Origin of the sequence: Tenacibaculum sp. TC6 (assembly GCF_050606265.1) — a bacterium.
In the GTDB taxonomy this organism is placed as follows: Bacteria; Bacteroidota; Bacteroidia; order Flavobacteriales; family Flavobacteriaceae; genus Polaribacter.
Genome location: NZ_JBOCUK010000028.1, coordinates 1 through 47,154, shown reverse-complemented (window position 1 = coordinate 47,154; position 47,154 = coordinate 1). Strand labels below are relative to the sequence as shown.

Annotated in this window: 38 protein-coding genes, 2 tRNA genes and 2 pseudogenes; 24 read left to right on the top strand and 18 right to left on the bottom strand. The window is 30.3% G+C overall.

The window, feature by feature from the left end:
- The 8 genes from ACQY1Q_RS13625 to ACQY1Q_RS13590 form a co-directional block, all read right to left on the bottom strand.
- The coding region (locus tag ACQY1Q_RS13625) for a type IV secretory system conjugative DNA transfer family protein (protein ID WP_431005873.1) at window positions 1–845 on the bottom strand (845 nt) is incomplete at its 3' end.
- Window positions 846–863: 18 nt separating this feature from the next.
- Entirely contained in the window at window positions 864–1,694 is an 831-nt protein-coding gene (locus ACQY1Q_RS13620; protein WP_431005872.1) for a relaxase/mobilization nuclease domain-containing protein, read from the bottom strand.
- On the bottom strand, window positions 1,684–2,238 hold the full coding sequence (locus ACQY1Q_RS13615) for a hypothetical protein (RefSeq protein WP_431005871.1): 555 nt from the start codon (window positions 2,236–2,238) through the stop codon (window positions 1,684–1,686). The genes ACQY1Q_RS13620 and ACQY1Q_RS13615 overlap by 11 nt, the downstream gene beginning before the upstream one ends.
- A 164-nt stretch (window positions 2,239–2,402) precedes the next feature.
- Window positions 2,403–2,726 carry a hypothetical protein gene (locus ACQY1Q_RS13610; protein WP_431005870.1) on the bottom strand — a complete coding sequence of 108 codons (324 nt, stop codon included), beginning with the start codon at window positions 2,724–2,726 and terminating at the stop codon, window positions 2,403–2,405.
- 2 nt (window positions 2,727–2,728) lie between these two features.
- Entirely contained in the window at window positions 2,729–3,013 is a 285-nt protein-coding gene (locus ACQY1Q_RS13605; protein WP_431005869.1) for a hypothetical protein, read from the bottom strand.
- A gap of 2 nt (window positions 3,014–3,015) precedes the next feature.
- Window positions 3,016–3,750, bottom strand: a complete 735-nt coding sequence (locus ACQY1Q_RS13600; protein WP_431005868.1) for a hypothetical protein — start codon at window positions 3,748–3,750, stop codon at window positions 3,016–3,018.
- A 12-nt stretch (window positions 3,751–3,762) separates the two neighbouring features.
- Window positions 3,763–5,091, bottom strand: a complete 1,329-nt coding sequence (locus tag ACQY1Q_RS13595; protein WP_431005867.1) for a hypothetical protein — start codon at window positions 5,089–5,091, stop codon at window positions 3,763–3,765.
- Window positions 5,092–5,496: 405 nt separating this feature from the next.
- Window positions 5,497–5,982 carry a hypothetical protein gene (locus tag ACQY1Q_RS13590; protein ID WP_431005866.1) on the bottom strand — a complete coding sequence of 162 codons (486 nt, stop codon included), beginning with the start codon at window positions 5,980–5,982 and terminating at the stop codon, window positions 5,497–5,499.
- 19 nt (window positions 5,983–6,001) lie between these two features.
- Here ACQY1Q_RS13590 and ACQY1Q_RS13585 point away from each other — a divergent pair, with 19 nt between their 5' ends.
- Both ACQY1Q_RS13585 and ACQY1Q_RS13580 read left to right on the top strand, forming a co-directional pair.
- Complete coding sequence (locus tag ACQY1Q_RS13585) at window positions 6,002–6,127, top strand: hypothetical protein (RefSeq protein WP_431005865.1); 126 nt, start codon at window positions 6,002–6,004, stop codon at window positions 6,125–6,127.
- A 122-nt stretch (window positions 6,128–6,249) separates the two neighbouring features.
- Window positions 6,250–7,863 carry a formylglycine-generating enzyme family protein gene (locus ACQY1Q_RS13580; protein ID WP_431005864.1) on the top strand — a complete coding sequence of 538 codons (1,614 nt, stop codon included), beginning with the start codon at window positions 6,250–6,252 and terminating at the stop codon, window positions 7,861–7,863.
- A gap of 84 nt (window positions 7,864–7,947) precedes the next feature.
- On the opposite strand, the gene ACQY1Q_RS13575 is transcribed toward ACQY1Q_RS13580, so the two are convergent.
- Window positions 7,948–8,020 (bottom strand) — tRNA-Met (locus ACQY1Q_RS13575).
- Window positions 8,021–8,388: 368 nt separating this feature from the next.
- On the opposite strand from ACQY1Q_RS13575, the gene ACQY1Q_RS13570 reads away from it, so the two are divergent.
- The 10 genes from ACQY1Q_RS13570 to ACQY1Q_RS13525 are packed head-to-tail and all read left to right on the top strand — an operon-like array spanning window position 8,389 to window position 17,967.
- A complete protein-coding gene (locus ACQY1Q_RS13570) occupies window positions 8,389–9,447 on the top strand; it encodes a hypothetical protein (protein ID WP_431005863.1) in 1,059 nt (352 codons plus the stop codon).
- A 1-nt stretch (window position 9,448) separates the two neighbouring features.
- Entirely contained in the window at window positions 9,449–9,991 is a 543-nt protein-coding gene (locus ACQY1Q_RS13565) for a hypothetical protein (protein WP_431005862.1), read from the top strand.
- A 19-nt stretch (window positions 9,992–10,010) separates the two neighbouring features.
- Complete coding sequence (locus ACQY1Q_RS13560) at window positions 10,011–11,840, top strand: hypothetical protein (RefSeq protein WP_431005861.1); 1,830 nt, start codon at window positions 10,011–10,013, stop codon at window positions 11,838–11,840.
- 7 nt (window positions 11,841–11,847) lie between these two features.
- Window positions 11,848–12,351 (top strand): hypothetical protein, encoded by a 504-nt coding sequence (locus ACQY1Q_RS13555; RefSeq protein WP_431005860.1) that lies wholly within the window; start codon window positions 11,848–11,850, stop codon window positions 12,349–12,351.
- Window positions 12,352–12,363: 12 nt separating this feature from the next.
- Window positions 12,364–13,278, top strand: coding sequence for a hypothetical protein (locus ACQY1Q_RS13550; protein ID WP_431005859.1), 915 nt, complete (start codon window positions 12,364–12,366; stop codon window positions 13,276–13,278).
- A gap of 5 nt (window positions 13,279–13,283) precedes the next feature.
- A complete protein-coding gene (locus ACQY1Q_RS13545) occupies window positions 13,284–13,787 on the top strand; it encodes a hypothetical protein (protein WP_431005858.1) in 504 nt (167 codons plus the stop codon).
- A gap of 3 nt (window positions 13,788–13,790) precedes the next feature.
- Window positions 13,791–15,074, top strand: a complete 1,284-nt coding sequence (locus ACQY1Q_RS13540) for a hypothetical protein (protein WP_431005857.1) — start codon at window positions 13,791–13,793, stop codon at window positions 15,072–15,074.
- Between the two features lie 12 nt (window positions 15,075–15,086).
- The gene (locus ACQY1Q_RS13535) at window positions 15,087–15,797 is read left to right on the top strand and encodes a hypothetical protein (RefSeq protein ID WP_431005856.1); all 711 of its coding nucleotides are present in this window, start codon (window positions 15,087–15,089) and stop codon (window positions 15,795–15,797) included.
- A 3-nt stretch (window positions 15,798–15,800) separates the two neighbouring features.
- Window positions 15,801–17,300, top strand: coding sequence for a PASTA domain-containing protein (locus tag ACQY1Q_RS13530; protein WP_431005855.1), 1,500 nt, complete (start codon window positions 15,801–15,803; stop codon window positions 17,298–17,300).
- Window positions 17,301–17,307: 7 nt separating this feature from the next.
- On the top strand, window positions 17,308–17,967 hold the full coding sequence (locus ACQY1Q_RS13525) for a hypothetical protein (RefSeq protein ID WP_431005854.1): 660 nt from the start codon (window positions 17,308–17,310) through the stop codon (window positions 17,965–17,967).
- Window positions 17,968–18,576: 609 nt separating this feature from the next.
- Here ACQY1Q_RS13525 and ACQY1Q_RS13520 read toward each other — a convergent pair.
- The 5 genes from ACQY1Q_RS13520 to ACQY1Q_RS13500 all read right to left on the bottom strand — a co-directional run bounded on the left by ACQY1Q_RS13520 (window position 18,577) and on the right by ACQY1Q_RS13500 (window position 25,850).
- Complete coding sequence (locus ACQY1Q_RS13520) at window positions 18,577–20,751, bottom strand: prolyl oligopeptidase family serine peptidase (protein ID WP_431005853.1); 2,175 nt, start codon at window positions 20,749–20,751, stop codon at window positions 18,577–18,579.
- 63 nt (window positions 20,752–20,814) lie between these two features.
- Complete coding sequence (locus ACQY1Q_RS13515) at window positions 20,815–20,979, bottom strand: hypothetical protein (RefSeq protein WP_431005852.1); 165 nt, start codon at window positions 20,977–20,979, stop codon at window positions 20,815–20,817.
- 106 nt (window positions 20,980–21,085) lie between these two features.
- The gene (locus ACQY1Q_RS13510; protein ID WP_431005851.1) at window positions 21,086–22,786 is read right to left on the bottom strand and encodes a helix-turn-helix domain-containing protein; all 1,701 of its coding nucleotides are present in this window, start codon (window positions 22,784–22,786) and stop codon (window positions 21,086–21,088) included.
- Between the two features lie 7 nt (window positions 22,787–22,793).
- Window positions 22,794–23,621 carry a thiopeptide-type bacteriocin biosynthesis protein gene (locus ACQY1Q_RS13505; protein WP_431005850.1) on the bottom strand — a complete coding sequence of 276 codons (828 nt, stop codon included), beginning with the start codon at window positions 23,619–23,621 and terminating at the stop codon, window positions 22,794–22,796.
- A gap of 6 nt (window positions 23,622–23,627) precedes the next feature.
- A complete protein-coding gene (locus ACQY1Q_RS13500; RefSeq protein ID WP_431005849.1) occupies window positions 23,628–25,850 on the bottom strand; it encodes a lantibiotic dehydratase family protein in 2,223 nt (740 codons plus the stop codon).
- Window positions 25,851–26,055: 205 nt separating this feature from the next.
- Here ACQY1Q_RS13500 and ACQY1Q_RS13495 point away from each other — a divergent pair, with 205 nt between their 5' ends.
- The 7 genes from ACQY1Q_RS13495 to ACQY1Q_RS13465 all read left to right on the top strand — a co-directional run bounded on the left by ACQY1Q_RS13495 (window position 26,056) and on the right by ACQY1Q_RS13465 (window position 34,635).
- Window positions 26,056–28,446: a TonB-dependent receptor domain-containing protein gene (locus tag ACQY1Q_RS13495; protein WP_431005848.1), complete on the top strand. Its 2,391-nt coding sequence runs from the start codon at window positions 26,056–26,058 to the stop codon at window positions 28,444–28,446.
- Window positions 28,447–28,551: 105 nt separating this feature from the next.
- The gene (locus ACQY1Q_RS13490; protein ID WP_431005847.1) at window positions 28,552–28,716 is read left to right on the top strand and encodes a bacteriocin; all 165 of its coding nucleotides are present in this window, start codon (window positions 28,552–28,554) and stop codon (window positions 28,714–28,716) included.
- A gap of 107 nt (window positions 28,717–28,823) precedes the next feature.
- Complete coding sequence (gwsG, locus tag ACQY1Q_RS13485) at window positions 28,824–29,840, top strand: grasp-with-spasm system ATP-grasp peptide maturase (protein ID WP_431005846.1); 1,017 nt, start codon at window positions 28,824–28,826, stop codon at window positions 29,838–29,840.
- Window positions 29,818–30,036 carry a hypothetical protein gene (locus ACQY1Q_RS13480; protein WP_431005845.1) on the top strand — a complete coding sequence of 73 codons (219 nt, stop codon included), beginning with the start codon at window positions 29,818–29,820 and terminating at the stop codon, window positions 30,034–30,036. Before gwsG ends, ACQY1Q_RS13480 begins: the two co-directional genes overlap by 23 nt.
- Window positions 30,026–31,129, top strand: coding sequence for a grasp-with-spasm system SPASM domain peptide maturase (gene gwsS / locus ACQY1Q_RS13475; protein ID WP_431005844.1), 1,104 nt, complete (start codon window positions 30,026–30,028; stop codon window positions 31,127–31,129). The genes ACQY1Q_RS13480 and gwsS overlap by 11 nt, the downstream gene beginning before the upstream one ends.
- Before the next feature lie 13 nt (window positions 31,130–31,142).
- Complete coding sequence (locus ACQY1Q_RS13470; RefSeq protein ID WP_431005843.1) at window positions 31,143–33,329, top strand: peptidase domain-containing ABC transporter; 2,187 nt, start codon at window positions 31,143–31,145, stop codon at window positions 33,327–33,329.
- Window position 33,330: 1 nt separating this feature from the next.
- Entirely contained in the window at window positions 33,331–34,635 is a 1,305-nt protein-coding gene (locus ACQY1Q_RS13465; protein WP_431005842.1) for an HlyD family secretion protein, read from the top strand.
- 50 nt (window positions 34,636–34,685) lie between these two features.
- Here the strand turns inward: ACQY1Q_RS13465 and ACQY1Q_RS13460 are convergent.
- The 3 genes and pseudogenes from ACQY1Q_RS13460 to ACQY1Q_RS13450 form a co-directional block, all read right to left on the bottom strand.
- Window positions 34,686–35,324: pseudogene (locus ACQY1Q_RS13460) on the bottom strand (IS3 family transposase); the annotation flags it as partial.
- A gap of 139 nt (window positions 35,325–35,463) precedes the next feature.
- Complete coding sequence (locus tag ACQY1Q_RS13455; protein ID WP_431005841.1) at window positions 35,464–36,813, bottom strand: tyrosine-type recombinase/integrase; 1,350 nt, start codon at window positions 36,811–36,813, stop codon at window positions 35,464–35,466.
- A 53-nt stretch (window positions 36,814–36,866) separates the two neighbouring features.
- Window positions 36,867–36,939: transfer RNA gene (locus tag ACQY1Q_RS13450), tRNA-Met, on the bottom strand.
- Between the two features lie 132 nt (window positions 36,940–37,071).
- Between ACQY1Q_RS13450 and era the strand changes: the two are divergent.
- Window positions 37,072–37,962 (top strand): annotated as a pseudogene (gene era / locus ACQY1Q_RS13445) (GTPase Era); the annotation flags it as partial.
- On the opposite strand, the gene ACQY1Q_RS13440 reads toward era, so the two are convergent.
- Complete coding sequence (locus ACQY1Q_RS13440; RefSeq protein ID WP_431005840.1) at window positions 37,959–38,471, bottom strand: GTP-binding protein; 513 nt, start codon at window positions 38,469–38,471, stop codon at window positions 37,959–37,961. The pseudogene era and the gene ACQY1Q_RS13440 sit on opposite strands and share 4 nt — an antisense overlap.
- 128 nt (window positions 38,472–38,599) lie before the next feature.
- Here ACQY1Q_RS13440 and ACQY1Q_RS13435 point away from each other — a divergent pair, with 128 nt between their 5' ends.
- The 4 genes from ACQY1Q_RS13435 to ACQY1Q_RS13420 all read left to right on the top strand — a co-directional run bounded on the left by ACQY1Q_RS13435 (window position 38,600) and on the right by ACQY1Q_RS13420 (window position 47,033).
- Entirely contained in the window at window positions 38,600–40,117 is a 1,518-nt protein-coding gene (locus ACQY1Q_RS13435) for a choice-of-anchor I family protein (RefSeq protein ID WP_431005839.1), read from the top strand.
- An 82-nt stretch (window positions 40,118–40,199) separates the two neighbouring features.
- Entirely contained in the window at window positions 40,200–41,510 is a 1,311-nt protein-coding gene (gene der, locus ACQY1Q_RS13430; RefSeq protein ID WP_431005838.1) for a ribosome biogenesis GTPase Der, read from the top strand.
- 199 nt (window positions 41,511–41,709) lie between these two features.
- Window positions 41,710–44,487, top strand: a complete 2,778-nt coding sequence (locus ACQY1Q_RS13425; RefSeq protein WP_431005837.1) for an outer membrane beta-barrel protein — start codon at window positions 41,710–41,712, stop codon at window positions 44,485–44,487.
- 155 nt (window positions 44,488–44,642) lie between these two features.
- Window positions 44,643–47,033 carry a GAF domain-containing protein gene (locus ACQY1Q_RS13420; protein WP_431005836.1) on the top strand — a complete coding sequence of 797 codons (2,391 nt, stop codon included), beginning with the start codon at window positions 44,643–44,645 and terminating at the stop codon, window positions 47,031–47,033.
- The last annotated feature ends 121 nt before the right edge of the window (window positions 47,034–47,154 follow it).

Below are 47,154 nucleotides of genomic sequence, written 5' to 3'. Positions count from 1 at the left end.
GCTCCTTTATTGATTCTTTCCAAGATGTTTTTCTGATCGTTTACTTCTCTTTCATGAGAATAAAATTCATCTTTTAACGCTTTCTCAGCATTATAATTTTTACGAGCTTGAGATTGATACGGTTTAAGTACCTCTTGTATTTTAGCATCGATTTCATTCGTACTATTCTTCACCAAAGCTTTATATTCTTCTTTCGCTCTTTCATCATTTTTAAGATGAGTAACAATAAATCGGTCTAATTTCCCTTCTTCTGTACCAAACCAATTTAACAGCGTATATACCATCTGCAGAGTTCTTGGTAGTTCTTGCTGACTTGAAGCAGTAACACAACGCATCAATAATACCAATATATTCTCAGCCGAATCTCGCCAATAAGGATCGCCCCCTGTAGCTTTCTCGTACTGAACCTGTATCAGTAAGCTCACTAAATCTTCAATTCCATTGGGTGTTTTTGAAGCTATTTCTAAAATATTGATTTTCTCTGACCTAGAAGCATCGTCTAGGTTGATAACAACAGATTTCATGAATTGACTTTCTATCCATTTATGGGTATCTCGGTAGATATCTGATGCCGGATCAACAACCCAAAAGCTGTGGGGATATTTAGCTGTTTTTTGAAGAATGGTATTTTTTATCAATGTTGATTTACCGCCTCCGGTAGGACAAATAACTAAGGTATTAAGTTTGGTATAATCGGGTTTAAGGTGCTTTATTCCATCTAAAGAAATACCTTCGGCTTTTCGATGAAATAATTTACGTAGGTCTTTGTAATTCATATACGAGACACTTCCGTAGAGTTTTTCTGTACTGGGTTTTTTATCAAAAAATAAATTATATAGTGACATCAATTTGAATGTTAAAAGTTAATACTCACGAGTTTGTCCTCGTTCTTGTTGTTTTTGTTTTCGCAAGTTTTTAAGCTGTTCTAATTCTTGTAAAACTTCATAACGTTCTACTCCTAAAAAGGTTTTAAAACGGTACTTTTTTCCTTGATACCAGCTACCGTTTACCACCCCACTTCTAGTTGTATATAAACTCAGTTCTGCATGGTTTTCTATACGTTTACAGAAGTCTGAAAAACTAGAAGCCTCTTCAGCGATTTGGCTATAAACTTGCGTGATAAACGCCTTATTTTCTTCTTTAGGCGTTCGTTGTGGCTTGGATTCTTTACTTCGTTCCGGTGCTGTATAAACAAGAGATTCTAAGTACGCATATTTCTCATACTGGTATTCTTCTAAAGCCACTTGTTGAGCTTCATATTCTTTTTTGGAGTTTCGGGTGCTTTTATTACTACGATATTGATTTACACTTACCATAAAATGCCAATGGTAGTGCTGTATTGTGTCTTTTTTCTTTTTGCTCTTGTCAGGGCGATGCAACACAGCGTATACCATTGCATTATTATATCCTCTTAGGCTTAGATACTTTCCTGCTAAATCATATAAAATCCCTGTATTTGCTTCTAAACTTTCACTGTCTTCAGGAGCAAAACTCATAATACAATGCCTGAGATTCTTACTTCTGCTATGTTTGAACTTTGAGTTCTCTACAAAAACTTTCGTGAGTTCCTTTGGCTTGGTAGCAAACCCTGTATTACGAAACAATTGGGGATCGCCCTTTTGGTACGATTCCAAAAAATAATTGATAAGCCTCGAAAACTTCTGATTCGACGTTTTTAATTCTTTAATAAACATCCTTTAACTCGGTTTTAATAGCTTTTAAAATTCGATCGGCATACTCCACAAAGTGTTTGTTTTTACGCTGTTCTTCACGAAAAAAGTATTCGAGCGATCTGGGCGTACAAAAACTCAAATAGGTATTCTCCAGTTTATAGAACTGATCTTGCAGGGCTTGTATATCTTCCTGATATACCTGATTAGTTTGTCGGCTGTCTATATGAAAGCGTATTTGATTGATTCCCGTTGCAATCTCTGTCAATCGGGTGCGTATGGTTTCTAACAATTCATGTGAAATTATTAAATAGACCTGCTTGTTATATCCTTTGGTAATAACTTCTTGTAAAACCGCCGTTACACTGGTGTTTAGTTTTTCTGCATCCTGTTTAAACCGAGCAAAATCTTCAATTGAAAATTTAAGTTCTACTCTTTTCTGGTGCTTTCGTCTTTGTAACTGATTGTTACGTAGTTGGACTTTTCGCCAACTATTATAAAGAGTAGTACGTTCTTCGGGGGTACAACTGCTTTTGCCAATTTGTAATAAATATTCATCAAAATTCATCTGTTTTGTATCAAGTGGTTTTTCTTATACCATGTACTTTCAATTTCCTTAAAATTGAAATAAGCGATACCATATCTACTGGCAATATCTGCCTAGATAGTGGGTATGGTTCTGTGAATTTTTTTTGAAAAAAGAGAGCGAGATTTCGCTCCCTTTCCTGTTTGCTAACGGCTTTTAGATTGGTCTTTTCCTTTGGAATGTTCGGCGCGAATTTTACGAAGTTCTGTGACTTCTGCATCGATACGCTGTTCTTCATCCTTTTGAAGTGCCTCTTGTTTTTTCAGATTCTGCTCCAAAAACTTCCGATCCTGATTACCATGGTATTCTCCCGTACGAAAAGCACTGAGAATTTCAGGAGTTGAGCCGTATTCTAAAATGTCCTCAATCAAATTTCCTAAAACAGCTTTTTGTGAATGAGTTACAAACGAATATCTGTACCCAAGGGTAAAAGCCTTTATGGTCGAGGTTTTTTCTCTCCACTTTTTCATCTTTAAAACGTTTTATAACTATTATCTTCTATGTATCTCAGGATAGATTCTCTCTTATACAAAATAACCTTACGAGAGGGTTGTGAGTATTCTATTTTACCTTCTGAACGTAGCTTAAAAAGCGTTGTATCGGATTTAATGGATAATAGCTTCTTTGCTGTTTCCGTATCTACCCAAATCTCTTCTTTTTCTTTTCCCGATTGGGCTTCAAAACGGGAGATAAAAAACTCTAAAAACTGTAGAAGGTTATCTTCCGAAATCATAAAAAGCTTATTTTCTCCTTCCATAATCACAAGGTTTCAAAAAATACATTCTCAAAACCAAAACCTCGGTAGACTTCCTTCCAATACACTTCTAAAAATTGCAACACATCACTATTTGCCTGCATATCTAAGGGAATCACAAATCGTATTTGCTGAATTCCGGACAACGTTTTTGGTAATTGAAATTTCTTACGAAGCTTTACTACGTCCGCTTTCGCTGACATTACAGCTTCTTGCTCACTTTTAAAACTGCCTTTGGTCATATCTCGATATTTCGATGATTCTATCCCATCTGTAAAGAAATAAACACGTGCTTCTTTCTTGTTTAATCGGGCAATACCAACAATTCCAGAAAGCAATTCCGTCCACTGTGCCGTAGCATCATACGAATTTATAAAGGTTACTATTTTTTTAGTAAAATCCTTTTTTTCTCTCTTGATTTTACTCTCAAATAACTGTCGTTGTAACTCAACTTCGTCCTTTGGGTACAATTCTGCATTAAACTCAGGTACTGTGTACACAAATACTTTTTTGTTCATCACACTATTGGTTGTTTCATTAACAAATCGGACCTCTACCGATGCTGTTTTTGTAGCACAAGCACTCTTTATTATCTGATAAATATATTTATCTTGTCGAGGGTTTTTAACCTTCATAGAACCGCTTTTATCTACTAATAAAAGAGTATAGTTCCCTTCTTGAGCTACCACTAAAAGTGGTAACACAAGAAATAAAATCTTTAGCATTATTGTATTTTTCATATCGCTTGTTTTTTAAAAATTAGTATTCATTGTTTGGTGATGTGTCGTCAGTCCATTCTCTTGGGACTTATTGTCAGAAAAAGGCGCTTCTTCCTTTGTTCTATAAGCTTTTAAGTACGCTTGCTTATCTAAAGAATTACTTTGAGTCAATAACTTTTCTATGAAGTATTTACGAGCCAGATGGTATCTGAACAGTTGTCGTTCTATACCAGCTTTTAATAAGTTTTCTACTTCCTTATCATAACTCTCCTTTAAGTCTAAAATACGTTTTCGATTTTTATCTAAGGTTTTTTTGAGTTTTATAACATACTTCGCTTGTTCTCCTATACCTTTTAAGATACATGAGGCAAATAAGGTCAGTACACTAAAAAAACTTACCAGGATATAACTCCCCCATATTACCCATAAAGGTTCTTCTTTATACTTGACGAAACGCCTATCAATATCTGATTGTAATTTGGTAATCTGCCCTTGTAATTCTGCATTAACCTCATACGAATCTTCTAAAATAGACTCCATACGTCCCAAACGTAGCTTGTCTGATTGGAGTTCTTTTTTTTCATGACCCAAGCGAATATTATAATTGGTCAATAATCCGGAACCTAAGACCTGCATAAAAAAGCCCACAGAAAATAACGTAATAAGTATTGGATATCCCTTGGTTCTTTCTAATAAGTGTTGTGAGGCTCCGAACAAAACTCGGCTTATAATATAAGTTACCCCTACAATCATAGTAGCACAAAGCCAGCTTTTAGGCTCGGAAAACCCTAAGTTTGTATGAAACACATTCTGAACAATAACTCCTTCAGCTATATAAATAAGCAGTAATGAAAGCATGGTAAAAGGAAGAGTCCACACACTCATATATGCCTTCATGTTCTCATATAAAGATACCTTGGGTTCTTCTCGAATTACTTTAGGAAGTGGCTTAATGCTTCTTCCTCTTCTAAATTGGCTTTCATTAACGCTCATAATTTGACATGCTCCCTCATGGATACTCTCATCTAAGTATCTAATCAATTCTATATCCTCCGGAGTATTTACCTTTGGTACATAACTGGCATACTTAAAATCATTCACATCCTTATCTAATGCATACGGAGATTGCTGAGTATCTTCTTCAAAGCGAATCGGTGGTATGATATCTGATTCTTTTTGCGGTTTACACTCTCCGAAAGCTATCTGATTGTAATAGCGATGTTCTATCTCATGTGTATTGACACATAAATCTTGATACTCTGCTCGCATTTTTACAATCTCCAACTCCTTATGATGATAAGCAATATTAAGTTCAGATATCGTTTCTTCTATTTTAACCCTCTTTGCCTTTATCGGTGGCAATCCTAAATTTTTCCTGAAACTATTAGCGTATTCAAAGGATTCTCCTGCCGAAATACTTAAAAAGGTACTCAGTAAAGTCTCTAAAGGATTCTTCATTCCTTTAGCTTTTTGTATAATATTTATCAAAAATTCTTTCATTTTACCTTTGTTCTTTAAATCCCTCAAGAGTTTTTATTCTTAAGGGATTTGATTAAACATTTTGATTTTTTGTTTCAATCGCGACTTGAAACGACCTAGAATTCTATATCAACTTTTTCAAAAACTAACTTCTAGAACGAGAGTTTTTATCTAAAGCGACACTCCAAAAGTACTAGTGATTTTTTCTCTTTTTGTTGTTCTTGTTGTGAGTTAAAAGGGTTTTATGTTGTCTATATTGTTGTGCCTAACAGAGTACTCAACCATTGACTATAATCGATACTTATTCCTGTAATACCCTATTAAATCTGAGGTTTCTATTCTTGGAATATGTTGCTCGTAAATCTCTATGAGATAATGATTTTCTGAAATTAATTTTTCGTAATTATTTTTTTTATAAACATCAGAAACAACTAGTTTAGGGTAATAATTCAAGGCTCTTTTATCCCCTAACTCATCATTTAATTGAGTAATTTGATTACCAATTGTAGTACCTACAGCCAAAACAATATTACTTCTAACGTCTGCAAAAAGTTCCATAGCACAAAAACCATAATCAGATATTCGTTTTTCTCCAAACATTTTTTTACGCCATTCACGCATCTCTTGCATTTGATTGTGAATATCTTGAACACCTTTATCTCCAACCAGATTATGAACTTCTTTTGTTGGACAAGGAATTCCATCAAATTCATATTCATCAATTTTAGCGTTAGGAATAAAGATTAAATTATTATTTTCGATAGAGTTTTTCATAAAACCATATAACCACATAATGAACAATTTGTCAAAAGAAGAAATAGCATATTTAGAATTACTAAAGAATCTTTTTATTGAAAAAAGAAAGACAAATATCAGTGATGATAATATTATACGTTATGTAGCTTATCTATACGATTAAAAGAGCATCTCCATCAAAACTTAAATAAAATAGGTAAGGCTGAACATTATAAAAAAAGTATTCGAATTTATTTTGATGAGAGCTATGAAAGATATTTCATAAATAAAACTCAGGCGTATGAAATGTTACCCAACAGAAGTGTATTAACAAACTTCGTCAAACCTAACACAGATTCTGATTACAAGGACCTGATAGCTATTTGTTTAGGATATGCTGGATTTAAAGGCTTTATTAATAATATAAGTATTGCTGACGCTTTTCATATAAATATTGAAAAAAAAGATGTACATCTTTGTAAACCTACGGATTATGATTATCAAACTCCAAAAGGAAAAACAAAAACAGTAACTTTCGAAAATATTGATATAACCCCAAATAAAGAAACCTTTATTACACTGCAAACATTAAAGCAAGCAAGAAATAACACTTCTTCTTACAACAAAAAGACTAGAGATAAGTCACAAGAAAAAATAATAAACAACAAAAATAACAACCCTCATGATAACCGTAAAACACAAGATACTGACACTTTTGAAATAGCACCAAAACAGACCACGATTTTACAAGAATCACTGACCAAAATAGAAGAGTTGAGCAAAGAAAAAAGTGTTGCTCACAACAAAAATATAGATACTCATCTTTATGAAATAAAGAGTTTAATTACCAATACTAAGGAGAAAGAAATCATTAAAAACTCAAACGATAACTCTGATACTAATAAAGGTAAAAAGAAAAAACAAAAATTTTATATCTTAATTTTATTAGTAGCTTTATCTTCTTGCCTTATATACTTGAAATATGACACTAACAAGCATAACCAAACTGAAGTAAAAAAGCCTCTTAACCATCAAAAGACTCAAAATTCTAATATTTCAAATCCTGAAAAAGAGATTACAGATTACACCAAAAAAGATAGTATCAGCTGGGCTAAAGCTAAAAAAGAATACAGTATTAACAGCTTTCAAACCTACCTTTCTAATTTCCCAGAAGGAATCTTTGCTAAATCTGCCACTAAAGAAATAGAGTTGATTAAATCCTTTGGTATTGAAATGGTCTATGTAAATCCTGGCTCTTTTGTCATGGGATGTAATAAAAACCAAAGTGGGTATTGTGATGAGAATGAAACACCTTCTCATAAAGTGACTCTTACCCAAGGGGATTACATTGCAAAATATGAAGTAACTCAAAAACTCTGGAAAATAGTAATGGGTAACAATCCAAGTGGTATTAAAGGTGATTCTTTACCTGTAAATAATTTTTACGCAGATCAAGATACACCAACTTTTATTAAAAAATTAAATAAACTTACAGGAAAAGACTATCGTCTCCCAACAGAAGCTGAATGGGAATTTGCTTCAAGAGGAGGAAACCATACAAAAGGATATTTATATTCTGGAAGTAATAACCTCGATAGTGTTGGGTGGTATTTAAATAACGCCCAAAAAACACTACATCCGGTTGGGCAAAAGAAACCTAATGAATTAGGTATATATGATATGAGTGGGAATGTTTGGGAATTTGTTAGTGATGATTGTGATATTACATCAGGGTATTTAGGCAGTAAAGAGCATGAAATTAACCCTCATGAAAAAGTATCTAACAGATATTATCTAGTATTCAAAGGCGGAAGTTTTCAAAATAGCTCAAAATATTGTAGAGTAAGTGTTCGTAATAATGGTTACGGTAATAGTGCTAACTCATACGGACTAAGATTAGCTATGGACTTAAACCTTTAAAAAAAAAAATTTATTTGTTGTACCTATGTTGTACCTGTAAAATAAAAAAAGCTTCCAATTTCTTGAAAGCCTTGTGTTTACTAGTAGCGGGAACAGGACTCGAACCTGTGACCTTCGGGTTATGAGCCCGACGAGCTGCCTACTGCTCTATCCCGCGATTTTCGGTTGCAAATATACAAGGTTTTTATGAATTACACCTATTAAAAATAACTTTTTATTCTATTTCATCTTTTTTATTATAAATGACACCTTACTTCAAGCTTTTTTAAAAACTAAGAAAATTAGTTAAATGTATTAATAAGAGTAATCAATATTGATTACTCTTATTAATAGTTGAAACAAACCTCAAACCTATAACTTTCATCAAGATTATAAGAGTATTTATACTTATTGTAATTTATAGCAAAGGGCATTTAGTCCTTAGAAATAGGGTGAAAAGCCCAACCAAAAAGAGCTATTTCACACTCATAATTATAAAACAATCAAGCTAGTTTTGTTTCCACTAATTACAATTAATACTCTTTTATGAATCATTCTATTATAATTAATTCTATTGGAACAGCCACACCGGGGGCTTCAAAAATTTTATCAGACGCTTTAAAAGTACCACAAGATTACATCTTAAAATTGTTGTACAATGCTCCGTCTATTTTATTTCAAAAAGTAGATAAAAATACCGCATTAAAAGCAGAAGACACTTTAACTAAATTAGGTTTAGACATATCTGTTTATAAAGAAGATGACAAATTTGATTTAACTACTGAACTTGTAGATATCAGTGTGAGTTTTGAGAATGTTTTACAGCTTCCAAAAGTAACGGAACAATTAGCTACCTTTTTAGGTTGTAAACAATCAGAAGCACTGAACTTATTATTAAATGACCCAAGTATAATTCTTGGCAATGTGTCTGTTGCTACAGCAAAAGCATTACAGAAAAGAATAGATGCAAACGTGCATTACTCAAACCCCAAAAAAGATACCTATACTATTTTAATTAACAACGAAATTGGAAGTTCGGAGTTAAAAAACATTGAAAATCAACTAAAAAAAACTATCAAAAAAGAAGAAGATATTTATGTGATTGAAGATGTGTCGTATAATAATTCTCAATTGTTATGGAGAAAATACCAATCTAAAAAAACGGTAAAACTATTAAATCAAAGCCATCAATTAGTTCATATTGTGATGAATGATTTTGATTTAGATAACCAAGAGCACGTTTCTTTTTTAGTTAATAAAGTAGGCATGCCAGAAGTAATTTTAGAAGATCTTCAAAATGCATTACCTATAACCTTATTTGAAAACATCAATAGAAAAAATGCTGAAGAAATTATGGGGTCATGCTTAGAAATGGGAATGACTGTTGATTTAAAAAGAGAGGTCAATTTCAAGAAAAGAATTCAAATAGAAGCTATCGAAGACTTTGAGAAAGTTACCAAAGTACTAAGTCAGTTTATTGCTAAAGAAGACTTACCTATAGAAGGAGCTAAAAATTGGGAAAGCAAAGAAGCCATTCCTTCAATAATTGCAAGATATCTACTAGCCCAATTAGAACAATTAATGTGTAACCCAGAAATTATATAAGATGGAACCAAACATGTTACACTACAGAATTGCAGAAAGAGGCAAAATGCATGCGTTAGATAAAAACTACACAGAAGCATTACGACATTATAAAGAGGCTTTAAAACTAACACAAAAACAACAAGATAGTGAATTGTTTTTTCAACACTACAGCCAGTGCGTTATGGAGTCTTTAGAATTATCAGGAGCGCATGATCAGGTTATTTCGTTTTGTGAAAATTACAGATCTTTTTTAGAAGAAAAACAACAAGACGTTTTGGTGCGAAAACATAAAGCCTTTGTGAGTGAACGTCAAGCAATTCAACATATACTTAAAGGAGAACAAGAAGAAGCTAAAACACTGTTACTCGAAGTTCAAAAAGATTTAGGTAAAGGAAAACAACCTATTACAGATGAATTGTTGAATTGGTTACTTAGAGGCTATCAAGTTAATGCAAATCAATTAAAAAGATTACAGCAGAAACATAATTATTTCATTGTGAGAAAAGAATCGGTTAATCCAAAAATTGCCATGGATTTACCCGAAGGCGTTTCTCCATTTTAAACTACTAAATAAGTAAAATATGGCAGACATTAAAACTTTTGACCAAGGGGCAAAAATACTACAAAACGTAGACGTAAGTAGTATGGTTACAGCATTAGCCCTAGGTATTGCTAGTGCTCAAGAGCGACTAGACAACAATTCGGTATCTCAACTTATCCGACTTTCAGAAACCAAAATAGCCGGAAAATCCTTATTGGAATTTGGATTTCAACCTGCGTTTTATGCTTTTGATTATGCAGATATTTCTGCATCAATTAGCCTAAAAATGGCAGTTAAAGAAGAAGTAGAGGTAGATTTTAGCTTAGCTGTGGATTATAAAAATAATACCACATTTGATAAAGATTTCTTTGATCAACTAAAAGAAAGCAGAAGTAAATCGTTAAGTAAAAATTCTAAAACTCAGAAAGAAGTTGCATTAAAAGCAAGTACATCTGAAGAAATTAGTATTAACGAAAAATCATTTGAAATTCACAAAGAAGAGGGCTCATATTCTAAAGTTGAAAAAACTAAAGAAGAAATGAGAGATCAAGCTAGTGATTTACGAGTAGACTCAGTAATTGAAGATGAAAAAATTTTAGAAGAAAATACTTCTAATAATTTATTAATTATCAAAGAAGATGGGTTTATAGTTGTAGCAGAACCTTATGTGCATACGTCTACAGAAGGGTTATTAAAAATGTCTTCAATCTATTTACCATTAAATGCCCTCGGTGCCCCAAGTATTAATTTAAAAGACATAAATACTCCTATAATATTCAAAAAAGAAGAAGATTTTGCGCATACCTTATCAAGTGCCAGAACTAGTAATGGAGTAAATGGAACTGTTGTAGGAATAAATTCTGAAGGAATTCATCGATCCGGAGGTAAAAAAGTATTGGAATTCTTTTTTGGTTGGGATAAATATGATATCAATTATGGATATTCTACCGGAGTTAAATCTGATTCGGTAAATAAAGATGATGTTACACTTTTAGCTTTATTGTTAGAAAGAGATCCTTCATTACATATTACTATTACCGGATATACTGATGGAAGCGGTAATGCAACTAAGGAAAATGCAGATTATAACAAAGCCTTGGGTACAAAAAGAGCTAAAGCCTTTAAAGCTGAGCTAGAAAAAAGAGGAACTTTTACTTTGGCTGAAAGCAGGGTTACTATAGTAACTGAAGGAGAAAGCTTAGCCAACGGTAGTTCTGCTAAAGACCCTAATATCAGAAAGATTAAAGTAGAGCTTCCTTCAGATTATGATTATATCCATTTTAATGGAGGAGAAATCACAATAGATGCTAGTATTAGCAGTTATCCTTCTGACTCTTTTGTTTATCTGGAAAGTGACAACTCAACAGGAAATACAGGGTTACCGATTACTTTTAAATATAACGGAAAAACCTATACGTTTACTGCTACAGATATGAGTAATGCTCTAAAATCGGCAAATAATTTTAAGAGTAAACTACAAGAGTTGTATGCTGAAAAATATAATGATTACTACTATTTCTTACATGAAGAAACCAAGGTAAATTACTTTATTCATTCAGAACAAAATAAAGAAGTAGATGTAAAAATAAATAAGCAAGCCTCAGCAGATATTAATAAAGATACTACCAAGGTATTTGTAAGTGATACAAAAAATGATTTTTCTAAGTTAAAAGAATCTTCTAAAGACTTTAAAGGAGACAGATCTTTAGCTATTAGCGGGTCATTAGACGTACGTTATGCACGTCAGTTTAACATGTCTGTAGAAGGAAATGCCTCTATTGCTGCACGTATGATTTCAGTACCGCCTCCTTCAGGTTTAGAAAACTATATCCAATCGTTAACAGGAGGAAGTAATACATCTTCAAACTAATTGAACGATGGAAACACCTAAAGTAATACAACAAATTGCCAATGCTCCATTACCAATGATGTTGGAAAAGCTAGGAATGTCTATTGCCAATGCGCAATCTGCACTCGATGCTAATTCAATTCGATTGGCCAATGAAATGGCATCAATAAAAGTTAACGTAGGTGATGATGAGTATAATTTATTAAGCCTTGGATTTACACCTACATTTTATGCTTTTACAGAAGCATCGCTAGAAATGAAAATGGAATTTTCCATGGCAGAATCAGAAAATTACGGAGGTGCCGTTGCATTTAATTACGGAAAAAGTAAAAATGATAATTCTGGAGGAGAGGAACAAAGCGGAAACACCTCAACACAAATGTTTGGTGTTTCAGTATCGGCACACTATTCAAGAAAATTCTCTGCTTCTGCCGAAGGATCGTCATCTATAGCTGCCAAAATTGTATCGCTACCTCCACCTGATATATACTTAGAAATATTAAAGTCAACATTAAATAAAAAAGAAGAATAAAAAGAACTTATTATGAATATGTTTAGAGATACGCCCAGAATAGGGCAACAATTATTAGATGTTCCAATGGGACAGATGATAGAGCAAATGGCAATGTCTATTGCCAAATCACAAATGGCATTAGATGCAAACTCCATTGAAGTAGCTGAAATGATGGGAGGATTAAGTCCTGTCAAATACGAAAAAGATGGTAAAGAATTTATCAATTTTAAGGATAGTCGTGTTTTCTTTGGTAAAGAAAAGGTGTCACTTGCAGGTGCTGTAGAATTGTATAATGCAAATACAGACCAAGCATATAGAGCTTCTATAGAAGATAAGATTAAAAATGATACTGAAGCAGCTTATGATAGACCTGTAGTAGATGTAAGTGATGCTGTGCCATCTAATAGCTTAGCTAAATTTACTCCTGATGATCAGAAGAATCCAGAAGTATATTACAGAAAGGGAAGTGATTGGTTTGAATATGATTCAGATTCCTCGTCATATAAAGCACTTGCAAACCCACCAACAGCTTCTACAACAAGACTTATGGTAAAACCTGGTACTACAGAAAAAACATTGTTTTTACCACAACGTTTATCTATGCTTGAATTAGGTTTTTCACCTACATTCTATCAATTTGTAGATACTATGATTCAAGTACGAATTGCTATTAAGTTTTCAAGAGAAGGTTCATCTTCATTTTCATATAACAGAAAAACAGAAAGTACCGACCGAAGTGCAAGTTTTAGTTGGAGAAGCGGTTTAAAAACTAATAAAACAGTAACCACCACCCAAGTTAACGCAGAATACTCACAGAAGTACAGCTATTCTGCTGAAGGATCAAGTTTACTACAAACAAAATTAGTACCTATTCCACCTCCGGCAATTTTAGAAGAGCGCATTCAACAGCAAATGGAAATAGCAAGAGAGGAAGCTGAAAACTAGTATAAATGGGTAGAATAACCAGAGAAATACAAAATGCACCCTTACCAGAAATGGTTAAAAGTTTGGGTATTGGTATTGCACAGGCTCAACGTGCCTTAGACAGAGTTTCTATGGATTTAGCGAAGGAGCTTGTTAATACCAAAATAGAAATGGGAGGAGAAGAGTATAGCCTACTAGCGTTAGGCTTTACTCCTACTTTCTACCAGTATGTAGATACTTTTTTTGAATGCAAAATGTCAGTATCTATGGTGGAGTCTAGAGAATTTGGTGCCTCAGTATCGGTTAGTGCCGGATTTAGCGTAGGTTTTGCTGCTGTTAGCGCTACAGTATCTGCAAGCTACTCTCAAAAATATCAATATTCTGCTGAAGCAAGCTCACTTATTAGAACCAAATTGGTTACAGTGCCTAACCCGCCGGTGTTTGAGCAACGCTTACAAAGTATGATTGAAGCAGAACTAGAAAGTAAAAGAAATCCGAATACCACAACACCTACTAATACCAATTCATAAACCATGGCTAAGCATTGGAAAAGTTTTGTTAAGAAAGAAAAAACTCCAGAACAAAAAGAAGAGTTAGATTTTAAAACTCTTCTTTCTTCCGGGGAACAAACAAGCAAGTCTTTAGAAGAGGTAGCAGACTTTAATGCTAATCTAAAATCATTATTAGATGAGCAAAAGCAGCTTGAAGACAAAATGGCTGAGCTTACTGGTAAGAAAGAAGCATCGAATACTAACAAAAAGTATGAGCATGAAATAAGATCAATTGATCAGAAAAAGAAAGAAGAAAGAACAGAAGAAAAGAAAAGACAAAAAAATAATAAAAAACAAGAGGATAGATGGAAGGTTGACATACCTGTTCAAAAAAAAACAAAAGAATCTTCCATTTCTATTCCCTCAAAAATCTTAACTAAAAAGAAAAAAGAAAATGGTTTTATTCAAGCTAAAAAAACAATTGCTGCTTCTATAACAACTATTCAGCAGAGTAAGAAAAAAGCAGAAAAATCAGGAATAAAAATTACTAAACAAAATAAAACCAACCTAACTAACACAATTGGTAAAGTTAAAAAAGGAAAAGAACAAGTAGAAATAGTAAAAAAACAACTAGACAAATTGCTATTTAGTGTTGATCAAAAAACAAAACAAAAAACTAAGTCTGCATCAACACTTATTAAAAAGGCAAAAAAAGTACAGAATTTAGTTAATGAGGTGCAGAAAGGGAATAAAAAAACAAACAGTTTAATAGCACCCTCTATTCAAAAGAAAGAAAAAAACACTAACGAATCATTTCCTGAATTAAAGAAAAATAAGCCCCTGAAAACTACAATAACAACTGTTCAAAAAGCGGTGAATACTTACCAAAATATCAAGCAAGTAAGTATCAATGTAAATTCAGGCTTACAACAACTCTCTACAAACGCAAAGGCTATAGGCTTGCAGGGTGTTGACAATAATATTTCCAAAGGTGTAACGCTTGTAAACAAGGTAGATAATAGTATTAACAAAGTAGATAAGCTTTTTAATACTGCTAACAAATATCTAAACAAAACTACCAAAGCAGTTGGGTTGATAGATAAGAAAGTGGAAATATTTAATACAATTTATAATAAAGAAAAGAAAACAGATAATGCCTTTGATTTAGGCTTTATTCAAAATAAAAAATCAAAAAAAGAAGAAAATCAAAACTTTAATGTGAGTAATAAAAAACTTTCAGTAGATATAAATACGATAAAAAAAGTAAAAGAAGGAATAGACACATTAAAGAGTTCAAAAAATAAAAAAGATAGTTTTTCATTTTAAAAACACAATACAATGAGCTCAGTTAATAACGCATTAACCTTAAAACAAATACTATTAGGGATTTCCGATAGCTTAAACGAAGCCCAAAATCATCTCAGAAATGTAAAACCTTACGATGAGTTTGGAAGACCTAATACATTATATACCTTACCATACTTGGATTTTAATCTTCAAGTAGAAGCAGAATTTGAAAAAGAAACGACTAGTGAACCTCAAAAAAGCAATATGCTTGCTGACAGTCAATCGCTTCCTTATCAATCTTACAAAAAAGGATATGAAAAAACAATCGCATTTAAACCTGTTACCAACAGTACAACTAACACTAAAGAAACTAATAAGATAACCAGTACTATTTCCGGTAGATTTGTAGCTATTGTGCCTAACGAAGGGCTACCACAACTTATTATAAATGCAGTACCTAAAAAAACAGCCACGATCCATATATATGATATAGATGTGGAAGTGATTAACGCTGCAGGAGAAAAAATTTCAGATGCCTTGGTAGAGTTTAACTACAATCAAGAAAAAACAGAAAAATTAAACCCAAATACTACACTAAATCATGGTACTTCATTTTTAAATGTAAGTGAAATTAGAACGGATGCAAACGGAAAAGCTTCTGCTCAAGTTAAAGTTGATGCAGTAGATATTGCCAACGGACACATTTTAATTTTAGATGTAAACATAGGAAATGTATTAACTAAAATTTCAATACAACAATAAGTTATGACAACGGATATAGAATTTTTACAGTTTAGAGGTCAATTGTTTGATGCCGCAAACCAATCCATAACAGGTATTGAAGTGGTTGTTCAGTTCTACAACATAAATTTGAATTCTTGGGTTTCTTTAACAGAGGCTTTAATGATAAAAGCATCAAAATTTTCACATACAATTGAAATTCCGGATAGAATATCAACAACTAATCAAACAATTCGAATTGTTAGAGAAATTATTAAATCAGGAGGAGTACCTACATTCAGAATTATAAAATTTACAGCAGAAAAAGAGCTTCCAAAAGTTATTGCTTCAGACTTTACTGTAAGTATATATAAAGAAAAATTACTATTAGATATTAACTTTGGTACAAATTGGCTCCTAAAAAAGGAAGCCGTTATTAATGCAAAAACACACGCTATTATAGCTTCTTCACTACGTGTTTTTGAGTTTGATAATGCAATGTTAACTGTAGAAAAAGAAAAAGAAGAATTGTTGAAAGAAAAAACTACAGTAGAAGGACAACTGGTGAGTTTAAACACTACTATAAGTAGTTTAAGCCAAGAAAAAGAAATATTAACTTCAGAATTTAACTTAGTAAGAACTCAGGCGGAAGATAAAGAAGAGTTATTAGGAGAGTTAAATACAAGCCTTACATTATTAAACACACAGTTAGAAGAAGAAATTCAAGAAAAAAAAGAGCTACAACAATATACAACTACTTTAAAAAATCAGATTTCAGTATTAGAAAATACGATTGTAGAACTCGAAGCTAAAGATGCTGAAAACTTTGAAGCAAAATTTTTAGATCTGCAAAAAAAAGTAATAGATTTAGAAAGAACACAAGAAAATTCACTACAAGAAAAAGAAGCTTTTTTATCAAGCATTGATAAGCTTCAGAATGATATAAAAGTAAGTCAAGAAGTTATCATTACAAAAGATATGGAGTTAGCAGCTTCACAAACACTAATAGATTCTTTAGTGCGAAAAAACGCAAAAATAACTAACGAATTGGAAGAAATTAAAGAGTTTAATGCGATTGAACACCCTAACAAATTATCTGCTAGTAAAGTATATGGTAGTATCGTAAAAGATGTAATTAAGGCAGATGAAGAACTATTGAATTCAAAATATAAACTTGCTAATATTTCATTAAACTTAAAAACTACTGTAGAAAAAGGCCCAGAAGGTACTCTGCTAGGTCTAATTGATTTCGAGAGTGCCAAAGGAATCAACGGAGCTGCGGTTAGCGATATTAGTATTGATATTGTACCCAACCCAACAGCTATTGAAACTATAGGAAGAAAAATGCCAAGTCTTTTGGGATTAACTGAAACTGCTGTTCGAAAAATACTATTAGACCATGAGCTAAAACTAGATGCTGTTTACCATCCTACTAACGATCCTAATTTAATAGCAGGACAATCCTTTAAACAATCTCCGGCACCAGGAGCTAATATAGAAGAAGGACAAGAAGTTATTGTCATATTCGCAAAACCATTAAACTAAAAAAATTATGTCAAGCAATTCATACGATTATGTAAAAGATGCTTTTGCAGCACCCTTGGGAGACTTTATAGCTTCTATTGGAGAAGGAGTTGGAGAAGCGCAAGCTGCCTTAGATGAAGGTTCATTACGTCAAACCTTAGAAATCTATAACAGTGATCCTGATAAATCTCCTGAAATTTTAAAAATGTTACGAGATGTTGGGTATCAGCCTACTTTTTATACGATACCTAAAACTACGGCCAAAGCAAAAATATCACTATCCATATCACAACAAAACACAAATGGACCTGTACAAAACTCCAGAGCATTTAAACCTAAAATGTATGCCACACCGGTAAACGCCTCTAATGCAAACAAATATAACTTAGGATTAAATGCAACTGCAGAAATTCAGTTTGACATTGTACCTGTACCACCTTCTGACACACAAATCATTCGACTTTTACCAAACGTAATTGAAAAGAAAGTTTTAAATGATGACGGTATAGAAATTACAAAAAAAAGAACCTTTAAGGAAATTAGAACATTGCTAACCGAATATGGTTTAGAATATAGTTTTGGTGAAACAATAGATACAGAAAAAGTTACTGACGAGTCTACATTTTCAAAACAAACTCCAAGCCCGGGTTCAATGGTTCGAAATGGTAATTCTATATTATTGGAGTAGAATATGCTCAAGCTTTATTATTCAGAGAAAGTTTAATAAGAAGCTATTTCTATTTTTTAGAATACCTGTAAAATCAAAAGAAAAATCTATGAAAAGAAAATCTCTCAACAAACTGTAATGTTTTTTTAGGGTGGCACAACGTTATTCTTCTCTTAAGAAAAATCAAGCATTACAAGTAGGATTAGCTTTTACTTTTGATCTTATACTCATTAGAGCTATCATCGAAAAAACTATCTTTTTACTGTAGCAATTCTATTGTCTGCTGTAATTACCAACTTAAAAAGAAAGAAGGAACATATATCCCTATTGAAATTACAGATGTTGGGGTTTCTATAAATAACGAACTCACTAATTTTAATGCAATCATTACATTTTGGATTGATAAGCAAGATTTAGAAACTTCGCTATTACTTCTCCAAATTAAAAATACTTCACCGAGTGTAAAGGTACTTGTTATTAAACCCGAAATATCTCTAAATGATATAAGAGATTGTTTAGTTCGACGTATCAAAGAAGAAAAGATTAAATTATTTTCTACTCAAGAGTTGATAAATTCGTTGTAAAAAAATATTCAGTTTATTCAATTCGTCTTCTAAAAACATCCCAAAATTATTTTTTTAATTGATAATCTGGATGACCTGACTGCCATAAAGCAAAAGATAGAATATCTGCTAATTCATTATTTTTTTTATCTTTATCTGCATCAAATCCATGTCCTCCCTCAAAATCTACATTAAATAAAACTTTATTTTTTGATTTACTACTAAGTAGTTTAGCCGCAAATTTTCCTGGTTGCCAAATAACTACTCTAGAATCATTAATCCCACCTGTTAAATAAACAGGAGGATAATTTATATTATCTTTGATATGCTGATATGCATCCATTTCTAAAAGGGCTTTAAATTCTATCGAGTCTTTAATTGAGCCAAATTCTTTTGATAGGTTTTTCCCATTAGGAGCAAATTCAGATCTCAAGGTATTAAAAACACCAACTCTAATAGTTGCGGCTGCAAATAAATCAGGTCTTTCAGTTAATGCACGACCTATAAGCACACCACCTCCACTAGCACTAGAAATTACAAGCTTACTAGGAGAAGTATATTTTCTATTAATTAAATATTCTGCACAGGCTATAAAATCTTTCCATGAATTTGGCTTAGTAGTTTTATAACCTCCCTTATACCATAAGTCTCCCTTTTCTCCTCCTCCTCTTACGTGTGCTATAACATAGATACCCCCTTCATTAACCCAATGTAATAAATAGTTATTTAAGGCAGGTTCTAATGAATAGCCAAAAGCTCCATAACCTCTCATCAAAACTCTATTCTTACCATCTTTTTTCACCTCTTTTTTATAAATAAGAGATAAAGGAACTTTTACTCCATCAGGTGAAGTCACTTCTATTTCTTCTACAATCGCATTAGCTAAAAGTTCTTTGTAACCACTTTTTATCACTAATTGTTGTTCAATAAAATTTTGATTTTCATGATTGTATACATACCTCTCTTTTTCAGAAATCCATCCTTTTATATTAATCCATAAATCTGGATAAAGATACCCTTTAGAAGATACATTTATACTACCTGCCTTTTTGGGAATATTAATGTCTGAAATTCTATTTTTATTATCTAATTTATATAATTTAGCCTCTATTCCATTCTTTGCTTTTACAAAAAACAAGCCTTTATTTGTTAGGGCAAAATCTGTAATTACAGATAGACTATCTTCAGTAATTAAAATTTCTGGAGAGTCAAAATTTGGTTTAATTAAAGAAGTTCTACATATTCTAAAATTTTTAGCATTTTTTGCCGATAAATAAGTTATACTGTCTCCGTTTAAATAAAACCGTTTAATTAAATCTTCTTTCTTAAAAAGAGGTTTCCAAATAATTTTAGGAGAATTTATTGTATTGATAGAAGAATAATAGTAATCTGCATAGTAACTAGCCCCTGAAACACTCGCAAACATGTATTTACTGTTTTCATCTTTAAATGATACTTCTGGAAAATCTTCTTCTTTAATTTCAATCTCAGGATTGTTGTTTTTAGAAAAGACATTTAAATCTGTTGTTGCATTTTGACCAACCACATGCAAACGAGTTTCTATATTTAATAAATAATTTTTATCTTTTTTATTTATTGTAGGAATGTATTCATAGGTAAACCTTAAATTATCAGGTAACCATCTTATCCCTCCTAAAGAAGAAGGCCAACAATTTTCAATCATTTCATTTTCAAGTTTTTGATTTTTCATATCAAAAACAATAATATCTCCAATTTCTAAATCATTTTTAGTAATGGCTATAGCAACTTTCGACCCATCCCAATTTGGTGCAATATAATTTATAGTATAACCTTTTTTATAATCTTCTGGGTTAAATAAAAAACGCTCTTTACCTTCAAATCCATCTCGGAAATACAATTGTTTAACTTTTTCATTATTGGAATATTTTAAATAGAAATACTTATCATTATTAGCTATATTGAGATGAGATATTTTGATTGTATTTTTATCACTCAAAGATTTTTGAAGAGCAATAATTTTTTCCCGATTATTAATTTTAGAGATTTCTTGTTTTGAATAAAGAGTCTGTTTTTTATACCAATTTAAAACTGTAGAGTCTCCAATATTTTCCATATATCTATATGGATCATTAATAATCTCTCTATGCAAAGTATCAATAGAAGACCCTTCAATCAGCTTACTTTGACTATAAATGTCTTTCTTTTTTTGACATTGAAATATCACAAAAAGTACTACTAAAATTAATATTCTTTTCTTCATTAAATAAATATTAAAATTGCTATTAGTGATAAAACCACTAATAGCAATTTAAATTTCCTAATTTTAAATCCCACCATTGTTTCCTATTGTAGGTGAAGTTTTTATTGGGTCGTTATCGTCTTCCAAGTTATCGTTCCCACCATTACCACCTACAATCTGTTGTGGTGTATTGATTTTTGCAATTTGAAATTTGTTAATGTGTAATTTTTGTTTCTGATTTTTTTTCATACTAATTATAATTTATAAATTCATCGCAATGTATAATTTAAAAACTACTTTTTTACTCTAAAATTATTGATATTTATAAATTTCAATAACTTTACATTAAGTGTAACTATTTGTTTTTTTGAGGTTTATCGTCCTCCATACGTTTTATAAAATAAGATGGGTAAATTCCGGTTTCTTTAAGAAAAGCATTTGTAAAAGATTGTGCTGTGTTAAATCCAGAATCCTCTGCAATTGCTTTTATGGTATACGATCTAAATCGTTCATCTTTTGATAATTTATCTATTGCAAAATTTATTTTTAAATTATTTAAATAATGAGCAAACCCTATACCTTTAGTTGCATTTATAACTTTGGATAAATAAGAACTATTAGTATTTAATTCTTTCGCTAGAGAATTCAAAGTATACTTCTTTTTGGTAAATTGATTAGATTTTTCAAAAGTTTCAAGTTTTATAAGAATATCTTTTACAATATGTTCAGGGATTCCTGTATTATTAGTATTAATAGTAGAGGGGTCTATTGATTCAATATCATTAACTTTCTTTTGTTCTTTTGTTTCAAGTTTTGATAACAAATCACTATATCTTTTCCTATTTGTATAGTTTTTTCTTACAACATAAAGTATGACTAGTAAACTAACTATTAACCCTATTATTAAAAATAATAATTGAGAACTTAATTTACCTTGTTTTTTATTTAGTTTAGATATTAGCTTATCCTTTTGGTCTATTAGCTCAGGAGTATCATGCTTTTTTGTTATTGTATTTTTTAAGTATTTATAATTGCTATCTAAAATACTATCAAATTTTATTAATGAACTTACATATTCTAGTTGTTCATGTTCATTTCGCTCCTTTTTAGCATTATCTATTAAATAATTATAGGTATCAATAAGTTCTGGAGTTACATCTAGTGTAAGTTTAAGTATTGAGTCTACCTTTTTAAAATAGTATATACTTTTCTTTTTCTCTTTAGTTTCTGAATATAATCTTCCTATATAATAACAAGATAAAGCATATCTTGTTTTCTCGTTCCCATCACTGACAAAAATAGCACTCGCTTTTTTTAAGCTATCTAATGCTTGTGAATACTCTTTTTTTAAAAAACTATTTACTCCCGAATTAAAAACTAAATATGAATAATAGTGATTATACCCTTCTTTCAAGGAATGATAGATTCCTTTTTTTGTATAAATTTCTGCTGAATCGAGGTTATTCGAATATGTATATGAATCCGCCAATGCATAAAGCCCCCTTGTATAGTTTTTAGTTCGAGTCCGATTATCCTTTTCAAAATATCCCAAATATTCTTTAAATACATTCTGTGCTTCCTTTCTCTCGCCAATATTGTTTTTTAAAAGACCTATATTAAATTTTAGTGTTAAATATTGAGATTCATTATGATTTTTTTTAGCATAATCTAAACCTATTAGATAATCATCAATGGCTTGTTTATAATTACCAAATTCATAAAAAACAGCCCCTTTTATATTATATGCCAAAGCAGGGTATTTTTCATGCTTGATTCCTTTAGTTATTGTTATAATACTATCAGCATACCTAAGCGATAGAGAGTCAGGATAATGTATTAATGCCAGAAATTTAAACCCATCAGCCATTCTAACTTTATCATTGTTATTTTTTGCCTTAACTAAATATTTTTTAGCATAAAACAATTTTGTAGAGTCAGATTCTGAGTTTTTATATAGGTCTTCTATCTCTTTATACTGTAATTCTTTAGTATTTTGTCCAGTTACTAATAAAGGATAACAAATAAAAAAAACTATTAAGTAATATTTATATTTCAAACTGTTTTTATTTATTAGAATTAACTTTACTACAATAACGGTATAAAAAATCATAACAAACTAATTCATGCAAACGTTGTTTATCTCTAAAAAAACGATTAATGATCATGTGAATATAATTTGATAATAATTTATCGTCTATATTCTCCATTTTTGCAACTATCGGCTTCATTCTTTCTTTTTTTAACCTTAAAAGATCTAACAATGGTAAATACATATCGTCTAAATTAGACGACATAAATTGTTCTAGTTTGTCCCTTAATGATTGATATTTTAAGTTCAATTGTCTATTCAATTTTTTGTCTGCATTGAACTCTTTTTTAAAGGCTTCTTTGTTTCGTTGAAAAAACGAAACTTTTTTATCTATATTATACTGGAATATAGATAGTAGATTATCTATACTTCTTAAAGCAAATAGAAATAAAATTTCATCATCGTAAATAAGACTTAAAGCATTTGTACAAGCTTCGCTATCAATAAAAAATAGGCTTTCAGAATCAATCATATAATTAACCCCATATCTTTCAATCTCTCTTTGGTATGTGTCAATTTTAATATTCCATATTAAACCAGCTTCAACATACGGTTTTATAGCATTTTTAAATTTTTCAATAACCTTACACAGATTTGACAATTCAGAGCAGTGAAATCTTACTCTTAAGTGATTTTCAGGGTCTGTATACCTTATAAAAAACCATTTGTCAATTATTTTATCACGTAACAAATTTTCTGTTAAAGGTTTAATAACTTCAGTTAAGATGGTATCTGAAGTCCTACTACCACAATAAATTTTGTAATAAATCCATTCTTCTCCTATAATAAAACTTCTTTTCATTTATACTCAATTCTTCTTTTTCCCAAACAAAAACACAAATTGATTTGCGAATCGTTCATCGTTTCTTTTTACCATTGCTGTTTTTTCCATCAAAAATTCTTCCAAAAATAGCCCTTTTTTAGATTTAATTTGCTGTAATAATAATCTGACAGTATCTATATTTTTTAGGTTTATCAGTAACTTATTATCTCCCTCTTTTAATTGTACTAATTTTGGCAAGTTTCTTTTTTCTTTCCATAAAGAAACCATGTTAAGTAACTTATCATCATAGTCATAATTATTTATTATTTCTTGAACCTCCTCTCTTTCGACATACCATCTAGCTTTATGAAGGATTATATTTTTATATATTACTCTTGGTAGAAAAGGGTAATTTCCCTGTAAAAAACTCCAAGAGAAACCAAAATTATTTATTTTATTTTGGGATTGCATATCACATAAAAAGTGATAAATAGGTAAACTTTTGTATGCGTAATTATGAGCATTTGTTAATCGAGGAGATATTTCTTTATTTAAAGATTTTGATTTTAAAACAACTCTATTGTTTCTAACTGAAACTGTAATATCATCTATATTTACTTGTTTGCTTTTTGGTAAATTAGACTTTGCCAAGTAAGGAGTCTCATAAGCTCTTAAATGAGGTCTTTGCAAAATGTTTCCAACTCTAGCTTCTGGTAAATGGACTATTTCAGTTAATACTTTATCATCCGTTAACTCTTGTTCTAAACTACAAATATCTTCAACCATTTTTCTCAATTCTTTATCTCCATAACAAAACCGCGACAATAAATTAGTAGCGTTTGTTCCTCCTATTGAGTTGAGAATTATATAATCTTGATTTTTTATCGATGTAAGTTCAACAAGTGAAAAAAAAGTGTTTGGGAAATTCTCCCAATTTAACTCAAAATCATAAAAATCTTTATCAGACAATTCGATAGATTGTATATCAGAATTTAAAGTATTTAATAATTTCTTATGTAAAAAATCGTGAACTTTCTTTTTAGACTTATTTATAGATGTGTTAATTGCTACTTTAGGAGTAATATCATTTAAAAAAGGAACAGTATCTGAAACAGTATTATTTTGAACATACCCAATACCTGATTCAATATCTAGTACCTGAACTAAAGAGATTTCTCTTGTTTTGTAACGTTGAATAAATCGCTTTTTAAATTGATCAAGATTTTTATTTTTTGATTCATGATTATTTATCCTACATAGTAGAGGTAAAACCTTTAAAATAGAACTACCATATTTATTATGAAGATTATTTTGTTTAGTTTTAATAAATAAGTCTGTTTGTAACGCGTATTTTTTATCAAAATTGATCTTAATTTTTTGTAGATCTTTATATATAGATATGTACCGGTTTTTTGAATTATTCTTTTTTGTGTCAAGTTGTGAGATATTCGTTTTCAATGAAATTAAGACTTTATAAATTGTATTATTTTTTGTTGATTTCAAAGTGTTTAACAATGTATCAAAGGACTCCCTTCCCGAAACAGAAGGTTCTAATTCACTAACTAATATTTGATTGGTTATCAATTCATTTATAAAATTTATTGCCTCTTCTTCTGAAATTTCATCATCAATTAAAATATTTGCTAATTCATTGATTGATTTGCCTGACTTACTCGACTCTAAAATAGTTTTGATATATGGAGAACTTTCAATTCCTTCAAGAGAATACCGCCTCACATTATTTTGAATCTTATACTCTACATAACGATATTGATTAGAAATGGAATATATAGTGCTATTTGGATAATATCGTAGTTGATTTTTAATAGAGTCATTCTTTTCTAAGAAATCAATTAAAGAAACTATATAATTCATATCTAAACGAGTACATCTGCTATAATCTGAACTACTTTTTAGTGTAATTTTTGACTCCTGACAAAAATTACCAACATTTACACCTGAAAATAAGCCAAAAGGAGTGCAACGTGTAGAAGCTCTTATAACATATTTTAGAAAAGTTTGCTCTAGTCGTTCAATTTTTAACCTATCTTTTAATTTTTTATCATACCATTTTGAAAGTTCTCCATGTAGATATGGTGATGCTAAAAATATAGCTTCTCTCATCAACAAGTTTTCCCATTGAGATTTCAAAAAGTTATTATCAATTTTTTGATCTTCAAAGATACTTGTAATAGTACTTAAAGATAAAAGAGGTGCTCTTAAACAATATTGATTAATAAAGTAATATGGATTTTTCTTCTTTTTCAATGAATTATACGATTTATTCTACTACAAATATAATTATTCTTTATTTTCTTATCAAAACACTTTCAATTTACTGTTTTTAAAGTGTTTGTTGTAGTTTTCAATTGTTGAGATTTATAAATTTAAAGCTGCTATTTATAAATTTTATTAAACTACTTTTATGTAGAAATGATTCTATTTGTACATTCGAAACTCAAAACAATAGAAAATGAAGAGAATTCTCTTAACCCTTACATTGATTATTAATTCTTTTTTATCTTTTTCTCAGATTAATATATCTGGGATAGTAAAAGACTCCGTGAGTAATATTGAATTTGCTAATGTATTTTTAAAAGATATCAACAATAATATTGTCACAGGTTCTATTACTAATGAAAAAGGTTTCTTTAAAATAGAAGTGAAAAAAGGAAAATATATTATAGTAGTTAGTTTTATTGGTTATAAAGATTGGAATAAAGAAATACTTGTTGAAGGAAACAATATTAGCTTAGGAAATATTCAATTAATACAAAATGAGAATAGATTAGATGAAGTAATAATTTCAGCTAAAAAACCTTTAATCCAAAAAAAAGTTGATCGACTAATTTTTAATGTTGAAAATAGTATTATCTCTCAGGGAGCAGATGGTTTGGAAGTTTTGCAAAGAACACCAAGAATTGATATTTCAAGTAGTGGGGTTAAAATTATAGGAAAAAGCAGTGTAAATATTTTAGTTGATGGAAGAATGCTTAATTTGTCTAGCAGTGATTTAGAAGCCTATCTAAGAGGTATTCGTTCAGATAATATTTCAAAAATAGAGGTCATAACATCTCCTCCTGCTAAATATGATGCAGAAGGAAACAGTGGTTTAATAAATATTATCACTAAAAAGAATCCTAATTTAGGTTGGGATGGATCTATAGGAGCTACTTATATACAAAGAACTTATTCCGCTTTTATTCCTACAAGTAATATAAAATTTGCAAATAAAAAATTAAACATTTCATTAAATGTTTCAGCTGATACTGAAGCTAAAAAGTCAGTATCTACAAATGATATAGAATATGATTCTAGATTTTGGAATACATCAAGAAACAGGAAAGATTCTTCTAAAGGCTTAATGCTAAATTTAAATTCAAATTATAAAATAAATAAAAAATCAGAAACAGGGTTTATTTACAGTGGTAGTTTTTGGGATATCAATCAGAAAGGAAATAACTTGAGTAATTTCATTCAGAAAGAAAATTATGCTTTGGATTCTATTTTAATGACAAAAACAAAGAACAAAAATGAATATGGTTTTCATTCTATTAATGGATATTATGATTTAAAATTGGACAGTATAGGAAAGAAATTCAGTTTAAATATTGATTATTTAGTAAAAAACAGTTCAAATGATATAAATTTTAATAGTATTGGTATGTCAAGTAATGGTGCCAAAAACTCAGAGACATCAGTATTGAATAAATCCGACAATAAGTACGAAGTAGTGTCTTTAGGAACAGATTTCACATTACCTTATAAAACTTTAAATGTTGAAATAGGAGGGAAATTAACTTTTATAAACAATAATAGCAGTTTGTTCTACTATGACATAGCATCAGGAGATCCAATAATTAACTTAAGCAGAACAAATCAATTTGAATACAAAGAAAAAACATCTGCCTTGTATATTTCAATAGAGAAAGAGTTAAGTGAAAAATGGATTACTCAAATAGGTCTAAGGTATGAAAACACTTATTTAAAAGGTTTTTCTCCTACATTGAATCAGACTAATACTAATACTTTAAATAATGTTTTTCCAAGTGCATATGTATCATATGACCCAAAAGAGAATCATTCATTATCAATCTCTTATTCAAAAAGAATAGACAGGCCTGGTTTTTCAAATTTAAACCCATTCAGAGTTTATTCAGACCCATATTCATATGATTCAGGAAACCCTTTCTTAGAACCTTCTTTTACTCATAATTTAGAGTTTTCATACATTTATAAAAATAATTTATCATTAACACTGTATGCTTCAAAACTTATTGATGTAATAGACTTTATTACATTGACAGATGAAAATTCAAATGAAATTATTTCTCAGCCAGAAAACTTATATAATCAATTAACTTATGGCTTAGATATTAGTCATCGTTTAACTCTTTTTAAATGGTTTAATAGTTATAATTCTTTAAGTACTTATTTTAATAGAGCAAATTCAAATTTTGAAGACGAAACATTGACTTCTTACAATGGTTACGGGACATATTTTTCAACAAAAAACACTATTACTCTAAATAAAAAAAGAACATCTTTTTTTACTATTAACTTCTTTCAAAGTTTTCCAAATGTTGATGGTTTTTTTAAGTCAAGAAACAGAGCAAGTTTGGATTTAGGATTGAAATTTAAATTACTTGAAGATAATCTTCAAGTAAACATTTCTGGAAATGACTTATTTAAACAAAATAGAAACGTAGGAAAGGAGCAATATCAAAATTTTACACAATTTTCAAGTATTTATAATGATATGAGAAATTTTACTATATCTCTTTCTTATAAAATAGGGAGTAAGAATGTAAGACAAGGAAGAAGAAAAAGTAAATATAATGAAGATAAACAAAGGCTTAACTAAAAAATGTAAGTCAACCTTAGATTTAAAATAAAATAATTGTTGCAACAATAAGGGAAAGCTGAAAACCTTTAAAAGAGTAGGCATAACTATTTAATTTTTGAAATTATGAAATTATCAAATTTTCAATTCGAACAATTATCAGCTTCTGAGTTACAAAATGTAACTGGGGGAACAGAGCAATTAGTAGAGGAAGGTTCTAGCCATACTCTTAGACATTCAACATCATGTACTGGTACAGACCATGATGCAGGAAGACACGATAGTGACTAATATATTGTTCAGCAATTAACACAGGAGGGTTAAAAACCCTCTTGTGTATTGTTATTATACTAAAAGCTAGACACAAATAGTATAACTAATGCAAAGATAATTAAAATATGATTTTAATATTTACTATAGAGCATGATATTTCTACAACTAATGTAATCAAATGGTTAGATTATTTTGAAGAGGAAGTGATTCGTATGAATGCAGATGATGATTTGCATAAATTTGAAGAGATTAACTCAGAAGGTATTTTTTTTAGAAATATACTAACCAATAAGGTTTTTAACTTACTTGATGCAAAAGCATGTTGGTGGCGTAGGAGAGGAATTAGTAAATCCTGTTTCACAGATTTGAAAAAGGAAGATACTTTAATTAATGGAACGTTTGATTTAACATCTTTGATTAATGGAGATAATAACCTTATAAACAAAGAAGTTAATGATCTAATTGACTTTATATATTATCAAGTTTATAAAAACTGTAAGATTAACATAGGTAGACCCACATTTAACGTAAACAAGTTGATTGTTAACGAAATGGCAGAAAAGCATGGGTTAAGAATTCCCGCATTTAAAATTGCAAGAAATAATCATCAAATAGCTTCATTTAATAAAAGAAATACAGGTTTAATATCCAAAGCTATTTCAAATGGAGTATATAATACCATAGGGAATCATAGATTTTATTCTTACACAGAACTTATAGAAGATGAATTGCTAGAAAAAAGAAAAGAAGTGAATTTTTTTCCTTCTTTAATAATGGAAAAAGTTGAAAAAAAATCTGAAATAAGGACTTTTTATTTAGACGGGCAGTTTTATTCAATGGCTATTTTTTCACAATCCTCTGATCAAACTAAAGTAGATTTTAGGAAATACAATAACAAGAAACCTAATAAAACAGAGCCTTACAAACTCCCTAAAAACACAGAAGATAAACTTGTAAAACTTTTTAATGAACTTGATTTAAATTGTGGGTCTGTTGATTTAATAATAGACACAAAAGGAGATTATATTTTTCTTGAAATAAACCCTGTCGGGCAATATGGCATGGTTTCAGACCCTTGTAATTATAATTTAGACAAAAGAATAGCAAAATACTTGATAAATGGATCATTTAAAGAAAATTAAATTCACAGGAAAAGAGTTAACTAACATTCCATTACATTTCAGAAAAATATACTTTAACCAAGTAACAGATATTAACGATGAGGATAAAATGTTTAAATATAATTCATTGATTCAATCTCGTTTAATGAGGCATTATTATCCTAGCAGGCAAATCTCTAAGACAATAGATTTTAAAATTTTTAATGATGATAAATAATAGTTTTTTCGTACTATCAAGTAGCTGTAAAGTCGTTAAAGGTATCAAAAGAAGTCTAATAATAGATTATTTAAGGAATGAATTGTATTTTATATCGAATGAATATTATGACTTAATACATCTTTTAAACAGAAAAAAAGTTGATGAAATTGAAAATAAGATAGATATTGATTCTAGGCAGTCTTTTATAGATTTTATAGACTTTTTAATCATAAATGAAATAGGTTTTTTTACTAAAACACTAGAAGAATATCCTATAAGAGAGGAACAATACGATGATGAATTAGTTTTACTTAAAGATGTCATATTTGAAGTAGATGAAAATAACTTTTCAGAAACTATGTTTATTAAATTGATTAATGAAATAGATGAATTGAGATGTAATGATTTACAATTAAGATTTTTATCTGAATATAATTTAGAATTTCAAAAAAAAATTTTAGATATAATTGATAAAACAAACATAAATTATATTGAAATACACTTCACTTATTCAGAAAAAGTGTCTATTGATAATTTAAATAGTTTGATTTTAAAATATTCTCCTCTATCTCACATATACATATACAACTCTCCAAAATCAGAAATTATTGATTTATCTATAAGAAAAGAAGTGTATTACCCACTTCATTTTGGTAAGCTGTATTTTATCCAATACCCTTTTAATAAAGGTAAGTGTTGCGGAGTCATTAATAAGGAGAATTTAAATTTTGAAAATATTAATAATCATACTGATTTAGAGAAAAATAACGGGTGTTTAAACAAAAAAGTTTCAATAGATTCTTTAGGCAATATTAGAAATTGCCCTGTTATGGATATAATACATGGAAACCTAAAACAAACAAAAATAAAAGATATTATTAAACAGCATACTTTTAATAAGTTTTGGAAAATAAATAAAACTCAAATAGATACTTGTAAAGGTTGTGAATTCAGGTTTAATTGTACAGATTGTAGAGCTTTTATAGAAAACCCATTAGACTTGTATAGTAAACCTTTAAAATGCGGGTACAATCCAAGTACTTGTACTTGGAAAGACTGGAGCTTAAATCCACTAAAACAAAAAGTTATCCAGCAGTATGGTTTAGTTTGAAAAATAAATTCATTTGAAAAAATTTCCATTTTATAAGCAGGCTGACTCAAAAGATTGCGGACCAACATGTCTAAAAATTATATCTAAGTATTATGGAAAAAATATTTCTATCCAAGAACTCCGAAATTTATCAGAAACAACTAGGCAAGGAAGTAGTATTTTAGGTATCAGTGATGCTTTAGAAAAAATAGGTGTTAGATCTTTAGGTGCTAAGATTTCTTTAAAAAGATTGTCAGAAGCTCCTCTCCCTTGTATATTACATTGGAATAAAAATCATTATGTTGTTTTATATGAGATAAAAAATAATATGTATTTTATTTCTGATCCTGCCTATGGCTTAATAAAATATACAAAAAAAGAGTTTCTTAAACATTGGATTGGTAATAATTCTTCAGAAGAAACTGAAGAAGGTTTAGTTTTATTAATGGAACCAACACCAAAGTTTTATGAATCAAAATTCGATAATAGTCAAAAGCTAAATATCTCCTTTTTAACTAAGTATTTACTTAAATATAAAAAATACATTATTCAGTTAATTATAGGGCTTGTAGCAAGTAGTTTACTGCAATTAATATTCCCTTTCTTAACTCAAAGCATAGTTGATGTAGGAATAAAAAATCAAGATATTAATTTTATTTATCTTGTTCTTGTAGCCCAATTGGCTCTTTTCATTGGAAGAATATCAATTGAAATAATTAGAAGTTGGATATTATTACACTTAAGTACCCGTATAAATATTTCTTTAGTCTCTGACTTTTTTATAAAGCTAATGAGTTTGCCTATAGCTTTTTTTGATACAAGAATGACAGGTGATATTTTACAAAGGATAAATGACCATAAGAGAATAGAAATAGTACTTACATCTTCGACACTAAATGTTCTATTTTCTATGTTTAATTTATTAACCTTCGGATTCATACTGTTATATTATAATATTGAAATCTTTTTAATTTTTTTAATAGGTAGTATTTTTTATTTTATTTGGATTTCATTTTTCTTAAAAAAACAAAGAGAGTTAGATTACAAACAATTTTCTCAAATAAGTCAAGAACAATCTAAAGTTATTGAACTAATTAACGGTATGCAAGAAATAAAGTTAAATAACTCTGAAAAGAAAAAAAGATGGGGGTGGGAATATTTACAGGCTCAATTATTTAAAATTTCTATTAAAGAACTAGAGTTAGAACAATATCAAAGTGTAGGTTCAGATTTTATTAATGAGCTAAAAAACATTCTGATTACTATATGGGCTGCAAAACTAGTTATTAATGGTAATATAACCTTGGGAGCCATGTTAGCGATAACCTATATAGTAGGCCAGTTAAATTCTCCTATTACACAATTAATAAAGTTTATTAGAGATTTCCAAGATGCTAAGATTTCTTTGGAAAGACTTTCTGAAATACATAATAAAGTAGATGAAGAACAACAGGATGAACAAAAAATCACTTCTATTGATGAAGATTTAGGTCTAACACTTAATAAAGTCTCTTTCAGATATATTGGTTCAAGTCAGATGGTTTTAAAGGATCTAGATTTGGAAATATCCCCCAAAAAAATTACTGCTATTGTGGGTACTAGTGGTAGTGGTAAAACAACATTGATGAAGCTTCTTCTAAAGTTTTATGAACCAAATGAAGGACATATTAGCTTAGGAAATTATGACTTAAAGAATGTTTCTCAAAGGACTTGGCGTAATCAAAGTGGTGTTGTAATGCAAGAAGGGTATATTTTTAATGATACAATCGCTAATAATATTGCTGTTGGTGATGATTATATTGACAAGAAAAAAATAGCTCATGCGGTTGATGTCGCTAACATTAAAGAATATATAGAAAGCTTACCTCTTTCATACAATACCAAGATAGGGATGGAAGGTATAGGGTTAAGTACAGGACAAAAACAGCGTTTGTTGATTGCTAGAGCTGTATATAAAAACCCTAATTATCTATTTTTTGATGAAGCAACTTCTGCTTTGGATGCCAACAATGAAAAAGTCATCATGGAAAAATTGAATACTTTTTTTGAAAATAAAACAGTAGTAGTTATCGCACATAGGTTAAGTACTGTGAAAAATGCACATCAAATAGTTGTCTTGGATAAAGGAAAAATTGTAGAAGTTGGAAATCATGATACTTTAATTCAGGAAAAAGGAAATTACTATCATTTGGTAAAAAATCAATTAGAATTAGGAAAGTAAAATGCCAGAAAATAATCATTTAGATAATATAGAATTACGAAGCGAAGAAGTACAAGAAATACTTACTAAAGTACCTAATTGGATGATTCGTTGGGGAAATTCTTTATTTTTAGTATTAATTCTAATGCTCTTACTTTTATCTTGGTTTATCAAGTACCCTGATATTATCACTTCAGAGGCTACAGTAACCACAAAAATTCCTCCTCAAAAAGCATTTGCTAGAGTTACAGGGAAAATAGATACTATTTTAGTAAAAGACAATCAGCAAATCACTGAAGGTAGCCCTATTGCTCTTATCGAAAATACAGCTAATTATGAAGATGTGTTTTATCTTAAATCTATTTTAGATACTATTACCTTGAAAAAAAATAGTTTTTCTTACCCTCTTGAAAAAATGCCTCTTTTATTTCTTGGAGATATAGAAAATGCTTACGCTAACTTTGAGAATAACTACATACAGTATATTTTAAATAAACAGTTACAACCTTATTCAAACGAAGCGATCGCTAACAGTATTACTACATCTGAATTAAAAAGAAGGCTACAAAATCTTAAATCTCAAAAACAAATAAACAACACCGAATTAGGTTTTAAAAAGAAAGACTTAGATAGGAGTAAATCTTTATTTGAAAAAGGTGTAATTTCTGCAAAAGATTATGAAACTAAACAATTAGAATATTTACAGGCAGAACGCAATTATCAAAACATGAGTTCTTCAATTTCACAATTACGTGAAGCAATTGCCAATAGTAATAAAACTTCAAAAGGAACTGAAATTACCCGTATACGTGAAGAAATGACTTTGCTAAAAAACACGATTCAATCTTTTAATTTATTAAAGAAAGCTATTAAAGATTGGGAATTGCAATACGCTTTTATCTCTAAAATAAATGGAACAGTATCTTTTTTGAACTATTGGAATAAAAATCAAACCGTAACACAAGGAGATTTAGTATTCACCATCATTCCTTCTGAATATTCAGCCTATATAGCTAAGCTAAAAACTCCTTCTCAAAACTCTGGAAAAATAAAAATTGGACAACAAGTAAATGTAAAACTACAGAATTACCCTGATTATGAGTTTGGTGTTTTAAAGGGAACAGTCAATAATATTTCTATGATTCCTGATAAAGAGGGTTTTTATACAGTAGATGTGCTACTTCCTAAAAAGTTAGTTACTTCTTATGATAAAACCATAGAGTTTAGACATGAAATGCGTGGAACAGCAGAAATCATTACCGAAGATTTACGATTAATAGAACGTTTCTTTTATCAATTTAGGCAAGTTTTAAATAGAACTTTATGAAATAACGTAGTGATATTGTAAGCTTCCCCTAAATAGAACTGTATAAATTTCTAATATTTCATAAAATTATTGTTTTTAATTCTCTTGGGGCTAGCCCCAAGAGAATTAATTTCTGCGTATTTTATCGGTGATAATCTACCCAGTCCGTCATGGGGTCTATGATGGTTATTATCATACATCCAATCTTGTGTTTGTTCTCTTACTTGGTCGATATTCTCAAAGATGTACTTATCAAGAACTCCTCTTCTATAAGTCCCATTAAATCTCTCTACAAAAGCATTCTGAGTTGGCTTTCCTGGTTGAATATAGGTAAACTCTATATTGTGCATTTGACTCCATACAGAAGTAATATTAGCGATAAATTCTGGACCATTATCCATCCGTATCTTATTGGGTTTTCCTCTTCTGTTGACAAGATGATTAAGTACCCAAACCACTCGATTACTTGGTAAAGAAAAATCCACTTCTATATGCAGGACTTCTCTATTGCAGTCATCAATAATGGTAAAGGCTCTAAAACGCCTCTTGTTCTCAAGAGTATCGGTAACAAAATCCATACTACATATGTCATTAAGATTTTTTGGCACTTTTAATGGCTCTTTGACTCGAGCTGGCAGTCGCTTCTTTACTTTTCGACGTAGAGGAAGTCCTAATGCTTTGTAAACCCTATATACTCGTTTATGATTCCATGATTGCTTCAACAGAGTTAAAGGCAATAATAACAACTCTACAAATAAGTGAAATCAGTTACGTTAGGTTACTCCACTTTACACAAGGTTAAGTAGAGATAAACTACTTTTCGACACTTTTAAAATCGACTAGCATCAATTATTTTATTAAAGAAGAATAATCTTCCGGCAATTCAGCATCTATATCTCTCAAATATTTTTCCAATGCTGTTATGGTTACATGCCCCGTTATAAGCATTAATTTACTCTTTGTTTCAAATGGTGAACTGGTTTTACGCATTTCTCTATATAACTTTGTTATAAAGGTATGTCTAAAGCTATATAAACCATACTCATCACCTAAACCAAAATGGTCTTTGATTTTCTTAAACTTTTTGGTAAAATAATCTCTCTTATTTGTTTCTTCTATTTCCCATTCACCTCCTATTGAGTTTTGTGTGAATAAAAATGATTTTGGATTTTTTGTAGATAGATCTGGCAATTGTTTCAATAATAACTCAGGAATTATCTTTGTTTTTAACGGACTATTCTTTGCTTTTACATATAATTTTTTATCCGTAACATCTATATCCTCTACCCTTAATCTACATACTTCAATAGGTCGCAAAAAATTATAGGATATAAACTGAATGAATAACAATAAGTTTTTATCATTCTTTTCTAAATACTCATAAATATCTTTTTGTAATTTAGGTGTATAAGTTTTATTTCTTTTAGGAACAGATTTAAGTACATTGATTTTTTTAACATAATTTTCTACAATCAATTCATTATCTTCTAAAATCTGAAATAACGAGCTTATATCTGCTCTTGCGTTATTTCGATTTCTTGCACTTGAACTTTGTAAAACTTCATTCAAATATTCAATAATAACTTTTTTGTGTAATGAATTAATAGATTGCTTTTCATATCCTTTTGATTTTAACCATTTTTTAAAACGTTTGATACGACTTTTATACTTAATAAATGAGTTTTTACTCATCATTTTTTCCTTCAAATTCAAACCTAAATCAAAAGCCTTTATAATAGATGTTTCTTCTACTCCAATAATAGCAACAGGAGTGGTTTTTATTTTTGATTCAGATGCAATGTTTACATCAATAGATGTTTCAACTATATTTCCATATAGTTGAGCTTCTAAAACTGAATTATCTTCATACGGGTTAAATCCTGCTTGTAATAACTTAAGTAAGGCTTCTTTCATTGTTCTTAAAAAAGCCATGCGTTCTCTTTTTGTTTTTAACTTATTAACCCCTGCTTTAATATGTGGTGGTTGTCTTTTTAACTTTAATGTTTTGGGTTCCCTAAATGAATAATATACAAACCAATCTTTATTAAGAGCTTTTTCTTTCTCCGACTTAGAGAGCCTACTCCACTCTGAAATCAACACGCCTCCTGTATAAATTTTAGGTTCAGAAAAATTCAATTTCATATCAAAAACGTTTACGGTAGTGTTTACGGTTTGTAAAAGTAACGAACTTAATGCCATAAAAAAACGGATTGTGGTAAACAATCCGTTGAGTTTAATAGCTTTTAGCTTTGTAGCGGGAACAGGACTCGAACCTGTGACCTTCGGGTTATGAGCCCGACGAGCTGCCTACTGCTCTATCCCGCGATTTGCGGTTGCAAATATAGGAATTTTTATAGGTTATATACAAATATTACTTCACTTTTTTAATAAACTTTTCTATAAACAAAACACTAACAGCCTATTAAAAAATAGTTTTCTTCATTAAAAAGCACGTATCTTTGCAACATGACACATAAAGCAGGATTTGTTAACATCATTGGAAACCCCAATGTTGGAAAATCAACCTTAATGAACGCCTTAGTGGGCGAAAAATTATCAATTATTACCTCAAAAGCCCAAACTACAAGACATCGTATTTTAGGCATTGTAAACGGAGAAGATTATCAGATTGTTTTTTCTGACACTCCCGGAATTATTAAACCTGCATATGAGCTGCAAGAATCTATGATGGATTTTGTTAAATCGGCCTTCGAAGATGCAGATGTTTTAATTTATATGGTTGAAATTGGTGAAACAGCTCTGAAAAATGAAGATTTCTTTAACAAAATAATAAATAGTAAAATTCCGGTTATTTTATTATTGAACAAAATTGATAAATCAACACAAGAAGAAGTTCAGGAAAAAATTGAGTATTGGAAAAAGAAAGTTCCCAACTCTTTTGTATATGTAATTTCTGCATTAGAAAAGTTTAATGTAGATACCGTTTTTTATAAAATTATTGAACTTTTACCTGACGCTCCTCCTTTTTATCCAAAAGATCAGCTAACAGACAAACCTGAACGTTTTTTTGTAAACGAAACAATCAGAGAAAAAATATTACAACTCTATAAAAAAGAAATTCCTTATTCAGTTGAAGTAGAAACCGAAAGTTTTATTGAAGAAGATGGTATTATAAAAATACGATCAGTAATTATGGTTGAACGTGATACACAAAAAGGAATTATCATCGGTCATAAAGGAAGTGCTATTAAACGTGTAGGTACAGAAGCCCGAAAAGATTTACAGCATTTTTTTGACAAGAAAATATTTTTGGATTTATACGTAAAAGTTAATAAGAATTGGCGATCTAATGACCGCCAGCTAAGACGTTTCGGATATAAAGATTAAGCTTTTTTTACTTCTTTTAAAACTTGCTTCATAAATTCTTTTAAATCATCCATTTGTTTTTTACCTGTTGCCTTGCCTATACTTCCAATAAAATATAGGGTAACCCAAAGTAATGGTAGTATTACCAGCATGGTAACAGGTAAAAATATTTCTTTTTTTAATGACCAGTTGCTGTAAGCAATAACAGCAAAAATTAAAAAAGCAGTAGCTACTGCAAAATGTATAAACATAAATAAAGTCCAAACTTGAGGCTTGGGTCCAAACAAACCTTTTAATTTACTGGTTTCCTCTGTTAGTTCTTCCACTTCTATATGTAATTGTGGCGACCAATAATGACTTTCTTTTTCAGGTACATCAATAACTATATGATGATCTACTACTTTCATTTTATACAACTGTTCTCCACCAATATGATTTTGTATTTTAGTTAACAAACTATTTGCGTTCATCTCAAAATCCACCTGAAACCTAGGTTTTAAAAAAATCTGATTATAGAGTTTATCATCCATTGTTTAATTAATTGATTCTTCCAAATTTACAATTTAAAAACAATTTTCCTACAATAGTAACATACACTTTCCTTTCCACTAACTTTTAATTAAAAACCATCTTTCAGTTTTGCAAAAACATTTGAAATATGAATAACTTAATAAAAAGCATCGCTGCATTTTCATTATTAGCAATGGCTAGTTGTAGCAATGAAAACCCTGCTCCGGTACCGGACAATACCAACGTAAACTTCAAGTATAAAACTACTATTAATGTCGGAGGTGAGGGGGCATCAGAAATTTCAGCTTATGATACTACCAGCAAAAAGCTTTTTATTGTTAATGTAGAAAAAAAAGAAATCTCCGTATACGATATTAGCAACTTAGAAAGTCCTGTAAAGAAAAACTCAATTTCTTTAGCTTCCGGAACACCTAACAGCGTAAGTGTACACAGTGGGAAACTTGCTATAGCTTTAGAAGATGACATAAAACAAAACAATGGTAAAATAGTAGTATACAATACAGAAAGCCAAACTCTTGAGCATACGTTTTCTGTTGGAGCATTACCAGACATGGTTACATTTTCTAAAGACGGAAAAATAATAATGTGTGCCAATGAAGGAGAACCTAACAGTGATTACACCAATGATCCTGTTGGAAGTGTAAGTATTATCTCTATAGAAAACAAACAGGTTACTACATTAGACTTTACTTCTTTTAATTCTCAGGAAAGTGATTTAAAAAATAATGGATTTCGAGTTTTTGGTCCTAATGCAGATTTAGCTAAAGATGTTGAACCGGAATACATTGCTATTTCAGACGATGCTAAAACCGCTTGGGTATCTTTACAAGAGAATAACGGAATTGCTAAAATAAATATTGAAAATAAAACTATCGAAGCTATTTATCCGCTTGGGTTTAAAGATTACAGCAAAGCAGCAAATTATATTGATCCTAGTGATAAAGACGATAAAAAAGAGTTAAGAAGTGTTCCTGTTTACGGAATGTACCAACCTGATGGAATCACTTATGTAAATATTAAAGGAACCGGTTATATTATCTCTGCTAACGAAGGAGATTCAAGAGAATACGAAGGTACTCCCGGTTATGTAGGAGAAGAAAGAATTAAAAAAATTAAATTAGACCCCACTGCTTTCCCTGCTTCTGAAGACTATCAAAACGAAGCAAAATTAGGTCGTTTAAAAATAGCATTGGATTTAGGTGATACTGATAAAGATGGTGATTATGATAAATTATATTCATACGGGGCACGTTCTTTTAGTATCTGGTCAGAAAACGGCAACTTAGTTTATGACAGTGGTAATAACATTGCAAAAGAATTACTGGCAAGAACTCCTGACAGATTTAATGATAACGATGAAAGAAGTGATGATAAAGGTGCTGAACCTGAAAGTGTAGAAGTTTTAAACATAGCCAATCAACGTTATATTTTATTTGTAGGTTTAGAACGTACTGATCAAGTACTTGTATATGATATTACCACCCCTATTGCTCCAATCTTTTTAACCATATTATCTCATGAAGGAGATGAAGCTCCGGAAGGATTACTTGTTGTTCCTGCTGATGAAAGTCCTAATGGAAAAGATTTATTAATCGTTTCTAATGAAGATAGCGGAACAGTAAGCATTTATGAAAACGTAAAATAAAAAACTAAAAAATAATACACTAAACAACTATTGATGAGCAATCAATAGTTGTTTTGTTTTATAGAAACACTACCTTTGCAGCATGAGTAATATTATAGCAATAGTAGGAAGACCCAATGTAGGAAAATCTACTCTATTTAATCGTTTAGTTAAACGTCGTGAAGCCATTGTAGATTCTGTAAGCGGTGTTACAAGAGACAGACACTACGGAAAATCAGAATGGTGTGGTAAGGAATTTTCTGTAATTGATACAGGAGGGTATGTTGTAGGATCTGATGATATTTTTGAAGAAGAAATCAGAAAACAAGTTCAATTAGCCATTGATGAAGCTGATATTATTTTATTTGTAGTAGATGTAGAGCAAGGAATTACTCCTATGGATGATGCCGTTGCCAAGCTATTACGCCAAGTAAAAAAGCCACTTTTTATAGCCGTAAACAAGGTTGACAACGCTATGCGAGATGCCGATGCAGTAGAATTTTACAATCTTGGTTTAGGCGATTATTTTACAATATCATCAATTAACGGAAGCGGAACAGGTGAATTGTTAGATGCTATTATTGAAGAAATACCAGCCCCAGCAGAAGGTGAAAATATGGAAGACGAACTTCCGCGTTTTGCCGTAGTAGGGCGCCCAAATGCCGGAAAATCTTCATTCATCAATGCCTTAATTGGTGAAGACAGAAATATTGTTACCGATATTGCCGGAACTACCCGAGATACTATTGATACCAAATACAATCGTTTTGGATTTGATTTCAACTTAGTAGATACTGCCGGAATTAGAAAAAAATCTAAAGTAAAAGAAGATTTAGAATTTTATTCGGTTATGCGTGCCGTTAGAGCTATTGAACATTGTGATGTAGCAATTATTATGGTTGACGCAACCAGAGGTTTTGAAGGGCAAGATGAAAAAATATTTTGGTTAGCCGAAAAAAACCGAAAAGGAGTTGTTATTTTAATCAACAAATGGGATTTAGTTGAAAAAGAAACTAATACCATGCGTGATTTTGAAAGGTTAATACGTGAAAAAATAGCACCTTTTACAGACGTGCCAATTATTTTTATTTCTGCATTAACCAAACAACGTATTTTTAAAGCTATAGAAACAGCTGTTGAAGTATTTGAAAATAAAAAGCGTCGTATACCTACCAGTAAATTAAATGAAACCATGCTGGAAATTATTCAACATAATCCTCCTCCGGCAACCAAAGGTAAGTTTATTAAAGTAAAATACTGTATGCAATTACCTACACAAACACCTCAGTTTGTCTTTTTTGCTAATTTACCGCAGTATGTAAAAGACCCGTATAGACGTTTTGTTGAAAATAAACTTCGTGAACATTACAGTTTTACCGGAGTTCCAATGAGTATCTATTTCAGACAAAAATAACTTTACCATAAATTTAACACACCTTTAACTACATCATATACAATCTTATTACGAGTTTTGAACCCTGTAACATTTTTTACAAAAAAGACAAAATTCGTAATAAGATTACTTTTTTTTATATCATAAAATGAAACATGAGTGATTTTCTTTCGTTTTTTGTCAAATAAACTAACATTATAAAGACAAGAATCGGGAGACTATGAAAAAACTACTTTTCATTTTAGGGGTATTATGTACCACCTCATTTTTTGCTCAATCGTACCCTTTCAAAATTTCAGGGAAAATTCAATCAGAAAAAGAAAAAAAAGCCATTGAATCTGCAACAGTTCACATAGAAAGAGCTAAAGACAGCTCGGTAGTTTCTTACACTATTTCAGATGAAAAAGGAATGTTTACATTAGAAGGAAAATCATTCTATAAAAATGTAAAACTGTTCATTTCTTTTGTTGGAATGAAAAGTTACTCAAAAACTATTTCGTTAGATAACAAACAAAGCTACAACCTTGGTATAATTAACTTACAGGAAGAAGATAACCTGTTGAGCGAAGTAATAGTTAAATCAAAAGCCCCCATAACGATCAAAAAAGATACGCTGGAATTTAACGTAAAGTCTTTTAAAACCAAAAAAGATGCAAACGTAGAAGATTTATTAAAAAAACTACCGGGGGTTGAAGTAGATGAAGAAGGAAAAATTACGGTAAATGGTAAACCGGTTAACAAAATACTGGTAAATGGTAAGCCCTTTTTTGGAAACGATCCTTCAATCACTACTAAAAACCTATCAAAAGAAATTATAGAAAAAGTACAAATTACCGACACCAAATCTAAATCAGAAGCATTTAGCGGTGAAAAGGGTGACGATAACAATAAAACGATTAATCTTACCATAAAAAAAGAAAACAATAAAGGCTGGTTTGGTAGAGTTTCAGCAGGAGGAGGTACAGATGAACGTTACGAAGGTGCCACTATGGTAAATCGTTTTAATAATGACAGACGTATTAGTGTTTTAGCCAGTGCCAACAACATTAACTCTCCAGGCTTCAGCTTTGGTGAAATACAAAAAATGTTTGGTGGTAGTGGCGGTAGCATCCGCTTTAACGGTAATGGCTCTTTTGCTATTAACGGTAGAAGTTTTGGCGGTGGTAGCGGAATTATAAAATCTAAAACTGCCGGAGCAACCTATGGTGATACTTTTAAAAAAGGTCTTGATTTAAACCTAAATTATTTTTACTCTGGAAGTTCTTCTAATAACGACTCTAAAAGTAACCGGGAAAACATTTTACCTAACGGACGATATTTTTCAAACTCAACAGCTTCATCTTTCGATGAAAACAATAACCATAGCTTTGATACTGAATTTGACATTGAAATTGATTCTACTTTTTTAATCAATGTATCTCCTAGATTTATAGCTAATGATAGAGAAGGCAGCTATAATAGTTTAGAAGAATCTTTTGACAATAACAATGTATTAACCAACAGATCAAAAGTAAATTCCAGATCTAAATCTAGCGCAAGAAATTTTGAAAACAATATTGATATTACTAAAAAACTAAATAGTAAAGGTTCATTTATTAAAGCTTCTATTACCAACCAATTTGACACCGCTAACACAGAAGATTACAATCTATCAACAGCCGAAATTTTCGGAACAAATCCATCTGTTAGAGATCGTAATCAGTTTAGTGATATTGCCAATAAAGTAAACAGTTTGCGATCAAGAGTAAGTTACCGCTACCCTATTCTTGCTAATAAATTCTTTTTAGATGTAGAGTATCGCTACAGAAGTGATGAACGAGAAAACGTTAAAAATACTTTTGATTTTGACAACACAACAAATCAATACTCAACATTTAATAAAGAGTTAAGTTCAAACTTTACTTCTAATGATATTACTAAAACACCCTCTGTAGGATTAACCTATAGAACCAAAAAATGGAATTTTAATATTGAAACCGGCTTCATGAACAGAACTTTAGAAAACAATGATAAGCTACGACCGGAATTAAATTTTGAAAAAAGTTTTGACGCTTTACAGTTTGAAACCCGATTCCGTTACCGTTTTGATTCAAAAGCATCTATTGGTTTTAGCTATGATTTAAGAAATGATGCACCTAGCATACGTCAATTACAACCTTTTGCAGACGTTAGTAACCCATTAAATATTATAACCGGTAACCCATTTTTAAAGCCTATAGAAAGACATAGCGGATACCTTAACTTTAATAAATACGATTGGCAAAAAAGAACAGGTATGTTCATTTATATGGGAGGTGATTTTACCAACAACCAGGTAGTATCAAAAAGTCGTATTGATGAAAACTTTGTTAGAACCACTACGTTTGAAAACGTAAACGGTGCTTATAATTTATGGGGAGGTGGTAGTTACAGTAAAAATGTTAAGTTAGATTCTATTACCTCTATCAGATTCCGTGCAGGGGCATACATTAACGGAAACAGAAGCATTAACTTTTTTAATGACATCAAATATAAATCTACCACTATTTCACTTTCGCCAAACGTAGGCTTTACTTTTGAGTGGAATAAAATACTAACTATTGAACCTAGATATACGGTTTCTTTATCTGAAACAACATTTGATTTAGACAATTTCAACAATCAAAAATTTACAAGACACAATTTAAACATAACAACGAAAACGAATTTTCCTAAAAAACTAGAATGGAGAAATGATGTTAGGTACAATTACAATCCTAACGTAGTTGGCTTTAATAAGTCTGCTTGGTTTTGGAATTCAACATTAGCGTATTCTGTTCTTAAAGATCAAGGTACCATTAGTTTAAAAGCTTATGATTTATTAAATCAAAATAATAATGTTAGACGTACGGCTACAGCCAACTACATTGAAGACTCTGAAAGTACCGTATTACAACAATACTTTATGATTGGATTTAGTTGGAAGTTTAACAGTTTAGGACAAAAAGGAAACATTCCTAATTACGAAATGATTCACTAACACATACATTTTTTTCTATATAAAACCATTGCCCTTCGCAATGGTTTTGTTTTTTATCCTTGTAATTTTTGTACTTTACTGCAAGTATTTAAACAGTAAAACGACAGATAGAGTACTATTTTGTAATTTTGTACAAGGGTAAAAACAACACAGCAATGGAGATTAGAACTTGTGATGACACACAAAACATAGAACTTCCTTTACAATTACGTATCAGTTTTAGAAAAGTTATTGAAGTCTTTCAAAAATATGCGGGTAATGATTTAAAAGAACATCCTTTTCACCAATCTGCCAAACTTATTCTTAAAGAAGTTGAAAAACATCCTGAGCTTATTAATGGTTTTTCAGATTTTTCTTTATTAGAAAAAAACAAAAAAACCGTAAGCTTATTACTAAATATACTATTTCCTGAAGCGCTTACTCATAATGAAATAAAGGCAGCCACAATTCCGTTTTCTTTTATCTCGTTTAAATTTACTGAGCGTTTTAAAAACATACTTCAAAATGCCGGAGATGATTACATTTTAAAAGTTAGAAACTTTGAAGATGATATGATGTATATTATTTCCTGTACTTTAATTTTAGCTACCGTATATGATCATCCGGTAGATTTAAAAAGACCTTTCTTTTTTGATATTCCGGACAAAAAACTGGGAATTACCAAACATTATCGTGTTGCCTTTAACGGTGATTTTATGGATATTATACCAACTGAAAAAGCTCCTAAAATTACCAAAGATGACATTAAATTATTACTAGATAACTTTGACAATATTGATATTTGGAAAGAGAAATTCCCTCCTAATTCTTATGTATTTGAAGGATTTGGTATCATGAACTTATTTGATGTTACCTCTGATGAAACCTTAACTGCCATCAGAACTAACCTACTTCAAAAAGACGATGGCTCTATTGTTGAAAAACTGGTAACAAACCTTAGAGAGTTTTATGCTATTAAAGACCTCAAAGTTGGTTTTTCTGTTTTTGATGTTAGTAATATAGAAACAGAACCTCCAAGGGTTAAAAAAGCCGAAAGTATTTTAATTGAAGAAGGTACCTCAATAACGTGTAACGATTTTTTTTGTGACTATATAATTTCAAAATTATTCAAAAAAGGTGAAGATGTGGTTATCTCAGATATAGATAACTATGGAGAAAACTCTGAAAAAAACCAATTTTATCAACGCTTAAAAGAAATCAATGTTGGCAGTATTATTCTAATTCCAATCAAAACGTCTAATAACAAAGATTTAGTTTTATTGGAAATAGCCTCTCCGAGAGCTTATGAATTAAACTCTGTAAACAAACAAAAGCTAAAAGATATTATTCCGGTTTTTGAAGCTGCAGCAGAAAGGAATTCTGAGGAGTTTTTAAATATTTTAGAAGCTACTATTCAAGAATTTTATACTTCTATACATCCTTCTGTGAAATGGAAATTTTACAAGGCTGCCGAAAATTATCAAATAGCGTTGCACTCTAAAGAAGAAGACGCCAAAATTGAACAAATTGTTTTTGAAAACGTATATCCTTTATACGGACAAATTGATGTTAAAGGCTCATCTATTGCCAGAAACCAAGCCATTAAAGAGGATTTAATTGAACAACTATCATTAGCTATTAAAGTATTAAATGAAGCATGTAAAACAGAAAGTTTACCTATATACAGAGAGCTTATTTTTCGTGTAAATGAGTATTTATCTGAAGTTGAAGTAGGCTTAAAAGCCGGTGATGAAATTGGAATTTTAGATTTTTTAAAGAAAGATATTTATCCGGTTTTTAACCATATAAAAGAAATTAACGCTGCGCTTAATGAGCTTGTAAAAAACTACACTAACAGTTTAGATGAACATTTACAAGTAGTATACAAAAAACGTAAATCGTATGAAGAAAGCGTTACAAAGTTAAATGATAAACTGGCTAAATTTTTAGATCAAAAGCAAGAAGAAGCTCAAAACATGTTTCCTCATTATTTTGAACGTTACAAAACAGATGGTGTAGAGTATAACATGTATATAGGTCAAGCCTTAACGCAACAGAAAAAGTTTGACGATTTATACCTGTATAATCTTAGATTATGGCAATTAAAAACCATGTGCGAAATGGAAAATCTTGCAAATACAACAAGAGAAACACTTACACATGATTTAAAAGTAGCCTCGCTAATTTTAGTACATAGTAATGCTTTGGCTATTAAGTTTAGAATGGATGAAAAGCAGTTTGATGTAGATGGTGCCTATAATATTCGTTATGAAATAATTAAAAAAAGAATAGACAAAGCGCATATTAAAAACAGTAATGAAAGATTAACTGTTCCCGGAAAAATAGCTATTGTATATTCACAAGACAAAGATGCTACCGAGTATTACAAATACATTAAATACCTGCAATCTAAAAATTTATTAGGGCAAGTAGAAGAATTGGAAATTGAAGATTTACAAGGTGTTTCCGGATTAAAAGCATTGCGTGTAGAAGTTATTTACCATGAGGCTTTTACTGAAAAAAAGACCATCACTATAGATCAACTTTTACAAGAATTTGAACAATAATCTATCATACTGCTAACCGGTAACGACACAGCATGATCTTGTATATGTGTCGTCCTAAAAAACCATTACAGTTTTTTAGTATGATTAAAGATATAAAATCTCTCAACAAACATGTGTTTGT

Coding starts and splice junctions, on each gene's coding strand:
- ACQY1Q_RS13620 (WP_431005872.1), bottom strand. CDS start 1,694: ATGTTTATTAAAGAATTAAAAACGTCGAATCAGAAGTTTTCGAGGCTT.
- ACQY1Q_RS13615 (WP_431005871.1), bottom strand. CDS start 2,238: ATGAATTTTGATGAATATTTATTACAAATTGGCAAAAGCAGTTGTACC.
- ACQY1Q_RS13610 (WP_431005870.1), bottom strand. CDS start 2,726: ATGAAAAAGTGGAGAGAAAAAACCTCGACCATAAAGGCTTTTACCCTT.
- ACQY1Q_RS13605 (WP_431005869.1), bottom strand. CDS start 3,013: ATGGAAGGAGAAAATAAGCTTTTTATGATTTCGGAAGATAACCTTCTA.
- ACQY1Q_RS13600 (WP_431005868.1), bottom strand. CDS start 3,750: ATGAAAAATACAATAATGCTAAAGATTTTATTTCTTGTGTTACCACTT.
- ACQY1Q_RS13590 (WP_431005866.1), bottom strand. CDS start 5,982: ATGAAAAACTCTATCGAAAATAATAATTTAATCTTTATTCCTAACGCT.
- ACQY1Q_RS13585 (WP_431005865.1), top strand. CDS start 6,002: ATGAACAATTTGTCAAAAGAAGAAATAGCATATTTAGAATTACTAAAG.
- ACQY1Q_RS13580 (WP_431005864.1), top strand. CDS start 6,250: ATGTTACCCAACAGAAGTGTATTAACAAACTTCGTCAAACCTAACACA.
- ACQY1Q_RS13570 (WP_431005863.1), top strand. CDS start 8,389: ATGAATCATTCTATTATAATTAATTCTATTGGAACAGCCACACCGGGG.
- ACQY1Q_RS13565 (WP_431005862.1), top strand. CDS start 9,449: ATGGAACCAAACATGTTACACTACAGAATTGCAGAAAGAGGCAAAATG.
- ACQY1Q_RS13560 (WP_431005861.1), top strand. CDS start 10,011: ATGGCAGACATTAAAACTTTTGACCAAGGGGCAAAAATACTACAAAAC.
- ACQY1Q_RS13555 (WP_431005860.1), top strand. CDS start 11,848: ATGGAAACACCTAAAGTAATACAACAAATTGCCAATGCTCCATTACCA.
- ACQY1Q_RS13550 (WP_431005859.1), top strand. CDS start 12,364: ATGAATATGTTTAGAGATACGCCCAGAATAGGGCAACAATTATTAGAT.
- ACQY1Q_RS13545 (WP_431005858.1), top strand. CDS start 13,284: ATGGGTAGAATAACCAGAGAAATACAAAATGCACCCTTACCAGAAATG.
- ACQY1Q_RS13540 (WP_431005857.1), top strand. CDS start 13,791: ATGGCTAAGCATTGGAAAAGTTTTGTTAAGAAAGAAAAAACTCCAGAA.
- ACQY1Q_RS13535 (WP_431005856.1), top strand. CDS start 15,087: ATGAGCTCAGTTAATAACGCATTAACCTTAAAACAAATACTATTAGGG.
- ACQY1Q_RS13530 (WP_431005855.1), top strand. CDS start 15,801: ATGACAACGGATATAGAATTTTTACAGTTTAGAGGTCAATTGTTTGAT.
- ACQY1Q_RS13525 (WP_431005854.1), top strand. CDS start 17,308: ATGTCAAGCAATTCATACGATTATGTAAAAGATGCTTTTGCAGCACCC.
- ACQY1Q_RS13520 (WP_431005853.1), bottom strand. CDS start 20,751: ATGAAGAAAAGAATATTAATTTTAGTAGTACTTTTTGTGATATTTCAA.
- ACQY1Q_RS13515 (WP_431005852.1), bottom strand. CDS start 20,979: ATGAAAAAAAATCAGAAACAAAAATTACACATTAACAAATTTCAAATT.
- ACQY1Q_RS13505 (WP_431005850.1), bottom strand. CDS start 23,621: ATGAAAAGAAGTTTTATTATAGGAGAAGAATGGATTTATTACAAAATT.
- ACQY1Q_RS13495 (WP_431005848.1), top strand. CDS start 26,056: ATGAAGAGAATTCTCTTAACCCTTACATTGATTATTAATTCTTTTTTA.
- ACQY1Q_RS13490 (WP_431005847.1), top strand. CDS start 28,552: ATGAAATTATCAAATTTTCAATTCGAACAATTATCAGCTTCTGAGTTA.
- gwsG (WP_431005846.1), top strand. CDS start 28,824: ATGATTTTAATATTTACTATAGAGCATGATATTTCTACAACTAATGTA.
- ACQY1Q_RS13480 (WP_431005845.1), top strand. CDS start 29,818: ATGGATCATTTAAAGAAAATTAAATTCACAGGAAAAGAGTTAACTAAC.
- gwsS (WP_431005844.1), top strand. CDS start 30,026: ATGATAAATAATAGTTTTTTCGTACTATCAAGTAGCTGTAAAGTCGTT.
- ACQY1Q_RS13465 (WP_431005842.1), top strand. CDS start 33,331: ATGCCAGAAAATAATCATTTAGATAATATAGAATTACGAAGCGAAGAA.
- ACQY1Q_RS13455 (WP_431005841.1), bottom strand. CDS start 36,813: ATGGCATTAAGTTCGTTACTTTTACAAACCGTAAACACTACCGTAAAC.
- ACQY1Q_RS13440 (WP_431005840.1), bottom strand. CDS start 38,471: ATGGATGATAAACTCTATAATCAGATTTTTTTAAAACCTAGGTTTCAG.
- ACQY1Q_RS13435 (WP_431005839.1), top strand. CDS start 38,600: ATGAATAACTTAATAAAAAGCATCGCTGCATTTTCATTATTAGCAATG.
- der (WP_431005838.1), top strand. CDS start 40,200: ATGAGTAATATTATAGCAATAGTAGGAAGACCCAATGTAGGAAAATCT.
- ACQY1Q_RS13425 (WP_431005837.1), top strand. CDS start 41,710: ATGAAAAAACTACTTTTCATTTTAGGGGTATTATGTACCACCTCATTT.
- ACQY1Q_RS13420 (WP_431005836.1), top strand. CDS start 44,643: ATGGAGATTAGAACTTGTGATGACACACAAAACATAGAACTTCCTTTA.